Here is a 57671-nt window from a genome sequence, read left to right as displayed (position 1 = left end):
TCACCAGACAGTTCCAGCGCAGCAAGCTGCGCTCTACAACAGCACCTCCCGTAGAGCGCAGCTCGCTGCGCTGCCCCGCCACCGGCGCTGCCATTGCCCGGACCGCACCCCGCCTCCCTGTCAACGCATGACCACCCGCTGCGCCTTGCAGGCGTAGCAACCGCGCTTGGCGTAATGAAGATGTACGTAACTGACCTAGTCCTCGGCAAAAAACGCCTCCAGCATCGACCCCACTTGATCGCCGTCACAGACCTCGGCGGAGACCATCATGTGCTGGCTGTCGTAGCCGCGCAGTGACATCTGCCGGCGGCTGACGTATCCGGGCACCGCGCCAGCTGGCAGCGTTGCCGTTACTGCGTTGCGACGTACGAAAATCGGTCCCGATGCCTTGTATGGGCTGTCGCCGGACTGGTGCAAGTAGGGCAGCAGGTACAGTTCCTCGCCGATCTCGGCGTCGCGCAGGCTGACCCGGCACGGAAAGCCGCTGGCCTTGTCGGCAATCACCCGCACCACGCCCAGCGTGGCCAGGGCCGCTGGCGAAAGCGCGGCAAAATGAGCGAAGGTTTCGGCCGGCAGGCCAATCAGCTGGAAGGTCGACATCGGTTGAGTCTCCTGGTGGAAGAAGCCAGATGGTGATGGATTGCACCGTCCCGAACTCACCGGATCCGGACCTCACATCCGTGCCACCCGAGCGCAGCCTGCTGGCCTCTTTCCAAACCGTGTGGCGGGCCTCGCCCACGCCGGTTGAACGCCGCGCCGGTTAGAATTCCCTCATGACCGCGCCCAACACCCCTGACGCCCGCATCGCCGAACTGCGCCTGCAGTTGGAGGATGCCAACTACCGTTACTACGTCCTGGATGAACCCAACATCCCGGACGCCGAATACGACCGGTTGCTGCGCGAGCTGGAGGCGCTGGAAGCCGAGCATCCGGCGCTGCTGACCGCCGATTCGCCGACCCAGCGTGTCGGCAATGCGCCCTCGGCCCGGTTCGCCGAGGTGCGCCACGCGATCCCGATGCTGTCACTGGGCAATGCGTTTGCGGACGAGGAAGTCGGCGATTTCGTCCGTCGCATCGGCGAACGCCTCAAGCGCGAGACGCTGGTGTTCTCGGCCGAACCGAAGCTGGATGGACTGGCCATCAGCCTTCGATATGAAGATGGCGTGTTCGTGCAGGGTGCTACCCGTGGCGACGGTGCCACCGGCGAGGACGTGACTGCCAACCTGCGCACGATCAAGGCCATTCCGATGCGCCTGCGTGGCGATGACTGGCCGGCGCTGCTGGAAGTGCGTGGCGAGGTCTACATGCCGCTGGCCGCGTTCCGTGCTTACAACGAGCGTGCGCTGAAGGAGGGTGGCAAGGTGCTGGCCAACCCACGCAACGGCGCGGCCGGTTCATTGCGGCAGCTGGATCCGCGAATGACCGCGCAGCGTCCGCTGGCGTTCTATGCCTATGCAGTGGGACTGGTCGAAGGTGGTGACATCGCCGACAGCCATTCGCAGACCCTGGCCCGGCTGCGCCAGTGGGGCTTCCCGGTCAGCGCGCAGAACCGGGTGGTCGAAGGCCTGCAGGGCCTGCTGGATTACTACCGCCAGATCGGCGACCAGCGCGACAGCCTGCCATTCGACATCGATGGTGTGGTCTACAAGCTGGACGATTATGCCGGCCAGCGCGAGATGGGGTTCATCTCGCGTGCGCCACGCTGGGCGATTGCACACAAATTCCCCGCGCAGGAGCAGATGACCGTGCTCGAGTCGATTGAAGTCAACGTCGGCCGCACCGGTGCGGTGACGCCCTGGGCGCTGATGCAACCGGTGCAGGTCGGCGGGGTGACCGTTACCCGCGCCACCTTGCACAACGCCGATCAGATTGCGCGGCTGGATGTCCGCAACGGCGATACGGTAATCGTCCGCCGTGCCGGCGACGTGATTCCGGAAGTGGTGCGGGTAGTGCTGGAACGGCGACCCGCGGACAGCCAGCCGTGGCAGATGCCGACGCAATGCCCGGTCTGCGGATCAGAGGTGGTGCGCGAAGAAGGCGAGGCGGTCTGGCGCTGTTCCGGCGAGCTGATCTGCGGCGCCCAGCGCAAGGAGGCCATCGGCCATTTCGCATCGCGCCGGGCGATGGATATCGAAGGTCTGGGCGAGCGCTATGTGGAAACCCTCAGCGACCTGGGTTACGTCACCTCGGTGGCGGACCTGTACCAGTTGACCCTGGACGACCTGCTGGAGATGAAGCGCCGCAGCGATGCCGCGCAACTGGATGCGCCCGCCGACGATGACAGCACTGCGCCAGCCGGCAAGGGCGGCAAGGTCGCGACCAAATGGGCCGAGAACCTGATTGCCGCCATCGATGCCAGCCGCCAGACCACGCTGGAGCGTTTCCTGTTTGCGTTGGGGATTGCCCACGTCGGTGAAAGCACCGCCAAAGCCCTGGCCCAGTGGTTTGGTGACCTGGCGCTGATCCGCCATCTACCGTGGCCGCTGTTCAAGCGGGTGCCGGATATCGGTGGCGAAGTCGCGCGCTCGCTGGGGCATTTTTTCGACCAGCCCGGCAATCAGCAGGTGATCGATGACCTGCTAGCGCGCGGGGTAGTCATCGGCGACAGCCATCCGCCATCGGCAAAATTGCGCGAGGATTTGAACCTGGCCACGCTGCTGGTGGATCTGGACATCGCCAAGGTCACCCGCGTGCGTGCCGAGCAGCTGGCGGCGGCGTTTGCTTCGGTATCGGCGTTGCTGGATGCGCCGACCCATCATTTCGTCAGCGCCGGCCTGCCGGCCGAGTCGGCCAACGCGCTGTCCGATTGGTTGCAGCAGCCAGCCAACGCCGCGCTGTTGGAAGCGGCCGGCAAGGCGCTGCAGCAATTGCTTGAGATTACCCCGCAGGTGGCGACGGAAGCGGCTGGCCCGCTCGACGGCAAGACCGTGGTGCTGACCGGCGGACTGGCCTCGATGAGCCGGGATGAAGCCGGCGAAAAACTGGAAGCGCTGGGGGCCAGGATTGCTGGCAGCGTGTCAAAGAAGACCAGTCTGGTCGTCGCCGGCGAGGCCGCCGGTTCCAAGCTGGCAAAAGCACAGGAACTCGGCATCGAAATCTGGGACGAGGCGGCCTTGCTGGCCTTCCTCGACCAGCACGCATGAGTCCCGCTGCAGCCGACTGGCAGCCGACCGCTGGGCTGGATGCGATTCGTTTGCGGGCCCGGCTCAACGCGCTGATCCGCGGCTTCTTCGCCGAGCGCGACGTGCTGGAAGTGGAAACCCCGATCCTGTCGCGTGCCGGTAACACCGATGCCAACATCGCCTCGTTCCAGGTCCAGTTCAGTGGCCATGTTGACGCCGGTCCGCGCCAGCGTTGGCTGCGGACCTCGCCGGAGTTCCCGCTCAAGCGCCTGCTTGCGGCCGGCATCGGCGACTGCTACGAGCTGGGGCGGGTGTTTCGCGATGGTGAAGCCGGTGGCCGCCACAATCCCGAATTCACCATGCTGGAATGGTACCGGGTCGGTTGGGACCACCATGCGTTGATCGACGAAACCGTGGTTCTGGTGCAGCAGGCGCTGGCGCTGGTCGGGCGCCAGGCGCAGGTGCGGGTGTTGGATTATCGCCAGCTGTTCCAAGAGGTCCTGTCGCTGGATCCGTTCAGCGCCAGCGTGGCGCAACTGCAGCAACCGTTGTCGGCATTTTCGATCAATGGTGAAGGACTGCAGCGCGACGACTGGCTGGATCTGCTGATCACGCATTGCATCCAGCCACGCTTTGCCGACGATGTGATCACCGTGGTCCACGACTGGCCGGCCAGCCAGGCCGCGCTGGCCCGCATCCGACCGGGGCAGCCGCCACTGGCCGAGCGTTTCGAGTTGTACCTGGGCAGTTTCGAGATCGCCAATGGCTATCACGAACTCAACGATGCCGAAGAGCAACGCGACAGATTCCTGCGCGACAACCGCATCCGTGATCAGCGTGGCGACATACAGCCAGCGATTGATCACGCCTTGCTCGCCGCGTTGCCATCGCTGCCGGATTGCGCGGGTGTCGCGGTTGGTGTGGACAGGCTGCTGATGGCGATGCTGCGCTCATCGACGATTGCGCCTCTACTCGCATTTGATTTCGCCCACGCCTGATTTTCCTTTCGGAAAACAGCGCCTGGTAGGGAACCCTGGCCGCAATCCGGAATATGTAAATCGACGCGGCGGATGTCTGTGTCTATGGTCACTGTGGGCTTTTTCCAATCAGGCCCGCTGGTGCGGCCGTATATGCCGCGCCACCCATCAGCACAACCATAAAGGACTCACCATGAAAGCGATCATTCACTCATCCACTGCCGGCGTGCTGGCGGTGGCGTTGCTCGCACTGGCCGCGTGTTCTACCAAGCAGGAAGCTGCCAGCGAGGACATGGACAGCGCCGAACCGGCGAGCCCGACCGCCACCTCGCATCTGTACACGCAGACCAACGAGACCGACAACAGCATCATCCATTACGGACGCATGGCCGATGGCACGCTGACTGAAATGGATCGTGTCGCTACCGGCGGCAAGGGCACCAACGGCTTCAAGCCGGCGACCGGCGAAGAGAGCGCGCCGGATACGCTGCTCAGTGCCTACGCCGTGACCATGAGCAGGGATCACCGCTGGCTGTTCAACGTCAACGCCGGTGACCAGTCGGTCAGCGCCTTCAAGGTCGGAGCGGACGGACATCTGAGCCTGACCGATACCGAAGCCACTGGTGAGAAAGCACCGCCCAGCTCGGTCGCGTTCGATGACAAGACCCAGACCCTGTATGTCATGCATACCCTGGGACCAAACCATATCCGTTCGTTCAAGCTGCAGGACGGCAATCTGGTCGCCAACGAGAAGTCGTATACGCTCAACTACGACAAGTTCGACAATCGCGTGGCGACCAGCATCGTGGTCTCGCCGGATGGCCGCTTCCTGCTGGCTGACGTGTTGTTCAACGCGCCCCCGGCTGCCGGACCCGACGGTCCCAAGCTGACCCCCTCCAACGCTGGCAACCCGGATGGGCTGGTGGTGTTTCCGATCACCTCCGATGGCAGCCTCGGCGATCCGGTACTGAACGATGCCGGCGCACCGACGCCGTTCTCGCTGGCATTCCTGCGCGGCAGCAACACCCAGTTCGTCAACACCTTCGCCGCCGGCAATGGTGCCGTGCTGAGTACGCTTGCCGCCGATGGCACGGTCAGTAATGGTCCGTTGGCAACCGTGGATCTGAGCCTGGCACCGAACGGTCCGTCCGAATCCTGCTGGGTCAGCATCAGCCCGGACAACAGCCATGCCTTCGTGACCAATTTCGGGCTCGGCAATCTGACCAGTTTCAGCATCAGTGGCGACACCCTGACCAGCGCCAACGGCAGCCTGGGCCTGGTCGAGGGTGATGGCAAGTTCATGGCCTTCGCCGGTATCCCCACCAGCGGCCCGAATGACTCCTGGGCCAGCGAAGACGGTTTCCTGTACCAGCTGTACCCGAATGCCAGCACCCTGATTGCATACCGGATCGAAGGCAAGGATCTGGCTGAAGTCGGCCGCTATCCGATTCCCTACAACAGCCCCTCCGGTCTGGCCGGCTTCTGAACCCGCCACCATATCGGCAACCGCCTGATCCGGGGCAGGGCCGACTGGATCGAGCTGCAGGCGCCTCCGGGCGCCTGTTTTCATTCGTGCGGTGGTCCTGGCTGGCTACAATAGCGGCATGGAAACCGCCTTCGATTACGCCCGTTACGACCGCATCCGCCCAATCCGCTGGACCGGCGCTACCCTGGAACTGCTGGACCAGCGCAGACTGCCGTTCGAGCAGGAATACCTGGTCTGCACCAGCAGCGACGAGGTCGCCGCCGCGATCCATGCGCTGGCCGTGCGTGGCGCGCCGGCCATCGGCATCTCCGCCGCCTGGGGCGTGGTGCTGGCCGCCAACGAGGTCGAAGCAGGCAACGGCGCAGACGCGGTACGCCAGCTTGAGCCGGCGATGCAACGCCTCAACGCAGCGCGGCCGACCGCGGTCAACCTGGCCTGGGCGCTGGCGCGGATGCGCGCGGCCATCAGCGTGGCCGGCGGCGACTGGCGCGAGGTGATGCTGCACCAGGCGCAGGCCATTGCCGAAGAAGACCTGGCCGCCAATCGCCACATGGGCCGGCTCGGCGCCGGCCTGATCGCACCGGGCAGCGGCATCCTGACCCACTGCAACACCGGTTCGCTGGCCACCGCCGGCTTTGGTACCGCACTGGGCGTGATCCGCGCCGGCGTGGTGGAAGGCCGGATCAACAAGGTTTTTGCCGATGAGACCCGGCCGTGGATGCAGGGCGCGCGGCTGACCGTGTGGGAACTGCAGCAGGATGGCATCGACGCGACCCTGATTGCCGATGCCGCCGCCGCCCACCTGATGAAGACCGGCGCCGTGCAATGGGTCATCGTCGGTGCCGACCGCATCTGCGCCAATGGCGACACCGCCAACAAGATCGGCACCTACCAGCTGGCCATCGCGGCCCGCCACCATGGCGTCAAGTTCATGGTGGTGGCGCCATCGTCGACCGTGGACATGGACATGGCCAGTGGCGAGGCGATTGAAATCGAGGAACGCGACCAGGCGGAAATGCATGGTATCGGCAGCGTCCGCACCGTCGCCGAAGGCATCACTGCCTGGAACCCGGTGTTCGACGTCACCCCCGCCGGGCTGATCGACGCCATTGTCACCGAGAAGGGCATTGTCGAGCGCCCGGACAGCGCCCGCATGCAGGCGCTTTTCGGCCCCTGACAGGGTGTCCGCACGGCCGCCTGGAGCGGCTTTTAAGCCTGAAAAAACAGCACCTTGGCGGTGCCCGCTGTGCTATACTCGCGAGGCTTGATAGCTATAGCAAAAGCCGTGTCAAAGCCCACCCGCCACCATGCTGCCCAGTGTGCCGCAGCGGGCGGAGGCTGGCGCCAATCGTGTGAAAATACGCCCTTGAAAATACGGAACCCGAATGGCTGAACTCGCCAAGGAAATCATCCCGGTCAATCTAGAAGACGAGATGCGCAAGAGCTACCTCGACTACGCCATGAGCGTAATCGTGGGACGCGCCCTCCCGGATGTCCGCGATGGCCTCAAGCCGGTCCATCGCCGTGTCCTGTTCGCGATGAACGAACTGGGCGCGCAAAGCAACAAGCCTTACTTCAAGTCGGCGCGTATCGTCGGTGACGTCATCGGTAAATACCACCCGCACGGCGATCAGTCGGTCTACGACACGCTGGTGCGCATGGCGCAGCCGTTCTCGCTGCGCTACCTGCTGGTCGATGGCCAGGGCAACTTCGGTTCGGTCGATGGCGACAGCGCCGCGGCGATGCGTTACACCGAAGCGCGGATGACCCGCCTGACCCATGAACTGATGGCCGACATCGACAAGGAAACCGTCGATTTCCAGCCCAACTATGACGAAAAGGAACTCGAGCCGACGGTCATGCCGACCCGGTTCCCGAACCTGCTGGTCAACGGTTCGGCCGGCATCGCGGTCGGCATGGCGACCAACATCCCGCCGCACAACCTGTCGGAAGTCATCGACGGTCTGAACGCGTTGCTGGACGACCCGGACATCGATGTCGATGGCCTGATGCAGTACATCCCGGGCCCGGATTTCCCCACTGCCGGCATCATCAACGGCACCAGCGGCATTGTCGCCGGCTATCGCACCGGCCGTGGCCGGGTGCGGATGCGGGCCAAGGCCGAGATCGAGGTCGATGACCGCACGGGTCGCGAATCGATCATCGTCACCGAGATTCCGTACCAGGTGAACAAGGCGCGTCTGATCGAGAAGATCGCCGATCTGGTCAAGGAAAAGAAGCTGGAAGGCATCAGCGAGCTGCGCGACGAGTCCGACAAGGACGGCATGCGCATCTTCATCGAGATCAAGCGCGGCGACTCGGCCGACGTGGTTCTCAACAACCTGTATTCGCAGACGCCGATGGAGTCGGTGTTCGGCATCAACATGGTGGCGCTGGTCGATGGCCGTCCGCAGCTGCTCAACCTCAAGCAGATGCTGGAGGCGTTCATCCGCCACCGCCGCGAAGTGGTCACCCGCCGGACCATCTTCGAACTGCGCAAGGCGCGCGCACGTGCCCACATCCTGGAAGGTCTGACCGTCGCGCTCGCCAACATCGACGAGATGATCGAGCTGATCAAGACCTCGGCCAATCCGCAGGAAGCACGCGAGAAGATGCTCGCCAAGACCTGGGAACCGGGTCTGGTCGGCACCCTGCTGGCCGCGGCTGGCGCGGAAGCCTCGCGTCCTGAAGATCTGCCGAAGGGCGTCGGCTTCATGGAAGCGGCCAACGGCAGCAAGGTTTACCAGCTGACCGAAGTGCAGGCGACCCAGATCCTGGAGATGCGCCTGCATCGCCTGACCGGCCTGGAACAGGAAAAGCTGACCGAGGAATACCGCGAGCTGCTGGGTACCATCGCCGGCCTGATACTCATCCTGGAAAGCCCCGATGAGCTGATGCGGGTCATCCGCGAGGAACTGGCCGCGATCAAGGCCGAATTCGGCGACGAGCGCCGCAGCGAAATCCGCCACAACGAAGAAGACCTGGACATCCTGGATCTGATCGAGCCGGAAGACGTGGTGGTGACCTTGTCGCATTCCGGTTACGCCAAGCGCCAGCCGGCCAGTGCCTATCGCGCACAACGCCGTGGTGGCCGTGGCCGCAGTGCGGCGGCGACCAAGGAAGAGGACTTCATCGATCAGCTGTGGCTGGTCAACACCCATGACACCTTGCTGACCTTCACCAGCAGCGGCAAGGTGTTCTGGCTGTCGGTCTATCAATTGCCCGAAGCTGGCCCCAATGCCCGTGGCCGTCCAATCATCAACTGGATTCCGCTGGAAGAGGGCGAGCGCGTGCAGGCGGTGTTGCCGGTGCGCGAATACGACGAAAACCGCTACGTGTTCTTCGCCACCCGCAACGGTACCGTCAAGAAAACCCCGCTGACCGAATACGCCTACCGTCTGGCCCGCGGCAAGATCGCGATCAACCTCGACGAGGGTGATGCGCTGGTCGGCGTGGCCCTGACCGACGGCAACTGCGACGCGCTGTTGTTTGCCAGCAACGGCAAGACCGTGCGCTTCTCCGAGCACGCAGTGCGTTCGATGGGGCGTACCGCCACCGGCGTACGTGGCATCCGCCTGGCCGACGGCGAGAAGGTGGTCAGCCTGATCGTCGCCGAGCAGGCGACCAACGCCGATGACGGTGGTGACGATGCCAGCGACGATGTCGTCGACAACGTCGAAGAAAACGCCGCCGAGGGCATCATCGAAGGTGCTGATGCCGGCAGCTACATCCTGACCGCGACCGAGAACGGCTACGGCAAGCGCACCCCGCTGGCCGATTATCCGCGCAAGGGTCGTGGCACCCAGGGCGTGATCGGTATCCAGACCACCGAGCGCAACGGCCCGCTGGTTGGCGCCGTGCTGTTGAACAGCAGCGATGAAGTGCTGCTGATCTCCGACGGCGGCACCCTGGTGCGCACGCGTGCCTCGGAGATTTCCAAGGTCGGTCGCAACACCCAGGGCGTGACCCTGATGCGACTGAGCGAAGGCGAAGTACTGCAGGCGGTCGAACGCCTGGATGCCTCAATCGAGGAGGATGACGGCGAGGTCAGCATCGATACCGATGCACCAGCAGCCGAGACGCCATCGACCGACGCACCGCCTGCTGCCTGATCGGCAGGATTCGTCGCTGGTTTGCTTCCCTGTTGCCCCCACCGCAGCCCTCCCCCGCAAGCGGGGGAGGGAGCTTATTGCGTGATGTCTAATTTGTGCGGGGTCTGTGGCTGAGACAGATCATCTCCCTCCTCCGCCTGCGGGGGAGAGCCTGCCCCGTACTGGATACGGGGGTTGGGGTGGGGGCGAGGCCGCCGATTATCAGCAACATCCGAGTAAAAAGCCCGCCCAGCCGGGCTTTTTTTGCGCCTTCGTTGTAAAGCCAGCGCCGCGCTGCCGCTCTATACTGCCAGCACCGCCGATTCTGGATGCCCCTTATGCAATGGACCGTCTGCCCACGTCCGTCGCGGTTGCGCGCCGCCTGCAAGTTGCTGCTTTGGCTGCTGGTACTGCTGGCGTTGACGCTGGCTGGCTGCAAACGCAACGAAAGTGGCCAGTTGCCCGAGCCCACTGGCAAGCCGATCCAGACCAAGGCGCAGACCGTGAAAGGGTTTGCCGTGGTCGGCATGTATCCAGATCAGCACGACGGTGAACTGGCGTTGGCGGTCGAGTTCAGCCAGGCAGTGGTCGGCAGCCAGGATTTCGATGCCCTGCTGAGCGTCAGCGGTGACAAGGGCCAGGTGATCAAGGGCAGCTGGGTACTGGACGACAAGGCCAGGATCCTGCGCTTCCCGTCAGTGGAAGCGGCCAAGGACTACCAGGTCAGCATCAAACCGGAGCTGCTGGCCGCGCAGGGCGCGCGCCTGGGCAAAGCGGTGCGCCAGACCGTGCACACCGGGCAGCTTGAGCCGGCGGTCGGCTTCGCCTCGCAGGGCAGTGTGCTGCCGGCACGCGAGAGCCGTGGACTGCCGGTGGTGTCGATCAATGTCGATGAAGTCGACGTCGAGTTCCTGCGGGTCAAGGAAAAATCGCTGCCGCGATTCTTCTCCGAATACCAGCGCGGTGGCCGCCGTGGCAGCTGGGATCTGGACAGCGACTACGGTGACAAGCAACCGATTTCACAGCTGGCCGAGCCGGTGTATCTCAACCGTTTCGTGCTGGCCGGCAAGCCCAACCAGCGCACGCTGACCTATCTGCCGTTGCAGGACATTGCCGAGCTGCAGGAGCCTGGTCTGTATTTCGCGGTGATGAAGCGCACCGGCAAGTACTCGGGCGAGTTCGATACCGCGTTCTTCACCGTCAGTGACATCGGCCTGCATACAAGGGCCTACAAGGACACCCTGTTCGTGCATACCGCCTCGCTGCAGGACGGCGCGGCCACCGGCGGGGTCGAATTGCGGGTGCTCGATGCCAAGGGTGAACCGGTATTGCGCGGCAAGACCGACAACAACGGCAATGCGCTGCTCAACTACACCCTGGATGCAGGCCAGGTGCTGATTGCCCAGCGCGGCAATGATATCTCGATGCTGTCGTTCAACCAGCCGGCGCTGGACCTGTCCGAATTCGCGGTCGCCGGCCGCGAGCAGGCGTGGTTCGATGTGTTCGCCTGGTCGGGACGGGATCTGTATCGCCCCGGTGAAACCCTGAGGGTATCGGCGCTGCTGCGCGACGGTGACGGCAAACTGATTGCCGCGCCCGGCAAGAGTGGTTCGGGCAAGGGCGGCCATACAAGCTCGCAGCCGGTATTCGTACGCCTGAAGCAGCCAGACGGCAAGATGTTCCGCGAAACCCGGGTCAGCCCGGATGCGCTCGGCTATTTCACCTTCGAGCAGGTCATCCCGCAGGAAGCGCCGACCGGTCGCTGGCAACTGGAATTCCGCACCGATCCGGACAGCAAGCAGGCAGTGCAGGGGATGACCGTGCGGGTCGAGGAATTCCTACCCGAACGAATGAAGCTGGAGCTGGATTCGCAGCAGTCGGTACTGCAGCCTGGACAGCCGCTGCAACTGAAGGCCAGCGCCGCCTATCTGTATGGCGCGCCGGCCGATGGCAATCGCTTCACCGCCAAGCTCGCGGTCGCGGTTGAACAGCACCCGCTGGAAAAACTGCCGGACTACTTCTTCGGCGATCCGACCGTCGAGCTGCCGCGTGAAGCCAAGGATGTCGCCGATGCGCAGTTCGACGACAAAGGCGTTTACAGCCAGGCGATTGATCTGCCGATCGACGCCAAGACGGCGACGACGGTCGCCGCGGTGGTATCTGGCAGCGTCTATGAAAGCGGCGGCCGCACGGTCAGCCGAACCCTGAAGCGGGTGATGTGGCCGGCCACTGCACTGGTCGGGGTGCGGCCGCTGTTCGACGACAAGGACGGCGCTGATGCCAATGCCAACGCCGGCTTTGAAGTGGTGCGTCTGGATGCCAAAGGTCAGCCGCAGCCGGGCAAGGGCCTGAAAGCGACGCTGGTCCGCGAGCACCGCGATTATCACTGGAACTACGACGACGACAGCGGTTGGGACTACGACTTCACCCGCCGCTACGAAAACCTGGAAACCCGCACGATTGATGTAGGTAACAGCGCCACCAGGATCAGCTTCCCGGTCGAATGGGGCGCCTATCGGCTGGAGATATTCGATCCCGCCAGCGGCCTGACCATGCGTTATCCGTTCAATGCCGGCTGGAGCTGGGAGGATGAGAACCGTGGCCTGGACGCGCGTCCGGACAAGGTCAAGCTGGCGCTGGACAAGACCAGTTACCGTGCTGGCGACACAATGAAGGTCACGGTCACCCCGCCGCATGCAGGCAACGGCGTGTTGATGGTCGAAAGCGATCACATGCTTTACGTACAGGATATCGAGGTGAAGGGCGGTGACGGCAAGCCCGGCAGCACCTTCTCGATTCCGGTCACCGAGGACTGGGAACGCCATGATGTGTACGTCACCGCGCTGGTGTTCCGTGGCGGCTCGGCGCCGAGCAAGATTACTCCGGCGCGTGCGGTTGGCGTGGCCCATGTACCGATGGGGCGTGCCGGGCGACGGGTAGCGGTGGGCTTGTCGCTGCCGACCCAGATGCGTCCGCAACGGGCATTGCCGGTGACTGTCAGCGTGCCGCAACTGGCCGGCAAACAGGCCTACGTGACGGTATCGGCGGTAGATGTAGGCATCCTCAACATCACCCGCTTCCCGGTGCCGGACGCCAATGCCTATTTCTTCGCCCAGCGCCGACTTGGGGTGGATGCTTACGACATCTATGGCCGGGTTATCGAGAGCTTCGACGGCGATAGCGCGCGGATCAAGTTCGGTGGCGACATGGCGTTGACTGCCTTGCCGCAGGCCAAGCGCCCGACCGCCAAGGTGCAGACCGTGGATCTGTTCTCCGGCGCGGTCAAACTTGATGCCAAGGGCAATGCGCGGATCGCGCTGGACGTACCCGACTTCAACGGTACGTTGCGGGTGTCGGCACTGGTTTATTCGGACCAGCAATACGGTAACCGTGATCGCGAGGTGCAGGTGCGCGCGCCGATCCTGGCCGAAGCCAGCCTGCCGCGGGTGCTGGCACCGGGTGATCGCAGTACCTTGACCCTGGATCTGCAGAATTTCACCGGCAAAGCGGGCGAATTCGCGGTCCGCATCGACGGTGAAGGCCCGTTGGCGGTGGAAAACGGCAAGCGCCAGATGGCGCTGAAGGCGGACGCCAAGACCACCTTGAATTTCCCGCTGCTGGCGCAGGAAGGCTATACGACCGCAAAGGTACGGATACGGGTGGAAGGCAACGGATTCAACGTCGATCGCCGCTACGATCTGCCGGTACGCGCCGGTTGGCCGTCGGTGATGCGCTCCAGCACCCAGGTGCTGGACGCGATGAAGCCGGTGCGGATGGATGCCAGCCTGGCCGACGGTCTGATGCCAGCCTCGGTCAGCGCGCGGATGACCCTCAGCGCGCTGCCGCCGGTGCCGTTTGCCAGTGCATTGAAGCAGGTGCTTGATTACCCGTATGGCTGCGCCGAGCAGACCACCAGCAAGGGTTTCGCTGCGTTGATCCTGGACGCCGATACGGCCAAATCGCTAGGGGTAAAGGGTCTGCCTGCCGACAAGCGCCGCGAGCGGATGGAAGGTGCATTCGGGCGGCTGTCATCGATGCAGGTCGCTAATGGCAACTTCTCGATGTGGGGCAACGACGATTACATCAGCCCGATTCTGACCCCGTACATCGCCGAGTTCCTGCTGGACGCACGCGATGCCGGCTTCAATGTGCCGGACAGCGTGCTGCAGAAGGCACTCAATCGCCTCAGCGAAGATCTGCTGGCCGGTGGCGAGCAGTTCTATGGTTATGACGAACGCGATCACCTGCGTTTCGCCAACCAGGCCTATGCCGGCTATGTACTGGCGCGGGTCAACCGGGCACCACTGGGCACCTTGCGCACGCTGTACGACAACCAGCGCGGCAACAGCCTGACCGGGCTGCCGCTGGTCCATCTGGGCATCGCGCTGTCATTGCAGGGTGACAAGGCCCGCGGCGAAAGAGCGATTGCCGCCGGTTTCGCCAAGCAGGATCAGCGCCGTCAGCGTTACCTGGGCGACTATGGTTCGTCGATTCGCGATGACGCGCTGATGATTGCGCTGGTGCATGAGAACAAGCTGTCCAAGCCGGCCTACGATGCCCGTTCGATCAAACTGGGACGGGAAATGGAAGTCCGTCGGCAACGTGGCTGGACCTATTTGAGCACCCAGGAGCAGGTGGCGCTGGCCCGGATGGGCAAGGCCTTGATGCTGGACCAGCAGAAACTGCTGTCCGGTGAATGGAGCGTGGGCGCGCAGGTGCAGGCAATCGCTCCTGACCGGCTGTTTGCTCGCGATGTCGACTACCCGGCGCTGGCCAGTGGTGTCAGCTTCACTCCCAAGGGCGAGCCACCGCTGTTCGCCAGCCTCGAAGTCACCGGCATTCCGCGCAGCGCACCGGCGGTCGATACCAGCCAGATCGGCATCGAGCGCAGCTACTACACCACTGATGGCAAGCCGTGGCAGGGTGGGGCGCTGAAAGAGGGTGATGCGTTGATCGTGCGATTGGCGATCCGCAGCGACGTCGACATGCCCGATGCGTTGCTGACCGATCTGTTGCCGGCTGGACTGGAGATCGAGAATTTCAATCTGGGCGATGCCAAACAGTGGGCCGACGTGGTGGTCGACGGCATCAGCATCAACGACCGTGATGACGCTTCCACGATCAAGCACGAGGAGTTCCGCGAAGATCGTTATGTCGCCGCCCTGGACCTGGATCGTGGCCGCACGGCCAAGGTCTTCTATCTGGTGCGTGCGGTGACGCCTGGCAACTATGGTGTGCCGCCGCCGCTGGTCGAGGACATGTACCGACCGGATATCCGCGGTGTCGGCCGTTCGCCGCTGGCGCGGCTGACGGTGGTACAACCCTGACGGCTGCCATGCAGCGACGGTGCCGCCTCCACAGGCGACAACATGGCGCGCCCGTTGCAGGCGGGCGCTGCCATCGATGATCGCAGCCACCGCACATGCAGGGTAAAGCACCGCGCCAACGGCTGAGGCAACGTCTACGGCGGTGCTGGCCGTGGCTGCGCTGGGGCACGGTGGCGCTGCTGTCAACGTTGTTGCTGCTGGACATTCTGTTCCCGCCGCCATTGCCACGTCAGGCCGATACCAGCACGCTGGTATTGGCCGCGGATGGCACGCCGCTGCGCGCGTTTGCCGATGCTGATGGCGTGTGGCGCTATCCGACCCGGATCGACCAGGTGTCGCCGCTATACCTGCAGGCCCTGTTGAATTACGAAGACCGCTGGTTCTGGCGGCATCCCGGGGTCAATCCGATAGCATTGGCGCGCGCAGCCGGGCAGTGGTTGCAGCATGGGCGGATCGTCTCCGGCGGCTCGACCCTGACCATGCAGGTCGCACGTCTGCTGGACGATCAGGACTCGCGCAGCGTTTCCGGCAAGCTGCGGCAGATGCTGCGTGCATTGCAGCTGGAAGTGCATCTGTCGAAAGCGCAGATTCTTACTCTGTACCTGCAACGTGCGCCATTCGGCGGCACCATCGAGGGTGTCGAGGCGGCCAGCTGGGCCTACCTTGGCAAGCCGGCATCGCGCTTGTCGCACGCGGAAGCGGCATTGCTGGCAGTGCTGCCGCAAGCGCCAAGCCGGTTGCGCCCGGATCGGCATCCGCAGGCTGCACAGGCCGCACGTGACAAGGTGCTGCAACGGATGGCCGACCTGCAGGTGTGGAGCCGGGCCGAAGTTGATGATGCGAAGGTCGAAACCGTGGTCGCACGCTCGTTGCGGACTCCGCTGCATGCGGCACTGCTGGCACAGCGATTGCGCCAGCAGCAGCCACGTCGGAGCCGGATCCAGACCACCCTGGATTCGCAACTGCAGCGGACCCTGGAAGAGCGGGTGGCGACCTATTTTTCGCAGCTGCCGGAACGCACCTCCGCGGCCTTGCTGGTGGTCGACAACCGGACCCTGCAAGCACGCGCCTATGTCGGCTCTGTTGCTTTCGCCGACAAGGCCCGGCTTGGCCACGTCGACATGGTGCGGGCCTCGCGCTCGCCAGGCTCGACCCTCAAGCCGTTCCTGTACGGCCTGGCCATGGACGATGGATTGATACATTCGCAGAGCCTGCTGGTGGATGCGCCGCAGAGTTTCTCCGGTTATCGGCCGGGCAACTTCGATACCGCTTTCCATGGCCCGGTCGCGGTGGCCGATGCGTTGCGGCAGTCGCTCAACGTGCCGGCCGTGGACGTGCTGGACCGGCTGGGCCCGGAACGCTTTTCCGCCCGGCTGGCCAATGCCGGCGTGCGCCTGCGCTATCCACGCGGAGCACGGCCCAACCTGTCGCTGGTGCTGGGTGGTGTTGGCGCGACCCTGGAGGATCTGGTCGCGGCATACGCAGCATTGAACCGCAACGGTATTGCCGGCCGGGTCCGTTACCAGCCGACGGAGCCGCTACAGCAGCGACGCCTGCTGAGTCCCGGCGCGAGCTGGATCATCCGCACGATTCTCGAGGAACATCCACGCCCGGGATATGGCGGCGACACCTTTGACACCAGCCGGCGGCCGCCGGTGGCATGGAAGACCGGCACCAGCTATGGCTATCGCGACGCCTGGGCGATTGGCAGCACCGCCCGCTATACCGTCGGCGTCTGGGTAGGGCGCCCGGATGGCACCCCGCTGCCGGGGCAATATGGAGCGGTGACGGCGTTGCCGCTGATGTTCGAGGTCGTTGACAGCCTGCCCGGTACCCGCGCCAATGCCGGATCAGCGGCGCCCGGTTCGGTGTCGCGACAGATGATCTGCTGGCCGCTGGGGACCGCACCGGACCCGGCGACTCCGGGGCTGTGCCAGCGACAACACGAGGCATGGATACTGGATGGGGCGGTTCCGCCGACCTTCGCCGAACGCGACGCGCAGCGTTGGCAGGCCGGTCGCATTGACTACCAGGTCGATGCAGGCAGCGGCCGGCGGGTCAGCGCGACATGCACGCGTGAACACGCGACCGTCGCCGCCAGCCTGGCGCGCTGGCCGGCCCTGGCCCAGCCGTGGTTGTCGCGCGCGGAGCTTGCCGCGTCGCAATTGCCGGCGCTGGCCGCCGACTGCAGCGACGATGGTCGTGAGGCCGTGGCCAAGCTGCAGGTGATCGGGATCAAGGATGGTTCGACCTTGCTGGCCGCGCCCGGCAACCGCGACGGTCTACGCCTGCGCGTGCATGCCGTCGGTAGCCAGCAGCGGTTGCAATGGCTGCTGGATGGACGCTGGATAGCACAGACCACCGGCAGCCAACCGTTCGTGCATGACTTCAACCAGCCGGGCCGGCATACGCTGACCGCGATGTCGCAGGCCGGGGCCTGGACCCGGATCGGCTACCAGGTGATCGACAGCGACCGCGCGACACGCTGAGGCATCGCGCGGTCGATGACGGCTTTCAGTCGCCAATCCAACCGTCGAGCAGATCGGAAAACTCGTCGGCGTGCTCTTCTTCCTGGGCCAGGATGCTTTCCAGGATGCGCTTGGTGGTGGTGTCGCGGTCGCCGATGTAGTTGATCATTTCGCGATAGCTGTCGATGGCGATGCGTTCGGCAATCAGATTTTCCTTGACCATGTCGCGCAGGCTGCCGCCTTCCTTGTACTCGGCGTGCGAGCGGGCGGTCAGGGTATCGGGGTTCAGGTCCGGCTCGCCGCCCAGCTGCACGATGCGTTCGGCAATCTTGTGGGCGTGCTCCTGTTCCTGCTGGGCATGCTCCAGGAACTCGGCCTTGACCGACTCGGCCAGCATGCCGCGGGCCATGAAGTAATGACGGTAGTAACGCAGGACGCAGACGTACTCGGTGGCCAGCGCGTCATTGAGCAGCTTGATGACGGTCTGGCGGTCGGCCGAGTAACTGGGGGTGATGGCACCGTCCTCCACGTGCTGGCGCGCGGCGGCGCGCAGCGTGTCACGGTCGGTGAAACCGGCGTTGCTGGAATTGTCTGCCGGTGTTGCCGGCTTGGCTGGCTGTTTGCTCATTGGCTGGCCTCTGGATCAGTGAAAAGGGTTCAGATGCTTTCAAGTACGTGTTCGGCCGACGACACCTTGTATTCGCCGGGGGCCTCGATGAACAGCTGGCGGACGACGCCGTCTTCGGCATACAGCGCGAAGCGCTTGGCGCGTACGCCCATGCCATAGCCGCTGGCATCCATTTCCAGGCCCAGCGCCTTGACGAAATCGGCGTTGCCGTCGGCCAGCATCTGCATGCCATCGGGCACGTGCTGCTGTTTGCCCCAGGCCTGCATCACGAACGGATCGTTGACCGACAGGCAATAGACTTCGATGCCGCGTTTGCGGAAGTCGTCGAAATGATTGACGAAGCTGGGCAGGTGTTTTTCCGAGCAGGTCGGGGTAAAAGCGCCGGGCACTGCGAACAACACCGCCTTGCGCGCGTCGAACAGGGCCTTGGTGTCGACGGTTTCGACGCCGTCACGGATACGCTTGAGGGTGACTTCGGGGATGGACTGACCGATCTCGATGGACATGGGATGCTTCCTTGGAATGGACCCCGATGATGCCAACCCCAACGTTAGGATCGCGCAGTCGTCAGCCCGGTCATACGCTTCGGCGGCCGCCATGGCGCGCGCGCCGGCCCAGACAAGGACGTAACACGCGCCAGCAGGGCAGCGTTAAAATGGACCTTCCCCACACGGCCTTTTGGTATGGAATTCAAGGACTACTACAGCATTCTTGGCGTCGAGCCGACGGCCGGTGACGCTGAAATCAAGACCGCATACCGGCGCCTGGCCCGCAAGTACCATCCCGACGTCAGCAAGGAATCCGGTGCCGAGGACCAGTTCAAGGCCGTCAACGAGGCCTATGAGGCGCTGCGCGACCCACAGAAGCGCGCCGCCTATGATCAACTGCGTGCGCAGGGCTATCGGCCTGGCGAGGAATTCCGGCCGCCGCCGGACTTCGGCCAGGGTGGTTACGGCGGCGGCCAGGGCTTCGATTTCGAAGAGGTGTTTGGCAGTGGTGGCGCTGGTGGCGGCGGTTTCAGTGATTTCTTCGAGGGCCTGTTTGGCCAGCGTGCGCGCCAGGGTGCCGGGCCGCAACCGCGCGGACCGCAGATGCCACGCGACACCCGGGCCAAGCTTGCAGTGCCGCTGAGCGCGGTGTACCAGGGCGACAGCGTGCGGGTGACCGTCAACGGCAAGCAACTGGACGTGCGCGTACCCAAGGGCGTCAAGCCCGGACAGGTGATCCGGCTGGCCGGGCAGGGCCGCGGTGGCGGCAACCTGTTGCTGGAAATCGAATACGCCGCACATCCCCAGTTCGAGGTCGACGGTCGCAACATCATCTTCGTGCTACCGGTGACGCCCTGGCAGGCGGCATTGGGCGCCACTTTGAGCGTGCCGACGCTGGGTGGCTCTGTCGATCTGAAGATTCCCGCCGATTCCGATGCTGGCCGCAAACTGCGCCTGCGTGGTCGCGGTCTGCCTGGTACGCCGGCAGGCGATCAGATCGTGGAGCTGGAAATCACCGCGCCGCGTGCCAGCGATGACTCGCAACGCGATGCCTATCGTGCGCTGGCCAAGGCCTTTGGCGAAACCGGCTAGGCCATATCACCACCGCTGGTGAGCGGGACGGGCATCGACTATAGCGCCTGCGGTGGTTGCGCAGGCGCGTGGGTCGCTTGATGCTGGATGAGATCAGCCGGCCGAAGCCGGTGCGCCGGTATCACTGAAAATACGGTCGATGACTTCGGCCAGTTCCTCTTCCGAGAATGGCTTGGTCAGGTAGGCCTTGGCACCTTGCCGCAGTCCCCACATGCGGTCGGTGTCCTGATCCTTGGTGGTCACCAGGATCACCGGGATGTGCTTGGTGGTGGCTTCGCGGCTGAGCGTGCGGGTGGCCTGGAAACCGTTGAGATTCGGCATCACCACGTCCATCAACACCATGTCCGGAAGTTCGCGCTTGGCCACTTCCACGCCCGCTGCGCCATCTTCGGCGGTCAGCGATTCATGCCCCAGTTTTTCGACGATGCGTTGGATGCCAAGCAACTGCGACGGCGAGTCGTCGACGATCAGAATTCGTGCCATGTTCTAGGAAGTCCCCTTGTGTTCCTGTGCTGATTGTAGACGCGAATGTGAGCCTCAGGAATGGGGGGATCGGCGGCCCGGGCTGTGACCGGGTTCCCGTTTAATCCAGTTTGACCAGGGTGCGGCCGAACGAATCGCCCGCCAGCATGCCCGCAAACACCGCAGGAAGCCCATCCAGCGTGGTTTCGCGCTGGCAGATCAGCTCCAGCTGCGATGGTTTCCAGTCGTCGGCCAAATGCCGCCAGATATCGTCTCGTATGTCGCGGGCGGTGCCAGCCGAGGCCACGCCCAGCAACGACACACCGCGGATGATGAAAGGCATGACCGTGGCATCGAGTTCGGCACTGGCTGCCAGCCCGGCGGTGGCGACGTTGCCGTAGGGTGCAGTCTGGGCCAGCAGGCTGGTCAGCATCGGGCCACCGACGTTGTCGAGGCCACCGCCAAAGCGGGTCGATTCCATCGGCCGCCGGGTTGCCAGCGCGTCGCGGCCCAGTACTTGGCTGGCGCCCAGCGCACGCAGGTAATCGGCATGCTGCGCCTTGCCGCTGATCGCATGGACCTCGAAACCAGCGCGACTGAATATGTTGACCGCCAGCGAGCCGACACCGCCAGTGGCCCCGGTCACCGCCAACGGCCCCAGCTCGGGTGTCTGCCGGTTGTCGCGCATGCGGTACAAGGCCAGCGCGGCGGTAAAACCGGCAGTGCCCAGGATCATGCTTTCGCGCAGCGTCAGCCCGGCGGGCAGGGCCACCACCCACTTCGATTGCAGCCTGGCGTAGGCCGCGTAGCCACCGTCGCGGTTCTCGCTCAGTCCGCAGCCGGTGACCAGCACCGCGTCGCCTTCCTTGAACGAGGCATCGGTCGAAGCCACCACGTGACCGGCCACGTCGATGCCACCGACCAGCGGAAACTGGCGCAGGATCTTGCCTTCGCCGGTACCGGCCAGCGCATCCTTGAAGTTGACCGACGAATAGGCGGTCTTGATCACCACTTCGCCCGGGTTCAGATCTTCCAGGCCAATGGATTCGATACCGCTGCGGTAACCGGCGTCATCGTTGTGGATGCGGAAAGCAGGGAATGACGGGGGCAGGCTCATCGTGGGTACTCCGGAACAGGCGTGAATCAGGATTCGATTCTGCCCGCAAACCTTGCTGGCAGGAAGTCCATGCCGGCGGGCGACAGATGGTGGCTATCGACCCGGGACCAAAAGACGCGACGTGCATGTATTGAACAGTTGGGTCGGACTGGCTTGAGGCGGAGAACCAGATTGTCTTTGCAAGAAGTTGTGGCCATACGCGATCGATGCAAGAACGTTGATGGAAAATGCTGGATCCCGGCGTTCGCCGGGATGACGTGCATTGAGGGGCACCGATATCTCCTGCAGCAGATAGGTTCGCGCTCCGTGATCCCAGCGGCCTTCAATGATTGAGCCGGGCCCCAGTCTTATATGACCTGCAACCGATAGGCTCTCAGTTCGTCATCCCGGCGCACGCCTGGATCCAGCTTTGATTGCTCTGTCAGAGCAGGCCCGGATAAAGATCCAGCCAACGCGGGTTGTTCTGTTCAATTAACTCGATCTTCCAGGCGCGTTTCCATTGCTTGAGCGCCTTTTCGCGCGGAATGGCGCTGTCCAGGGTAGGGTGTTGTTCGTACCAGACCAGCGTGTGGACGTGATATCTGCGGGTAAAACCGGCGACAAGATTGCGTTTGTGCTGGTCGATGCGGCGGATGAGGTCGGTGGTGACGCCGAGGTATAAAGTGCCGTGAAACCCACTGGCAAGGAGGTAGACGCAGGGCTGTTTCATGGTTTCCTTCCATTGGAGACCGTTGTCTTTCAGCCTAGCAGACACGTAAGGGATGCGCGAATCAAATGCGTAGAGCAAAGGCTGGATCCCGGCGTGCGCCGGGATGACGAAGTGAGAGAGGACCGGCAACACAGGGTTTATCGACGTCGCTAATACTCGTCATCCCGGCGAACGCCGGGATCCAGCTCTTAGAACGAAATGTGCGAGCAACAAGCGGGTCGCCACGCGCCATTGCAATGACGTGTTTATTACACCAAGGTCTTTCGCCGCTTTTCATCAATCCACTTGTCTGCCTGCGCCGGCCGATAATCCCGCATCCATTGCAGCATCTGTTCGATATCACTGCCATACCAGAGGTCGGCGCGTTGTTCCGGGTGCAGGAAGCGTTCCTCGACCATGCGATCAATCATGCCGATCAACGGTGCATAGAAGCCATCGACATCAAGGAACGCGCATGGCTTGTTGCCGATGCCCAGCTGGCGCCAGGTCAGCATCTCGAAGATTTCCTCCATCGTGCCGAAGCCGCCGGGCAGGGCAACGAAGCCATCGGAAAGTTCGAACATGCGCGCCTTGCGTTCATGCATCGAGCCGACGACTTCGAGCTGGGTCAGGCCGCGGTGGGCAACTTCCCAATCCGCCAGTTGTTGCGGAATAACCCCGATGACCTCGCCACCAGCGGCCAACGCGGCGTTGGCCACCGTGCCCATCAGGCCGACGTTGCCGCCACCGTAGACGACCCGCATGCCGTCGCTGGCGATGCGGCTGCCGAGTTCACTGGCGCGCTGCGCGTAGACCGGCTTGCTGCCGGCGTTGGAACCGCAATAGACACAGATGCTTTTCATGGGCACGGATGGAAGTGGGAAGGGGCTGAAACGACAACGCCGGCGGTTGCCGGCGTTGCTTGGATGAGGTCGGCAGTGCGCGGCTAGTCGCCGGCTGCAACCGGACGCCTCAGTTGGCCTTGTGGATGGCGCGCTTGCTGACCGCCATCGCCGCATCGTGGATGGCCTCCGACAAGGTCGGATGGGCGTGGCAGATCCGCGCCAGGTCATCGGCCGAACCCTTGAATTCCATCGTCAGCACGCCTTCGTGGACCAGTTCGGAGACGTTGACACCGACTAGGTGCAAGCCCAGCACCAGATCCGTTTCGGCATGCGCCAGGACCTTGACGAAGCCCGCGGGCTCGGCCATGGCAACGGCGCGACCGACCGCGGCGAACGGGAAGCTGCCGGCCTTGTACGGCACGCCTTCATCCTTGAGCTGCTGTTCGGTCTTGCCGACCCAGGCAATTTCCGGTTCGGTGTAGATGACCCACGGGATGGTGTCGAAATTGACGTGGCCGGGCAGGCCGGCAATCAGTTCGGCGACCGCGATGCCTTCCTCGAACCCCTTGTGCGCCAGCATCGGCCCACGCACACAGTCGCCGACCGCCCAGACCCCGTCAACGCCGGTATGGCAGTGTTCGTCGACTTCGATCTGGCCGCGATCATTGATTTTGACCCCGACGTCATCGGCCAGCAGGCCCTTGGTCGCGGCGCGGCGGCCGACGGCCACCAGCAGCTTGTCCACGGTCAGGCTCTGTTCGCCCTTGCCGTCGGTGTAGCTGACCACGACTTCCTTCTTCTTGCCCTTGCCACTGATGTCGGTCTTGCTGACCTTGGCGCCAAGGCGGATGTCCAGGCCCTGCTTCTTGAATTCACGGGCGGCGGTCTTGGCCACTTCGGCGTCGGCGGCGGCCAGGAACTCCGGCATTGCTTCCAGGATCACCACTTCGGAACCCAGCCGGCTCCACACGCTGCCCAGTTCCAGGCCGATGACGCCAGCACCGATCACGGCCAGGCGCTTGGGTACTTCAGTGAAGTCCAGCGCGCCGACGTTGTCGACGATGGTGTCGCCGTCGAACTTGGCGAACGGCAGCTCGATGGAATCCGAACCGGCGGCGATGATCACATTGGTACCGGTCAGTTCGACTTCGCTGCCGTCGTGCTGCTTGACCTTGACCAGGTTGCCCTTGTGCAGGGTGCCGAAGCCGAAGAACGGCTTGATCTTGTTGGCCTTGAACAGCATTTCGATGCCGCCGGTGAACTGCTTGACGATCTTGTCCTTGCGGCCAATCATCGTGCCGACGTCCATCCTGGCATCCTTGAAGCTGATGCCGTGGTCGCCGAACAGGTGGCCCATGTTCCAGTACTGGCGCGACGAATCCAGCAACGCCTTGGACGGAATGCAGCCGACCCGCAGGCAGGTGCCGCCCAGCGCAGGCTTGCCGTCCTTGCCCAGTGCCGCGTCGATGCAGGCGGTCTTCAAGCCCAGTTGCGCGGCGCGGATGGCGGCGTGATAGCCGGCTGGGCCGGCACCGATGACGACGACGTCGAATTGTTCAGCCATGTTGATTCCTTGGTCTTCTTCCGGCGATGGTGCCGGAAGGTGGCGCGGAGCGCCGGGCGAAGGGAAGTGGGTGGCAGCAACGCGCGCCGACCCACGTCCAGACCTCTCCAGGTGGAGAGGGGCTACGGGCTTAGAGGTCGAACAACATCCGGCTGGGGTTTTCCAGCTGGTTCTTGATATCGACCAGGAACTGCACCGCGTCCTTGCCGTCGATGATGCGGTGATCGTAGGACAGCGCGATGTACATCATCGGCGCGGCGACGATCTGGCCGTTCTCGACGATCGGACGTTCCTTGATCGTGTGCATGCCCAGGATCGCACTCTGCGGCGGGTTGACGATCGGCGTCGACAGCAGCGAACCGAACGTGCCGCCATTGGTGATGGTGAAGGTACCGCCCTGGAGATCTTCCAGCGCCAGCTTGCCTTCACGGGCCTTGCTCGCGTAGTCGCCGATGCCTTTTTCGATGTCGGCGAACGACATCCGCTCGACGTTGCGCAGCACCGGGGTCACAAGGCCTTTGTCGGTGGATACCGCAATCGAGATGTCAGCGTAGCCGTGATAGATGATGTCCTTGCCATCGACCGACGCGTTGACCGCCGGGAAGCGCTGCAGCGCGTTGGCGGCAGCCTTGGCGAAGAAGCTCATGAAGCCGAGCTTGACGCCGTGGGTCTTCTGGAACTCCTCGCCGATCTGCTTGCGGGCGGCGGCGACCTTGCTCAGGTTGACCTCGTTGAACGAGGTCAGCATGGCGATCGATTCCTTCGACTGCATCAGGCGTTCGGCGATGCGCTGGCGGATGCGGGTCATCGGCACGCGTTCTTCCGGACGTGCGCCACCGGAGACACCGGCGGTCTTGCCGCTGGCGTAGTTGATCAGGTCTTCCTTGGTCACCGCACCACGGCGGCCAGTGCCTTCGACCTGGGCCGGATCGATGTTCTGGCTGACCGCGGTGAAGCGCGCACCCGGCGGCAGCGCGTCTGCCGAGGACTTGCTGGCAGCGGCCGGCGCGGCGGCGGCCTTGGGCGCTTCAGCCTTGGCGGCTTCGGCCTTCGGCGCGTCCTTGGCCGGGGCTTCTTCCTTCTTGGCCTCGGCCGGCGCATCGGCGACCGCGCCTTCCTCGATGATCGCCAGCAGCTGCTGGCTGGTCACGGTGTCGCCTTCCTTGAACTTGATTTCCTTGAGCACGCCGTCGACCGGCGAAGGCACTTCCAGCACGACCTTGTCGGTTTCCAGATCAAGCATGTTTTCGTCACGCTTGACCGAATCGCCGACCTTCTTGTGCCAGGTGGCAATCAGCGCATCGGAAACGGATTCGGGAAGAACCGGGACTTTGACTTCGGTGGCCATGGGCGAGGCGTCCTATTGATTTTTGAGTACGTGTTGCAGTGAATTGGGAGAGGGAAACTTATTCGGCGACGTAATCGTTGCCGAACGTGTTGACCAGGGCGTCGGCGACCAGCTTGAGCTGCTCTTCGACGTGTTCGGCGAAATGACCGGCGGCGGGCGAGGGCGAGCGCGGGCGGCCGGCGTAGTGCAACACCTGCTTGTCGGCCAGGCAGGCTTTCAGGTGGTGGCGGATCTGGTACCACGCGCCCTGGTTCTGCGGCTCTTCCTGGCACCAGACCACGTCAGTGGCCTTGCTGAAGCGCTTGAGTTCGGCGGCCAGCATCTCACGCGGGAACGGATACAGCTGTTCGACTCGCACCAGCGCCACATCTTCCTGGCCACGCTTGTGCTGGTCTTCCAGCAGATCGTAGTAGACCTTGCCCGAGCACAGCACGACGCGCTTGACCTTCTTGGGGTCGGCGCTGGCATCGGGGATCAGATGCTGGAACTCGCCATTGGCCAGTTCGTCCAGGCTGGAAACGGCCAGCTTGTGGCGCAGCAGTGACTTCGGCGTCATCACCACCAGCGGCTTGCGGGTGGTCATCCGCATCTGCCGACGCAGCATGTGGAAGCATTGCGCCGGCGTGGTCGGCACGCAGACCAGCATGTTTTCCAGCGCGCACAACTGCAGGAAGCGTTCCAGTCGCGCCGAGCTGTGTTCCGGACCCTGGCCTTCGTAGCCATGCGGCAACAGCAGGGTCAGGCCACTGATGCGGCCCCACTTGGCTTCGCCAGCGGCGATGAACTGGTCGATCACCACCTGCGCGCCATTGGCGAAATCGCCGAACTGCGCTTCCCAGATGTTGAGGGTGTTGGGGTCGGTGGTCGAGAAACCGTATTCGAACGCCATCACCGCTTCTTCGCTCAGCAGCGAATCGATGACGGTGGCGGTCTCCGGGTTTTCGACCAGCTGGCGCAGCGGCAGGTAATAGCTGTCGGTCTTCTGGTCATGCAGGATCGCATGGCGATGGAAGAACGTGCCGCGGCCGGCGTCCTGGCCGACCAGGCGCAGGCCGTGGCCTTCGGCCAGCAGGGTGGCGTAGGCCAGGTTTTCGGCGAAACCCCAGTCGGCAGGCAGCTCGCCGGCCAGCATCTTCATGCGGTCGTCGTAGATCTTGGCCACGCGCGGATGCAGGGTAACGCCATCCGGGATGGTGTTGATGATCTTGGCCAGCTGGTCGAGGTTCTTGCGCTTGACCGTGGTGTTGACCGGATCGGTGATCTTGCCGGCCAGGTACTTGCCCCAGTCGATGACCAGATCATCGGCCTTGTCCTTGGCAAGTTCGGTGGTGCGCTCGCCCGAATCCAGCTTGTCGCGGTATTCGTCGGCCAGCGCCTTGCCGCCGTCGGCGGCGATCACGCCTTCGCTTTCCAGCTTTTTGGCGTACAGCTCGCGGGTGGTCGGGTGCTTGCGGATGGTCTGGTACATCACCGGCTGGGTCGCCGCCGGTTCGTCGGCCTCGTTGTGGCCGTGACGGCGATAGCAGACCAGGTCGATGACCACGTCCTTCTTGAACTGCTGGCGGAAGTCGTAGGCCAGGTTGGCGCAGAACACCACCGCTTCCGGGTCGTCACCGTTCACATGCAGCACTGGTGCGCCGATCATCTTGGCGACGTCGGTGCAGTACAGGGTGGAGCGGGCGTCGTCGCGGGCGCTGGTGGTGAAGCCAATCTGGTTGTTGATGACGATGTGCAGGGTGCCACCGACGGCAAAGCCGCGTGCCTGCGACATCTGGAACAGCTCCATCACCACGCCCTGGCCGGCAAATGCGGCGTCACCGTGCATGATGATCGGCAGCACCGCCTTGCGCTCGGTGTCGCCACGGCGTTCCTGGCGCGAACGCACGCTGCCGGCGACCACCGGGTCGACGATTTCCAGATGCGACGGGTTGAAGGCCAGCGCGGTGTGCACCGGGCCGCCTGGAGTGGCGATATCGGCCGAAAAGCCCATGTGGTACTTGACGTCACCGGCGTGGGCCAGGTCGTTATCGTGCTCGAACTTGCCTTCGAACTCGTCGAACAGCTTGCGCGGGCTCTTGCCCAGGGTGTTGACCAGCACGTTGAGGCGGCCGCGATGGGCCATGCCGACGACGATGTCCTTGACCGTGGTCTGGCCAGCGCGACGGATAACGGTGTCCAGCAGCGGGATCAGCGAATCGCCACCTTCCAGTGAAAAGCGCTTCTGGCCAACATATTTGGTACCGAGGTAGCGTTCCAGACCTTCGGCAGCCGTCAATCGCTCCAGGGTGCGGCGCTTGGCGTCATCGTCCAGACCGTAGTTGCCACCGGCCGCTTCCATCCGCTCGTACAGCCAGCGGCGCTGGTCGGCTTCGGGAATGTGCATGAACTCGACACCGACCGAGCCTGTGTAGGTGGCCTTGAGCCGGGCCAGCAGGTCACCCAGCTTCATCCGCGCCTGGCCGGCCAGGCCGCCAGTGCTGAACTCGCTGCCGAGGTCGCGTTCGGACAGATTGTGGAAGGCCAGATCCAGATCCGGCGGATTGAATGGCTCCGACAGGCCCAGCGGGTCGAGCCTGGCGCCGAGGTGGCCACGCGAACGGTACGCGGTAATCAGGCGACCGATGTGGCGTTCGCGCTCATCACCGCCGCCACTGCTGGCAACGACGCCGCGGTTGGCCTGGCGGGCGGCTTCGGCGATGTTGTCGATGACCACCGAATGCGGCACGTCACCGGCCTCGCGGCCCTTGAACCCGTCAAAAAAGGCTTTCCATTTGGGCCCTACGCTGTCTGGGGAGACCAGGTATTGTTCGTACAGGTCTTCAACATAGGAGGCATTGCCTCCGTTGAGCTGCGAGGATTGCGCAAACTGCTTCAGGAGATTGTCCACAATAATGTTGGCGTGCTTTGGGGGTTTCGAAAGCGAATGGTGCAGGCAACACGGAGCCGTCTGCGCGAAATGTCAAACCACGCGAATTATACCCGCATGCCAGCGGCAAGGCGTACCCGTATTGGACTAAAGACCCGGACCGTCCCGGGCCATCCCGGTCAGCGCTGATGAGGGTGGAAAGCACGGCTCAGGCGGGACGCAAGACGCCGGCGGTCACAGTCCGAGGGCGCGGTATTCGCTGCAGGGGCGTGAACGCTCCCAGAACCGCTGGAACACATCGCGCAGGTGCCGGGCCTTGCCCGGGTTGTCCCATTCGGCTTCGCCTTCAAAACGCTGTCCCAGCGGGCGGAAGTAGTAGCCGCCGAGATCATTGACCGCGTAAGCCGAAGGATAGGCCATGTCCGCCGGCTCCTGGATCTGGCGGAACTGGAACACGCTGGGCAGGCGCTGGGCCAGCGGCAGCAGCGGCGACAGGTTGCGCTGAGGGGCGTCGGCATCCTGCAGCAGCAACTGGATGACCGCGCCACGGCGACCTTGGGCGAAGCGACGCATGCCCTCCAGCAGCGCGGTGGCGTCGAGCACGCCGGGGTCCAGGGCCCGGCTATATATAAAGAGTGAGCGCCGGCTTTGCTGCAACAGCGCGGTCAGGGCCGCGACCGCGGCGCGACTGTCATCGATGGCGACCGCGCCGTCGAACCGCCGCTGCATCGTCTGATGTTCAATACCGGCCTCATGGAAGCGCTCACCCAGCGGCACGAAACCGTGGCGGGCATAGAAGCCCTCGGCGCTGACCTGCGCATGCAGGCTGACATCGGCCCAGCCGAGCTGGCGTGCCTGTTGCATCAGCGCCAGCAGCAAGGCGTCGCCAACGCCGCGGCCGCGCCATGCAGCGAGCACCGCCATTCGTCCAATCCTGCGCTGCGGGGTCAGCCGGCCGGTGCCTATCGGTTGTCCGTGCCGGTCGCGGGCGATCACGTGCCGGCACTGGGGATCCAGCTCGTCCCACTCGAGTTCCAGTGGCACCTGCTGCTCCTGCACGAACACGACTTCGCGCACCCGTCGCAGATCCTCCACGCCGCTGGCGTAATCAATCGGTTCGACGTGGAAGTCGCGGTCGGCCATCGGCTTTACCCGTCTTCGTCCATGCCGAACTGGTAATGGCCGGCCTGGGCCAGGGCATTGACCGCTTCGCGGCCAGCCTCGGACAGACCGCTGTAAAGAGCGGCATCGACCAGCTCGGCCGCGGCCAGGCGCTGGGCGTCCTTGATCGGCAGGTCGAACTGCAGGCCACTGCAGAACAGGCTGGCCGCCTGCGCGCGCCGGCGCCAGGCCAGGCGCGAGAACGGATGTCGGTGCAACGGCGCGCCGTGCTCCAGATCCCATTCCAGCTCCACCCGTGAGCGTGGCTCGGGCGAGGCCGCGACTTCACCGGCGGCGCGGTAGGTGGTGATGAAACGGCCGAACCAGTCACCCAGCTTGTCGGGGTCGTTCATCCGCAGCACGTTCAGCGCCTCGACCACCCGGGCCATCGCCTTGGCGTCGATTTCGTGGACGTCGCCGGCCGGCGCCAGATCCGGGTCCTGGTAGCGGATCGACTCGTCGGCGTCGGCTATCAGGGTATCAATGTAATCACCCATCAATTCCGAAGCCGACGGCGCACGCATGCCGAAGGAAAAGGTCAGGCAGGGGTTTTCGGCCACGCCGTTGTGTGGCACGCCCGGTGGCAGGTACAGCACGTCGCCCGGTTCCAGCACCCACTCATGGCTGGGGCTGAACTCACGCAGCAGCTTCAGCTCGACGTCGTCCCGGAACTCCAGCGGCGGATTGGCGCGGTCATCGATCTGCCAGCGGCGCTCGCCCTTGGCCTGCAGCAGGAACACATCGTACTGATCGACATGCGCACCGACCGAGCCACCGGTGGCGGCGAAGCTGACCATCACATCGTCCATCCGCCAGCGCGGCAGGAAATCGAAGCGTGAAATCAACGCCGCTACATCCGGGTCCCACTTGTCGACATCCTGCACCAGCAGTGTCCAGTCGTGATCCGGCATGCCGGGGAATTCTTCTTCGGCGAACGGGCCGGTGCGCAGCGACCAGCGATCATGTTCGCGGTCATGGACGACGATGCGCGACAGCGCCGCTTCCTCGCAGGCCAGCCCGGCCAGATCCTCGGGCTGCAGCGGAGTCTGGAAATTGGCGAATGCGTTGCGGATCAGCAATGGCTTCTTCTGCCAGTATTCCTTGAGGAACCGGCTGGCCGGCATGCCCAGGAAGTGCCTGGCGGTGGCGTGGACTTCAATCACGGCTGGGCCTCATTCTGTTCCTGCTGCAGGCGCGCCTGCAGGCCCTTGCGGCCGTTGGCGGCGTAGACGTGGCAGGCGTCGGGTTGGATCAGCGCGGCACTGGGCGGGTTGCCCAGCCGCGCCCACAACTGGCTGGCGACCGGGTGGGTGCTGATCAGGATGTCGCAATCAAGCCCATCCAGTGTGTCCAGCGAGCGCCGGAATGCGGCGACCGTGCCCGGATGCGCGCTTTCGTCGGAGTAACGATAGTGGTCATCGGAAATCGCCGAGACACTGTCGGCATAGACGATGTGGCGGCATTGCCCGTCCTGGCAGCTGCTCCAGCTCCAGCTGGTGCCACCAGCCGTATGTCCAGGGGTGGCATGGGCGGTGATCCGCAACGGGCCAACACTGATCGTCTGTCCGTCAGCGACTGCCTGCACCCGTGCGACCGGCGGAAAGCTGGCGGTGGTGTGGTACTGCGGGTCGCTGGCATCGCTGGCACCGCGCAGCAGGGTGGCGACCGAATCGGCACCGGCCAGCACGATCGCGCCGCTGTCAGCCTGCAGTTGGGCCAGGCCGCCGGCGTGGTCATGATGATCATGGGAATTGAGGATGTACTTGATGTCCTCAAGCCTGAAGCCGAGCGCACGGATGCTGGCTTCGACCAGCGGCGCCGCCTTGGCAGTACCGGCATCGACCAGTACGTGGCCCTGGTCCGAGGTCACCAGCAGGGCACTGATGCCGCAGGTGCCGACATACCAGGTATTGCCGTAGACGCGTCGCGGCGGTGCGGCGGTATCCCAGCCATCCATGCCGGATGCATCGGCCGGGCACTCGGCGATGTCCGCGGCGGTCGCGGCCGTTGCCTGCGTCGGTGCCGGCGCAGGGGTGGTGCAGGCACTCAGCGCGAATGCGGCAGTCAGGGCAAGCAGACAACGCATGCAGATCCTTTGTTGTTGAAGGGATTTCAGATCTTCTTCGCCAGCGATTCGGCCAGGCCGACGTAGCTGCCCGGGGTCAGTTCCAGCAACCGCTGCTTGGCATCGGCAGGCAGTTGCAGTGACTGGATGAATTCACGCATCGAGTCTTCGGTGATGCCGTGGCCGCGGGTCAGGGCTTTCAATTGCTCATAGGGGTTGGGCAGGCCATGGCGGCGCATGACGGTCTGCACGGCCTCGGCCAGTACTTCCCAGGCCGCATCCAGATCCGCATCCAGTCGTTCCGGTGCCACGGTCAACTTGCCCAAGCCCTTGGCCAGCGAATCCAGCGCCACCTGGGTGTGGCCGAATGCCACGCCGAGCGCACGCAGAACGGTGGAGTCGGTCAGATCCCGCTGCCAGCGGCTGATCGGCAGCTTGGCCGAGAAATGCTCGAACAGTGCATTGGCCAAGCCGAAATTGCCTTCCGCGTTCTCGAAGTCAATCGGATTGACCTTGTGCGGCATCGTCGATGAGCCGACTTCGCCTTCCTTCAGCCGCTGCTTGAAATAACCCAGCGAGATGTAACCCCAGATGTCGCGCGACAGGTCCACCAGCACGGTGTTGGCGCGGCGGGTGGCATCGCCGATTTCGGCGACATTGTCGTGCGGCTCGATCTGGGTGGTGTATGGATTGAACACCAGCCCCAGGCCTTCGACGAAGCGCTGCGCGAACGCCGGCCAGTCGACATCCGGATAGCTGACCACGTGGGCGTTGTAGTTGCCGACCGCGCCATTGATCTTGCCGGTCAGTTCGACCGCGGCGATCTGCCGGCGCTGGCGTTGCAGGCGCGCGACCACGTTGGCCAGCTCCTTGCCCAGGGTGGTCGGCGAGGCGGTCTGGCCATGGGTACGCGACAGCATCGGCTGGCCGGCCTGGAGATGGGCCAGGGTGCGCAGCATCTCGCTCACCCGGTCCAGGGTTGGCAGCAGCACCTGGCTGCGCGCTGCCTCCAGCATCAGCGCGTAGCTGAGGTTGTTGATGTCTTCGCTGGTGCAGGCGAAGTGGACGAATTCCAGCGCCGGGCCGAGCTCGGCATCGTCCTTGAGCTGCTCTTTGATGAAGTACTCGACCGCCTTGACGTCGTGGTTGGTGGTGCGCTCGATCTCCTTGACCCGCGCCGCCTGTTGCAAGCTGAAATCGTCAGCCAGCGCCCGCAGGCGATCGCGGGCGGCATCGGAAAACGCGGCCAGCTCGCTGATGCCGGGCTCGGCGGCCAGCGCCAGCAGCCATTCCACTTCGACCTTGATACGGGCCTTGATCAGTCCGTACTCGGAGAAGATGGGACGCAGGGCATCGACCTTGCCGGCGTAGCGGCCATCGAGCGGGGACAGGGCAAGCAGGCTGGACTCAGACATGGGGCAGGGCGAATCAAGGGAGGAGGCCGGCCATTTTAGCGGTTATGCGGCACCGGTGTTCCGCCGTCGCCGCAAGCCACTGGCGTATGCTGTGGGCCCCTGCCGGCGGTTCCAGCCTTGCCGGCGCCCGTCGCCGCCATCCTGGAGAGCCCATGAGCAAGAAAAATGCCGCACGCCCGGCCAAGCGCGCCCGCTTCCGCATCGAGCACGACAGCATGGGCGAACTGCAGGTGCCCGCCGAGGCACTGTGGGGCGCGCAGACCCAACGCGCGGTGCAGAACTTCCCGATTTCCGGCCGGCCGATGCCGCGTGGCTTCATCCGTGCGCTGGGCCTGGTCAAGGCAGCTGCCGCGCAGGTCAATGCCGATCTGGGGTTGCTGCCGAAAGGACTGGCGGGCGCGGTGGCCGATGCCGCACTGGCGGTGGCCAATGGTGAACACGACGCCCATTTTCCGATTGATGTCTACCAGACCGGTTCCGGTACCTCGTCCAACATGAATGCCAATGAGGTCATCGCCAATCTCGCCAGCCGCGAAGGCAAACCGGTGCATCCCAATGACCACGTCAACCTCGGCCAGAGCTCCAACGATGTGGTGCCTACGGCGATCCGGGTGTCGGCGCAGATGGCGGTGGTCGAGGACCTGCTGCCGGCCCTCAAGCATCTGCGCAAGAGCATCGACAAGCGTGGCAAATCGCTGTCGCGGGTGGTCAAAACCGGCCGCACCCATCTGATGGACGCCATGCCGTTGAGCTTCGAGCAGGAGTTCTCGGCCTGGTCGGCGCAGCTGGCATCGGCCGAGCAGCGTCTGGCTGACACCCTCAAGCGACTGCGCCGGCTGCCTCTGGGCGGCACCGCGATCGGCACCGGCATCAACGCCGACCCGCGCTTCGGCGGCAAGGTCGCCAAGGCCCTCACCGCGCTGGCCCGGACCCGCTTCGAAAGCGCCGGCAACAAGTTCGAAGGGCTGGCGGCACAGGACGATGCGGTGGAATTGTCCGGCCAGTTGAATGCGCTGGCGGTGGCGTTGATCAAGATTGCCAACGATCTGCGCTGGATGAATTCCGGCCCACTGGCTGGCCTGGGTGAGATCGAGCTGCCGGCGCTGCAGCCAGGCAGCTCGATCATGCCGGGCAAGGTCAACCCGGTGCTGCCCGAGGCCACGGTGATGGTCTGCGCGCAGGTCATGGGCCATCACGCGGCCATCTCGATCGCCGGCCAGACCGGCAATTTCCAGCTCAACGTGGCGCTGCCGCTGATCGCGGCCAACCTGCTGGAATCGATCCAGCTGCTGTCCAATGTTTCGCGGCTGCTGGCTGACAACGCGATTGCCGGCCTCAAGGTGCGCCGTGACAACGTGCAGCGGGCGCTGGAGCGCAACCCGATCCTAGTGACGGCGCTGAATCCGGTGATCGGCTATGAGCAGGGCGCGGCCATCGCCAAGCAGGCCTACAAGCAACAGCGTCCGGTGCTGGAGGTGGCGGTGGAAGCCACCGGCCTGAGCGAGAAGGAACTCAGGTCGTTGCTGGACCCGGCGACGCTGGCCAAGGGTGGCATCCACGGCAAACCCGGCGGCGGTGGCTGACCGCAGCCGCGGCCACGTCTTGATGTCCCCGTAGAGCGGAGCTTGCTCCGCTATCCCAAGGCAACAGCCACACCCCGGCCATGCGCGTCATGGCCGAAGCGCAGCAAGCTGCGCTCTACAAAACAGCGCCAAGCTCCTCCGTAGGGCGGAGCTTGCTCCGCTATCCCAAGGCAACACTCGCGTCGTGGCTGAAGCGCAGCAAGCTGCGCTCTACAAAACAGCGCCCAGCTCCTCCGTAGAGCGGAGCTTGCTCCGCTGTCCCGGGGTAAACGCTCGCGTCGTGGTTGAAGCACAGCAAGCTGCGCTCTACGAAGCAGCACACGTCTTCCGTAGAGCGGAGCTTGCTCCGCTATCCCAGGTCAAACACTGGCGTCATGGCTGAAGCGCAGCAAGCTGCGCTCTACGGGGGCAGTCGTGCCTAGAAGCGCACGCCCATGCTGGCCGATAGATAATCGCGGTCGACATCGCCGTAGGGCGTGTTGCCTGAGCCCGACCAGTACAGCTCGGCGAAATAGCGCTGGCGATAATCTAGCTTGATACCGGCGGTGCCGAGCAGCCGGCCCTCGACGAAATTGACGTCGTAGGAATAGCCGTTCACGTCCTGGCCGAACATCAGATAAGGCGTCAGGCTCAGTCCGGGTGCGACATCGGCATAGGTCAATTGCGCGCGCAGGCGATAGCCCCAGGCGAACGGGGTGGCGTAGCCATCCGACGAGCAGCCGCGATCACGGAATTCCGGCGCAGGCGTGCCGATGGCACACCCCGTGCTGTTGCCGGCGGCCAGATCGCTGCCATAGGCATCGACCTTGGCATAGCGGCGCTCGCTCAACGGCGCCATCGCGTGCACGTACTTGGCGCCCAGTTCGGCCATCAGCACCAGCGCTTTGGCGCCCATGACATCGGGAATCGGCTGGATCGCGCCGACTGAGAACTGCGACACGTCGTAGCGGTCGTAGCCGTGGAAGACATCGCCGGGCGCGGTGCTGGCGCGGGCGTCGGCCAGCGTCAGCGGTTCGCCGATGCGCTGGCCCAAGAATGCCGGATCGGCGGCAAAGCCGTAGATCAGATCCGCGGTCGCCAGCTGGATTGGCTGGTCATGGCGCAGACTGTATTCGCCGAACAACTGCAGGCCCTTGCCGGGTTTGGCGTTGAAGCTGATCCCGTATAACTGGATGTCTTCAGGATACTCGAGTACATAGCGGACGTTGCTGTCGCTGTCATGGGAGCTGTCGGTCGGCGGCCGCCATCCGCTGTCCAGACCGTTATCGTCAAGGCCCTGGTAGCGGTCGGCAATGATGCCGACATAGGGGCGGTTGGAGTGCAGGTTGAGCGCATAGCCGGACACCGTGGTGGTGCCGAACTCATGGCTGAGCGTCAAGCCCATCTGGCCACTGTCGCGCGGTTCCACATCCGGCGCCCGCTCGACCAGCAGATCCTGTTGATAGGCTAGGCGATCATCGCTGCCACGCGGCAGTGCGCCATTGCAGTCACCGGCGACATAGTCATAGGTGGAAAATGCGGTGCCACAGCCATCCAGCACGATAGGATCCCAGCGATACTGGTAGAACGCGCCGAGTCTGGTTTTCTCCGTCAGTTGCAACGACGCGCTCAACATCTGGCTGGGCAGGCGCAAGGTGTCGCCGGGGGTCCGCTGCGCCTGCAGCAGATAGGCGTTGATGGTGTTGATGCCATTGACGAAGAACTTGCTTTCGCCCCACGGCAACAACTGATTGCCCAGGGTCAGGTCGAGGGCATGGCCGCCGGGATTGAAACGGCCGTGGATGTAGGCTTCGGTCAGGGCGATGCCATCGAAGCGGGCCTGACGATCGAACTGATCATCATCCAGCGGCTGATTGCCGGCATAGCCATTGCCGAGGTTGCCAAACGGCACCCGATGATTTTTCTGGTATTGATCCGACCAGGCACGGATGCCGATGCGCAGATCAAAGTTGCCCTGTTTCAGATCCAGTCGGGCCAGACCGAAGATTGGCGCCGAAGCCAGCCCAGCGTCCTGGTAATTCAGGCGGCCATCGTCGATGTTGCGACCACCGAATGGGTTGTAGCCCTGGCCATCACGGCCGGCGGCCAGGGCGTTGCCGCGGAAGATCAGATCCGGGCTGGCCTGCTCGGTGGTCCAGATGCCGCCGACGCCGAGTGATCCGGTTAGCGAACCCTGGACGTCACCCCATTCGAAATCGACCGCCTGCGCAGCAGGCACCGTTGTCACCAGGGCGATTGCCAGGGCCAGGCGGTGGAAGCGGGTCATACCGGAATGACGCCCGTGATCGCGGGCGAGAGCAATGTTGCGCAACATGAAGGACCTCCCGAGTCGTCCTTCACGATGGAGGATGGCCGCTGCCATGTCGATGACCGGCGCTGCCAGGATCAGCGCGGTCCTTTCCAAGCCGGAATGCGCCGCAAATCGCCGCTTTCAAGGCGATTTACCGGTGTATTTCCGTCACTTGATCCCAAGCCGAGGGCTCGACAGCGGACAATGGCTGCCAGCACCGCTCGACGCGCGCCAGGCCCGCGCTTGCGGTGATCCGGATCAGTGGGCCGTGGCGGTGTTGTCCGCTTTCGTCTCGGCAACTGCTGCTCGATCAGCCGCGGCGTCGGCGGTGGCCGCAGCACCGGAGCCGGCACCGGAATCGTCATCCGCAGCGGCCTTCACCGTCGCCGCCGCTGTTCGCACCCCACCGCGAAGGGCCTGGCGGATGCCTTGACGGATCTCCTGGCGAACCTCGGTCTGCTTGCGTGCACGCTCGGCGTCGGTCAAACCGGTGCGAGTACTCTTGTCGCGGCAGTCGTCGACGTCGGTTGCATGGATGTGGGCGTAGGGCTGGAACTGCGGCACTTGTCTGCCCAAGGCGTCCTGGGCAGCGCGCAAACCGGCCAGATGGTCGCAGAGCTGCAGCGCTGCCGTCTCGATCTTGCTGGTTTCGGCTTCGATTTTCTCACCTACCGCATCGGAATTGCCGCTGAGTATGCCTTTGACCGCTTCGCTGGCCGCCTTGCCCGCCAGTGCCGCGCCTTGCTTGCCGACTTCAATGCCCGCCTGGCTGATGCCGTCGAGCTGGGCGTAATAGTCGCGTACCAGTTGCTGTTGGACCGGACTCAAGGCGATTGGCTGGCCGTCAATCCGCAGGCTGCCGTCGCGGCCAATACGCGCCGGTGGCAGATTGCCGCTGTTGATGGTCAGGTGATCACGCAGGCCGCTGCTGCTGACAGAACCCTGCGCGGTCTCGACCGTGCTCGTCGGTTGGCAGGCTGCCAGTGCCAGCAGCAGGCAGCCGCTGATGGTCAGTTTTCTGAGGGCGACACGCATACCTGGATTCCTCGGTGTTTGGCATCGCCGCAGTGATGCCGGTGATGATGGATCTGCCATTGAAACGTCATTCGGCGACGTCAATCCGGCCGCCGACCTGCTGGTGGTCGACCGAACCACTGCCGACCGAAGCAACCGTCAGGTTTCCGGTGACCTGGCGGATGTCGGCATCGCCTGAGCCGATCGAACGGATCTCGACATTGCCGGTGACATCGCGAAGGTCGATGTCGCCCGAACCCAGCGAACCGATGTGCACGTCACCCTTGCCGCCGCGCAGCGAAAATTCGCCGGAACCGATGCTGTCCACCGTCGCCGGACCAGCGACGCTGGCACTTTCCAGATCGCCTGAACCTATCGACGTGACCTTCAGGGCGCCTGCCTGGCGCACCTTGATGTCGCCGGATCCGACCTTGGCCGCGACCAGGCCGCGGGTATTGCTGAGCTGGGCGTCGCCGGAACCGACGCTGACGCTGGCGATGCTGGCGCCGTCCAGGCTGGCGTCGCCGGAATCGACTTTCAGATGGATGGTCCGGTCGGCCGGCACCTGGCCGCTGATGTGCAGGCGGGCCATGCCCTGGTTGAAGAACGACCAGCCCTTATGCTGCTCGTTCTGCAGGCTCACCACCAGTGCGTCACCCTGTTTGCGCTGGGATAGGGTCAGGCCGGCGAGATCATCGGCATCGTCGGCGCAGGCGCGGCCGGCGAGCTTGCCGCCGGTGCCGGCGACCGCATCCAGCACCAGATCATGGGAATTGACTTCAAAGGTGATCGTTCTGACCCCAGCCAGATCCAGCTCCAACTGGCGGTCCTGTGCATGCGGGCACTCGTATGCCTGCGCGAACGGGGCAAGCAACAGCAGCGGGGCGGCCAACACAGTGGCGATGAAAACGGGACGCATCAGATTCTCCGGAAGCAGGTAGGGCTGCGGGCGGCTGGCCCGCGCAGCGGTGCGGTGGCGCCCGCTCGGCGGCCACCGCAGGCGGGGATCACTCGGTTTCGCGCCAGCGGCGGATATGGATGGCAGCGACGATGAAGGCTACGCCCACCAGCATGCCGATCCACATGTCGATGGTGCCGAACAACTGCCAGTTGTTGCCCAGGTTGACCACCTGCATCAAGTCAGCCGGCGAGTGGATCTGGATGTTGTTGTCGATATGGCCGGCCAGCGGCGACCAGGTGCCCGGTATCACGCTCAGCAGGCCACGGTAGGCGACCACGTACCACAACTTGTCGTATGGCAGATCGAGGCCGAGGATGCCGACCATGCTGATGATGATGCAGGCCAGGATCGGCACCAGTACCGCCCACAGGAACGGTTTGCTGCGTGCCCAGGCCGAGCAGAACATCAGCCAGCCAACCGTCGGCAGCGCCCAGCAGACATAGATTGGCAGGCTGCTCAATGCATTGCCGACCACCGCGAACGGGTGCGAATGGGTGAACATCGAGAATCCGCTGGGCACACCGCTGATGGCCATCGATGCACCGGCGATCACCCATAGGGTCAAGCCGATCGCCACGCCGATGACCAGCGACAGCAGGGGCGCCAGCAGCAAGGCCCAGCACACCTTCGACAACACCATCGCGGTGTCGGATACCGGCAATGATTTCCAGAACAGGATGCTGCGATCGCGCTTGTCATCGTGCAGCGTACCCAGGCAGTAGAAGAACACCACGAACGCCAGCACCACGAACGCCAGGCCGAGGCCGAGAATCAGGATGCCGTCGCCGACCGCGCCAATCTGGCGGGTGTATTCATCGATCGGCCCGTCGATGTTCATGTTGAAACTGGGCTTGTTCTTCATCTGCAGGACTTTGACCGTACCGATGGTCGAAGCAATCAGCGACAACAGCGCGACGATGGCACCGGTGACGACTGGCGCCCACAGGAAGCCGCCACGGTTTTCCCAGTACTCGCGCTTGAGCAGCCACTTGAACGTATGTGTTTTGTGGACGGTCACGGCGTTCATGCGTAGGTTCCTTTCATGATGGCGACAAACAGATCCGCCAGCCCGGGCGTGCGGGTTTCTCCTAGGGCCGCCAGCCGCGTGCGTGACACTCCATCGAACAACATCACGGTCTTGCCGAAGGGCAGGGCGCGCTCGTCGATGGGCAGCAACGCGCGGGCCTGGGCGACGTTGTCGGCACTGGCCAGCAGCTCGGTGTAACGTTCGGCGACATCGTCCATCGCCGCGGTCAGCACCACCTTGCCGTCACGGATGAACATCACGTCGGTCAGGATGTGCTCGATTTCCTCGACCTGGTGGGTGGTGACCAGAATGGTCTTCTGTTCGTCGAAATAGTCTTCCAGCAGGTTCTGGTAGAACTGCTTGCGGTAGAGGATGTCCAGGCCCAGGGTCGGTTCGTCCAATACCAGCAGTTTGGCGTCGATCGCCATCACCAGTGCCAGGTGCAACTGCACGATCATGCCCTTGGACATCTCGCGCACGCGCAGGTTGGGATTGAGCTGGGTGTTGGCAAGGAAGCGCTCGCACTTGGCCCGGTCGAAACGCGGATGCACGCCCTCGACGAAATCAACCGCCTCGCGTACCCGCATCCAGCGCGGCAGCACCGCGACGTCGGCGATGAAGCAGACATCATTCATCAGCTGGTCGCGTTGTTTGCGCGGGTCCAGGCCCAGTACCTTGAGATTGCCCTCGAACGGGATCAGTCCGAGGATGGCCTTCAGTGCCGTGGTTTTGCCGGCGCCATTGGGCCCGATCAGGCCGATGATGCGCCCGGCCGGTATCTCGAATTCGGTATTGTCCAGCGCCAGCCTGTTGCGATACGCCTTGCGCAGGCCGTGCGCGGAAACCACGTTGCCAATGACAGCACTCATGATGCATTCCCCTTTGATATGAGCAGTTCTTCGATGGTCAGGCCCAGCCGTTCGATGCGTTCGGACACGGCCGGCCATTCTTCGGTCAGGAAGCGTTCGCGTTCGCTGGCCATCAGCTTCTTGGAGGCCTCTTCGGTGACGAACATGCCCAGCCCGCGGCGCTTTTCCACCAGTGCCTCGTCCGCCAGTTCCTGATAGGCGCGTGAAACGGTAATCGGATTCAGCTGGTACTCGGCGGCGACCTGGCGCACCGACGGCAGCGCGTCGCCGGGCTTGAGCAGGCCATCGAGCATCATCGCGATGACCCGTTCCTTCAGTTGACGGTAGATCGGAGCACCGTCACTCCATTGGATGGATGTCATGGCTTCAGCTCCCGCTGCGCAGGGAACGGGCGAAAGAGAAATAGGGCATCGACAGCGCGGCCCGACGACGATGACGCGACGGCCCGGCCTGCGGATGGACGGCCTCGATGACGTCTTCCTCCAATGCCGCCGGCGTGGCCGGCAGCAGCGAAGGCGCGGCAAAGCCGGTGTCCATCCTTGCCGCTGGCTGGGCTGACAATCCCAGCAACAGCAGGCTGACGGCCCCGGCGAGGGCGAAACCTGAATTGAGCAGTTTCTCGTTCATGTGACTCCCCGGCTGGGTGAGTGGTGTTGTATGTAACTATAACACCTAAACACGTCCGATCAAGTCCTTGCCGGTGTTTTGCGACCCAACTAACGGCATACTGGGCGCCGAACGCTCACGGAGTCACGAAAATGATTCGCAAATATTTGAAAATGTTGGGTTTTGTTGCCCTGGCTGGGCTCGCAAACAGTGCCGTTGCCAGCGATTTGCTGGACCAGAACTACCGCTCGCTGGCCGGCAAAACCGAGATTAACCTGAACAAGACATACGCCGGCAAGGTCCTGCTGGTCGTCAATACCGCCAGCAAATGCGGCTTCACCCCGCAATATGAAGGCCTGGAAGCGCTGCAACAGAAGTACGCCAGCCGTGGTTTCTCGGTGCTGGGTTTCCCGTCCAACGACTTCAAGGGGCAGGAACCTGGCAGCGAGGCGCAGATCCAGGAATTCTGCACGCTGACTTACGGGGTCAAGTTCCCGATGTTCGAAAAGGTGCATGTGATTGGCGACCAAGCGACCCCGCTTTACCAGTCACTCACCCGCGAAACCGGCCATGCGCCCGGCTGGAACTTCCACAAATACCTGATCAACCGCAAGGGTGAGGTGGTCGCCGATTTCCCCAGCAAGGTCACCCCGGATGACCCGGCGCTGGTGGCCGCGATCGAACGTGAACTGCAGGCCGGGCGCTGATCGCCGCGACGCTCTACGCGTGGCCGCGACCACATGCGACAATACCGGCTGGCGCCGTCGGTGCGGCGCGAATATCAAGGAGTCTGTGGGATGAAGCATCCGATTCGCGGCGTCGTCGCGGTTATCGCCATCGTGGGTTCAATGTTGGGAGGCAATGTGTCGGCACAGGAAAAAACAGCGCTGGTCAGCGAGCGCGACAAGGTCAGCTATGCGATCGGCATGGACGTGGGCAATTCGTTCGAGCCGGTTGCCCAGTTCATGGATCTGTCGGCGTTCCAGAAAGCACTGGAAACTTCGTTCAAGGGCGGTGAGCCGCTGATTTCGCAGGCTGATGCACAGGCCACCGACCAGGCGTTGCGGGTCAACATCGCCGCCAGCCAGGGCCAGACCGTGCCCGGGACCGCGCCGGGCAGCAAACCGCCGGCCGTGGACAAGGCCAAGGTCGGCTACATGCTCGGTGGTTTCGCGGTCGGCCCGTCATTGGCGCCGCTGAAGAGCGAGATCGACCTGCCGGTGATGATGCAGGCCATGCGCACGGTGGTCGGCAAGACCGGCACGCCGCTGATGACCGCCGCGGAAGCCCAGGCGGCGGTGCAGGCGTTCATGACCCAGCGCCAGAGCCAGGCCGGCCAGCGCAACCGTGAAGAAGGCGCCAAGTTCCTGGCCGGGAACAAGACCAAGCCGGGTGTGATCACCACGCCGTCGGGCCTGCAGTACATGGTCCTGCGCGAAGGCAATGGTGCGCGACCGACCCCGCAGAGCCGGGTCCGGGTGAACTATGTGGGCACCCTGCTCGACGGCACCAAGTTCGACAGTTCCTATGATCGTGGCGAACCGGCCGAGTTCGGCCTGACCCAGGTCATTCCGGGCTGGACTGAAGGTGTTGCCTTGATGCCGGTCGGCGCCAAATACCGCTTCTGGATCCCGGGCAACCTGGCCTATGGCCCCAACGGCGCACCAGGCGGCACCATCGGTCCGGACGCGACGCTGACCTTCGACGTCGAACTGATGGGCATCCTGCAGTAACGGAATAGGAACTCGAAAGAAGGAAACAAAGAATGCGCGTTGCGATTTTCGGTACCGGCTATGTCGGATTGGTCACCGGCACCTGCCTGGCCGAGGTCGGCCACGATGTCACCTGCGTCGATATCGACGCAGGCAAGGTCGAAGGTCTGAACAACGGGATCATCCCGATTTACGAGCCCGGGTTGGAGCCGATGGTGAAGGCCAACCACGCCAGCGGGCGACTGCATTTCACCACCGATGCCGAACGCGCTGTCGGCAGCAGCGAGATCATCTTCATCGCGGTCGGTACCCCGCCGGATGAAGATGGCAGCGCCGATCTGCAATACGTGCTGGCGGTGGCGCGGACCATTGGCCAGCACATGCAGGGCAATGCCATCGTGGTCGGCAAGTCGACAGTGCCGGTCGGTACCGCCGACAAGGTGCGGCAAGCGATCCAGGCGGAACTGGACAGCCGCCAGGCCGACTACCGCTTCGACGTGGTCTCGAATCCGGAATTCCTGAAGGAAGGCGATGCCATCAACGATTGCATGCGCCCGGACCGGATCGTGGTCGGCTCGGACAGCGCCACGGCCATCGAACGTCTCAAGCGCCTGTATGCGCCATTCAATCGCAACCATGACCGTCTGGTGGTGATGGATGTGCGATCGGCCGAACTGACCAAGTACGCGGCCAATGCAATGCTGGCGACCAAGATCAGCTTCATGAATGAAATCGCCAACATCGCCGAGCGGGTCGGTGCCGATGTCGAACATGTCCGCCATGGCATCGGGTCGGATCCGCGGATTGGCTGGCACTTCATCTACCCGGGCGCCGGCTATGGCGGCTCCTGCTTTCCCAAGGACGTGCAGGCGCTGGAAAAAACCGCGCAGCAGCACGGCTATTCCGCGCAGCTGCTACAGGCGGTGGAAGCGGTCAACGAAAACCAGAAAGGCCATCTGTTCGAGTTGATCCAGCGTCATTTTGATCGCGGAGAGGATGAAGGCGTGCGTGGCCGCACGTTTGCGGTGTGGGGCCTGGCGTTCAAGCCCAATACCGATGACATGCGCGCCGCCTCCAGCCGTCGTCTGCTCGAACAGTTGTGGGAAGCCGGTGCGCGGGTGCGGGCCTATGACCCGGAAGCACGTCAGGAAGCGGAGCGGATCTTCGGCCAGCGCGATGATCTGGTGTTGTGCGATTCGGCTTCGGCCGCGCTTGAAGGCGCCGACGCGCTGGTGGTGGTCACCGAATGGAAGCAGTTCCGCAGTCCTGACTTCGCGCAACTGCAGGCGCGACTGAAGGAAGCGGTGATTTTCGATGGCCGCAACCTGTACACGCCTGACGAGGTCGAGGCAGCCGGGCTGGCCTATTACGGCATTGGTCGTGGTCGTTCGCTGCAGGTGGGCGGATGACCGGTCCCGGCGACAGCCTGGAAGAGCGCCTGGTCGAGCTGGAAACCCGGCTGGCATTCCAGGAGCATGCGCTGGGCGAGCTCAGCGAAGCGCTGGCCGATGCACGTGCCGAGGGCAACCGGCACGCGCAGTTGCTGCAGCACCTGCTGTCGGATCTGCGCAAGGTGCGCGGCGAGCTGTATGCCGACGCCGCCGATGAACCGCCGCCACCGCATTATTGATGGAAAATCCGCAGCGGCTTGCACCGCTGCATTCTTCGCTGCTGATTTCGCACCTGTATCTGAAAAGCCAACCGTATGACCGACTCTCTTCGCGACCAGCTGCTGGGCCTGGGCTTCAAGCCCGCACCGCGCCCCGAACGCAAACCCGAGAACAAGCGCGCTGGCAACCGACCGCCCCATCACGGTGCCGGCAAGCCGGGCGCTCAAGCGGGCAAGCACGGCAAGGCCGACGATGCTCGGACCAGGCCGGGTCAGTCGCGACCTGCGCGCGATGGTAGATCCGGCAGGCCCGACCAGGCGGCTGGCCAACGTCGTGGTGGCAAGTCCCGTGAAGATATTGACCTGGCCAAGGCCTACGCCATCCGCGCCCAGCGCGAGAAGGATGAGCGCATCGAAGCCGAACGCCAGAAACAGGAGCAGGCCAGGTTGCGGCGCGAAGCCAAGGCCAGGCTGGAGCTGCTGTTGAAGGATCAGGCATTGAATGATCCCGCTGCCGAGATCGCCCGCCACTTTCCCTACGGCGGCAAAATCAAGCGCATCTATGTCACCGAAACCCAGCTCAAGGCCCTGAATGCCGGTGAGCTGGGCGTGGTCCAGCAGAATGGCCGCTATCTGCTGGTGAGCGCCGCGATGCTGGCGCAGGCCGAGGCGATCTTCGAACCCAGTGTCGCCCTGAAGATTGATCCCGATGCACCGGTACAGGACGATCCTTACGCGGATCCGCAGTATCAGGTGCCTGACGATCTCATCTGGTAACGCACGGGGTCGCGACTCGGATCACGCGGTACGGCGGTAAACGCGGCGCATCAAGCTCGGCGATGGGGCTCAGCCGCGGCGCGCACGCAACAGCGGCAGGCTGAGCGCGAAGAAACACAGCACCGCGCCGATGAGCGCAAAGCCGCTGGCGGCCAGGAACGCAGTACGGCCTTGATCGATATTCCATAATTGCCCGGCGATCAACGCGCCGAGCACGCCGCCGACGCCGGAGGAAAAGCCGTAGAACAACCCCTGCGCATGGCCGTTGAGGCGTCCGGGGAAATAGCTGGCAAGCAGCTGCATCGCCGCGGCGAAGAACGCTGCGAAGCCAAGCGCATGCGCACTCTGGGCGACCAGCATGATCGCCAGGTTTTGCGGAAACAGCGCGGTCACCGCCCAGCGCACGGTTGAACTCAGCAGGGCTATCAACACCATCCAGCTGGCATCGTAGCGGCGGAAGAAGCGGCCGATGACGAAGAACACACCGACCTCGAACACCACCCCGACCGTCCACAACAGGCCGAGCAGCGAGGTCCGGTAACCGTGGTGATCCATGTAGACCGAGAAGAAGGTGTAGTAGGGGCCGAATGAAAGCTGCTCCATGAACGCGGCCAGGAAGAACGCCAGCACCGCCGGTCGTCGCACGATGCGCCAGAACCCGTGGTCGCCATCGTCCGCCTTGCCGATGTCACGGGCATAGTGGTTGCTGAAGGCCGAGGCCAGCATCAACACGAACAGCGGCAACATCAGCCACGGCAGCAGCAGTGCGTGGCTGCTGCCGCCATTGCCTTCCAGCAACCAGCCGAACAGCACCACCACGGCGATGAAACCCAGCGAGCCCCAGACCCGGATCAGGCCGTAGCGATGGCTGTCCTTGCCCAGGTGGGTGAGGGTGATGGCTTCAAACTGGGGCATGACCGCGTTGTAGAAGAAGCAGAACACCACCATCGCCGGATACATCCATGCCTGCGACAGCGGCAGCAGGAAGGCGCAGAAGCTGAGCAGCGACAACGCGCAGCCGATGCGCAGCCAGCGGATCGGTTGCGGCGCCGCCGCCGCCAGCGAAGTCCAGGCAGTCGGCGCGACCACCCGGGTCGCGTACCACAGGCTCATCATCACGCTGATCGCGGTAATGCTGAGTCCGCGTGCCGACAGGAACAGGCTCCAGTACGGCGTGAACGCGCCCAGCGCGGCGTAGTAGAACAGATAAAAGCTGGACAGGCGCAGCACCGGTACGGTGTCGCGGGCGGGAGTGGTCATCGGATCTCAGGCGGGCGCCAGGCGCCCTGCTAGGGCTTGGATTGCGGGAATACGGCCAGCATCCCGCGAGCAAGCGCGGAATGCTATTCCGGATCGTAATCCAGATTCGAGGCCAGCCAGCGTTCCACCTGCGCCAGCTCCACGCCTTTGCGCTTGGCATAGTCAGCGGCCTGCTGCTTGGAGACCCGGCCGACGACGAAATACTGGCTTTGCGGATGGCTGAAGTAGTAGCCGGATACGGCCGCGGTCGGCAGCATCGCAAAACTCTCGGTCAGGGTCATGCCGGCGTTCTGGCCGGCATCGAGCAGGGCGAACAGGGTCTGCTTCTCGCTGTGTTCCGGGCATGCCGGATAGCCGGGGGCGGGGCGGATGCCCCGATACCGCTCGGCAATCAATGCCTCGTTGTCCAGTTGCTCGTCGGCGGCGAAGCCCCAGAACTCCTTGCGTACCCGTTGGTGCAGGCGTTCGGCCAGGGCCTCGGCCAGGCGGTCGGCCAATGCCTTGAGCAGAATCGCGTTGTAGTCGTCATGGGCGGCTTCGAACCGTTGCACGTGGGCGTCGATGCCGATGCCAGCGGTGACCGCGAAGGCGCCCAGCCAATCCTGCTTGCCGGCGGCCTGCGGGGCGATGAAATCGGCCAGGCAGAAGTCCGGTCGCTCGACCGGCTTGTCGACCTGCTGGCGCAGGAAATGCAGGCATACCGGACCAGTGGCAGTCTGCAACTCGACGTCATCGCCGACACTCTGCGCCGGCCACAGGCCGAAAACCGCCTTGGCGGTCAACCACTTCTCGCTGACGATGCGCTCGAGCATGGCCCTGGCATCGCGGTACAGATCACTGGCGTGAGTGCCGACGATCGGGTCGCTGAGGATCGCCGGATACTTGCCGGCCAGCTCCCAGGCCTGGAAGAACGGCGTCCAGTCGATGTAATCGACCAGTTCGGCCAATGGATAGTCATCGAATACGGTAACGCCCGGTGTGCGCGGTTGCGGCGGGGCATAGTTGTCCCAGTCGCCGTCGAACCTCTGTGCGCGGGCCTTCTCCAGGCTGACCAGGCGTTTGGCGTCGCCGCGGTTCTTGTGGCGTTCGCGGATTTCGGCATAGTCGGCATCATTGGCGGCGACAAAGCCGGCACGCATGTCGCGTGAAATCAGCGACTGGGCCACGCCGACCGCACGCGAGGCATCCTTCACCCATACCGTCGGCGCGCTGTAGTGCGGGTCAATCTTCAGTGCGGTGTGCGCGCGCGAAGTGGTCGCGCCGCCGATCAACAGCGGCGTTTCGAAGCCCTGCCGCTGCATTTCCCGGGCGACATGGGTCATCTCTTCAAGCGATGGGGTGATCAGTCCGGACAGACCGATCAAGTCGGCGTTCTCGGCCCGCGCGGCATCGAGGATCTTCTGGGTCGGCACCATCACCCCCAGATCCACCACGTCGAAATTGTTGCAGGCCAGGACCACGCCGACGATGTTCTTGCCGATGTCGTGCACGTCGCCCTTGACCGTGGCCATGATGATCTTGCCATTGGACTTGCCGGTGTCACCGGTACGCAGTTTCTCTGCTTCGATGTAAGGCAGCAGGTAGGCCACCGCCTTCTTCATCACCCGCGCCGACTTGACCACCTGCGGCAGGAACATCTTGCCGGCACCGAACAGATCGCCGACCACGTTCATGCCATCCATCAGCGCGCCTTCGATCACATCCAGCGGCCGCGTGGCCTGCTGTCGCGCCTGTTCGGTGTCTTCCTCGACGTACGCATCGATGCCGTGGACCAGCGCATGGCTGAGTCGCTGGCTTACCGGCTTGTCACGCCAGGCGAGGTCCTCCACTCTGGCCTCGCCCTTTTTGCCCTTGTAGCGCTCGGCGATTTCCAGCAGGCGCTCGGTACCGTCGGCGCGGCGGTTGAGCACCACGTCCTCGACCCGCTCGCGCAGTTCCGGATCCAGGTCGTCGTAGATCGGCATGCCGCCGGCATTGACGATGCCCATGTCCATGCCAGCCTTGATCGCGTGGTACAGGAACACCGAATGGATGGCCTGGCGCACCGCTTCATTGCCGCGGAAGGAAAACGACACGTTGGAGACGCCGCCGGAGACATGGCAGTGCGGCAGGGTGTCCTTGATGATGCGGGTCGCTTCGATGAAGTCGACCGCATAGTTGTCATGTTCCTCGATGCCGGTGGCGATGGCGAAGATGTTGGGGTCGAAGATGATGTCCTGGGCCGGAAAGCCCACCTGCTCGGTCAGGATACGGTAGGCACGGCTGCAGATCTCGACCTTGCGCGCGCAGGTATCGGCCTGGCCGTCCTCGTCGAAAGCCATCACCACCGCCGCCGCGCCATAGCGCAGCACTTTGCGGGCCTGCTCGATGAATGCGGCTTCGCCTTCCTTCAGCGAAATCGAGTTGACAACGCCTTTGCCTTGCAGGCATTTCAGCCCAGCCTCGATCACCGTCCACTTCGACGAGTCGACCATCACTGGAATCCGGGCGATGTCCGGTTCCGAGGCGATCAGGTTCAGAAAGCGGACCATCGCCTTTTCGGAATCGATCAGCCCTTCGTCCATGTTGACGTCCAGGATCTGGGCGCCATTGGCGACTTGCTGGCGTGCGACTTCAACCGCCTCTTCGAAGCGCTCTTCCTTGATCAGCTTGCGGAACTGCGCGCTGCCAGTGACGTTGGTACGTTCGCCGACATTGACGAACAGCAGGTCCGGCGTGATGACCAGCGGTTCGAGACCGGACAGGCGGGTGGCGATGGTATGGCTCATGGATGGGGGGTCTTCAGTTCAGCGATATGCAGTGGGATTGGCCGCGGTCAGGCGGCGCGTTCCAGGCTTTGTGGCAGCGCCCGTGGCGCAATCCCGGCCACTGCCTCGGCGATGGCCTTGATGTGCGCGGGCGAGGTGCCACAGCAGCCGCCGACCAGATTGAGCAGGCCGGACTGGGCGAACTCACGCAAGGTTTCGGCCATCTCCTCGGGCGTTTCGTCATACTCGCCAAAGGCGTTTGGCAGGCCGGCATTGGGGTGGGCGCTGACGTAGCAATCGGCAATCGTCGCCAGGGTTTCGACATGCGGGCGCAGATCCTTGGCGCCGAGCGCGCAGTTGAGCCCAATCGACAGTGGCTTGCTGTGCGCCAGCGATGCGTAGAACGCTTCGGCGGTCTGTCCGGACAGGGTCCGCCCGGAGGCATCGGTAATGGTGCCGGAGATCATCACCGGCAGCCGGCCACCGCGATCATCGAAGGCTTCTTCGATGGCATACAGCGCCGCCTTGGCGTTGAGCGTGTCAAAAATGGTTTCCACCATCAGCACGTCGGCGCCGCCATCGATCAGGCCATCAATGGCCTGCCGGTAGGTTTCGCGCAACTCGTCGAAGCTGGTATTGCGGTAGCCGGGATCGTTGACGTCCGGACTGATCGAGGCGGTGCGACTGGTCGGGCCGATTACACCGATGACGAAACGGGGCCTGTCGGGGGTCTCGCGTTCCATTGCCTCACAGCACTGGCGGGCGATACGCGCGCCCTCCCTGTTGAGTTCGTGGACCAGGTGTTGCAGCTGGTAGTCGGCCTGGCTGATGGCGGTGGCATTGAAAGTATTCGTTTCCAGCAGATCCGCACCGGCGCGCAGGTACTCGCTGTGGACGCCTGCAATCACCTCCGGACGGGTCAGCAGCAGCAGATCGTTGTTGCCTTTCAGATCCTGCCCGGCGGCGGCATGGTCGCAGCCCGGGCCGTGGACGTGGCCATCCGCCGGTGCCTGGCTGTCACGGCCATCGGCAAAGCGCTCGCCGCGGTAATCGGCTTCCTGCAGGCCGTGGCGCTGGATCATGGTGCCCATCGCACCGTCGATGATCAGGATGCGTTGCTGCAGGGCCTGCAGCAGGCGCTGCACCCGCTCCGGATGCAGCCAGGGCAGTTGGTTGGTGGGGGCTGTGCTCATGGTTTCACCGCGGTCAGCGAAATGACTTCGAAATGGGGCGGGCGACGTTCGCGGGTGACTACTTCAGCCTTGGCCACCTGCAGGCCGGCCTTTTCGGCGAACCTGCGCAGTTCGCGATCACTGAAGCCGAGATTGACGTGGCCGTAGGCTTCGACCGCGGCGCGGTGTTCGTGTTTGCTGAGACTGCTCAGCAGAAGTCGTCCATCCGGTCGCAACACGCGCGCGGCCTCGGCCACGGCCTGCGCCGGTTTGCTGGAATAGGTCAGCGCGTGCATCAGCACCACCAGATCGAAACTGTCATCGGCGAAGGGCAGGGCGTGCATGTCGCCTTCGCGGACTTCGACGTTGGGGAAGCGGCGCAGCCGTTCGCCGGCAGCCGCGACGACGCGGGCACTGGTGTCGACACAGACATAGCGTTTGGCATGCGGTGACACCAGTTCGGCCAGCACGCCGTCGCCGGAGGCGATATCCAGCACGTCGCCGGCTTCCAGCAACGGCAAGGCGGTACGTGCCAGCGCTTCCCAGGTGCGGCCGGGTGAATAATGCCGCTCCATGTCGCCGGCCACGCTGTCGGCCCAGTTCTGTTCGGCGGCGCGGTTGGCAAGCACCTGTGGCACGCGTTCGGCATCCTGGCGCAGCAGCGGGTCATCGCTGCCGGCTTTCAGACTGCGCCAAAGTTCACGTTGCGCCGGGTCCAGGTTGTCTTCGTCGAAGCGGTAATACGCCGACACCCCGGCGCGGCGGTCGCGCACCAGTCCAGCTTCTTTCAGCTTGGCCAGATGGGTGGATACCCGAGGCTGCGCCAGCTGGGTGATGGCCGACAGCTCGGCCACGGTGAGCTCTTCGCGCTCCAGCAAGGCCAACAGCCGCACCCGGGTCGCGTCGGCGAAGACTTTCAGCCGCGCCGACCAAGCTTCCAGATCCATAAATATCTTCCTATCGCGATATAGAGATATTGTCGGCTCGCATGCCGGTGCGGTCAACCCTGCATACGCTTCCGGATGGTCAACCGGTACAATATTGGTCTTGTAGATCGCCAAGGAACCCCGTCGTGGATTTTGCTTTCACCGAAGAACAACTGCTGATACAGGACGTCGCCCGTCGTATCGCCCAGGAAAAGATCGCGCCCAGCGCCGAGCATTTCGACAAAGTGGGCGAGTTCCCGCTGGACAACATCCGCCTGCTGGGCGAGAACGGTCTGATGGGCATCGAGGTGCCGGCCGAATACGGCGGCGCCGGCATGGACCCGGTTGCCTACGTGCTGGCGATGGTCGAGATTGCCGCTGGCGATGCCGCGCACTCCACCATCATGTCGGTCAACAATTCGCTGTTCTGCAACGGCATACTGACCTGGGGTAGTGAAGAGCAGAAGCAGAAATACGTGCGTCCGATTGCCGAAGGCAGCGCCATCGGCGCGTTTGCGCTGACCGAACCGCAGTCCGGCTCCGATGCCACCGCGATGCGCTGCAAGGCGGTCAAACAGGCCGACGGCAGCTTCGTCATCAATGGCAAGAAGAGCTGGATTACCTCCGGTCCTGTCGCCAGGTACATCGTGCTGTTCGCGATGACCGACGCCGACAAGGGCGCGCGCGGCATCACCGCGTTCCTGATTGATACCGACAAGCCCGGCTTCCATCGCGGCAAGACCGAACCCAAGCTGGGCATCCGTGCCTCGGCCACCTGTGAAATCGAATTCCAGGATTACCTGGTCGCCGCCGAGGACGTGCTCGGCGAGGAAGGGCAGGGCTTCAAGATCGCCATGGGCGTGCTGGATGCCGGCCGCATCGGTATTGCCTCGCAGGCTATTGGCATTGCCCGCGCAGCCTATGAAAAGACCCTGGAATACGTCAAGGACCGCAAGGCCTTCGGGGCGCCGATCGGCACCTTCCAGATGACCCAGGCCAAGATTGCCGACATGAAGTGCAAGCTGGATGCGTCGCTGCTGCTGACCTTGCGTGCGGCATGGGTCAAGGGCCAGGGCCAGCGCTTCAGCAACGAAGCGGCAATGGCCAAGTTGACCGCCTCCGAGGCGGCGATGTGGATCACCCACCAGGCGGTGCAGATCCACGGCGGCATGGGTTACTCGAAGGAAATGCCGCTGGAGCGCTATTTCCGCGATGCCAAGATCACCGAGATCTACGAAGGCACCAGTGAAATCCAGCGTCTGGTCATTGCCCGCAACGAGACCGGCCTGCGCTGAGACAGGTTCGCTGCGGGAGTTTCTCCCAGGCAAAGAAAAGCCCCGGATTTACCGGGGCTTTTTTGTGCCTGCCACCGACGCCCTTCAGTGGGCGGCGGTCGACGGTTTCTGGCTGGCCAGATACTCCTTCGAAGGCTCGTCCAGCTTGTCACCGAGCATGCGCCGGACCACGATGAAGAACACCGGGATCAGCAACAGGCCGAGGAAGGTGGCGAACATCATCCCGCCGATCACGCCGGTGCCGATGGCGTGGCGCGCATTGGCGCCGGCACCGGTGGAAATCGCCATCGGGAACACGCCCATGATGAACGCGAACGAGGTCATCAGGATCGGGCGGAAACGCAGGCGCGCCGCTTCGATGGTGGCATCGCGCAGGGTCAGGCCCGCCTGTCGCTGTTCGACCGCGAACTCGATGATCAGGATCGCGTTCTTGGCAGCCAGGCCGATGATCGTGATCAGGCCGATCTTGAAATAGATGTCATTGGGCAGGCCACGCAGCAGTGCGAACACGATCGCACCCAGCACACCCAGCGGCACCACCAGCAGCACCGCCACCGGAATCGACCAGCTTTCATACAACGCGGCCAGACACAGGAACACCACCACGATAGACAGCACCAGCAGCAGTGTTGCCGTATTGCCGGCCAGGATTTCCTGGTAGGACAGGCCGCTCCAGTCGTAGCCGAAGCCTTGCGGCAATTCGTTGTTGACGATGTCTTCCATGGCGTTCATCGCTTCGCCGGAGCTGCGTCCGGGTACCTGCGAACCGACGATTTCCACCGCCGAGTAGCCGTTGTAGCGGGACAGCGACGGTGAGTCGGTGATCCACTCCGGCGTCACCACCGTGTTGAGCGGAATCATCGACGGGCGGCCGCTGGCCTCGTTCGACAGCTTGGACGGGGTGTAGAAGCGGTTCAGCGAATCGGCATCGGTACGGAACTTCGCATCGGCCTGCATGTTGACGCGCTTGATGCGGCCTTCGTAGAAGAAGTCGTTGACGTACACCGGTGCCAGCATCAGCTGGATCGAACTGTAGATATCGCTCAACGACATCCCCATCGACTGCGCCTGCAGGCGGTCGACGTGCAACTTCAGCTGCGGCGAGTCCTCCAGTCCGTTCGGGCGAACGCCGGTCAGCAGGTCCTGCTTCTCGGCGGCCTTGCCGAGCAGGATGTTGCGCGCCTGCATCAATGCCTGGCGGCCGGCGCCGGAGCGGTCCTGCAGCCACATGTCGAAGCCGCCGAACTGGCCCAGGCCATTCACCGTCGGCAGGTTGACCACGAAGATGCCGGCGTCCTTGATGCCGTAGAACGCGCCATTCATCTTGCCGATGAACTGGGTGGCGTCGATGTCGCGATCGGCCCAGTCCTTGAGCTTGATGAAGCCCATGCCGACGTTCTCACCGGAACCGACGAAGCTGAAACCGGCCACCTGCAGCATGCTCTCGAACTCCGGCTGCTGCTGCAGGATGCCGCGCATCTGCGCGAACACCTCGTTGGTGCGGTGCTTGGTCGCACCCGGCGGCAACTGCACGATGGCCAGCGCATAGCCCTGGTCTTCCTCGGGCAGGAAGCTGCCCGGCATGCGGGTGAACAGGAATCCGCACAGCACGGTCAACAGCACGAACATCACCATCCAGCGCGGCGCATGGCGCACCGCACTGCCGATGTGGCCGACATAGGTGCCGGCGATCTTGTCGTAGTACTTGTTGAAGGTGCGATAGACGAAGTTGCTCTTTTGATCGTGGGTCGATTTCAGGAAGGTCGCGCACAGCGCCGGGGTGAAACCCAGGGCCAGGAACGCCGAGAACGCCATCGCGATGGCAATTGTCAGTGCGAACTGCTTGTAGATCTCACCGGCCGCGCCACCTTGCAACGCGCTGGGGATGAACACCGCCGCCAGCACCACGGTGATGGCGATCACCGCACCGGTGATCTGGCCCATCGCCTTGAGCGTGGCTTCCTTCGGCGGCAGCTTCTCTTCGGTCATGATGCGTTCGACGTTCTCGATCACGACGATGGCGTCGTCGACCACGATGCCGATCGCCAGCACCATCGCGAACAGGGTCAGCTGGTTGATGGTGAAGCCGATGACGGTCATGCCGAGGAAGGTGCCCAGCAACGCTACCGGGATGACCAGGGTCGGGATGATGGTCGCGCGCAGGTTCTGCAGGAAGATCAGCATCACCAGGAACACCAGCACGATCGCCTCGATCAGGGTCTTGACCACTTCCTCGATCGAGATCTTGACGAACGCGGTGCTGTCATACGGCGAGAACCAGGTGACGCCCTGCGGGAAGGTCGCCTGCAGTTCGTCCATCTTCGCCGACACCGCCTCGGCCACGTTCAGCGCATTGGCGCCGGGCAGCAGCTGGATCGCGAAGGCACCGGTCGGCACACCGTTGTACTGGGTGTCGAAGCCGTAATTGGAAGCGCCGAACGCAACCCGGGCCACGTCCTTCAGCTGCACCGTGGTGCCATCGCTGTTGGCGCGCAGGATGATGTTCTCGAACTGTTCCGGCGAACTGAAACGGCCTTCGGCCGACACCGTCGCGGTAATGGCCTGGTCGCTGGGGGCCGGGTCGCCACCAATCGCACCGGCGGCGAACTGCACGTTCTGTGCGCGCACGGCGGCCAGCACTTCACTGGCGGCCAGGTTGAAACCGCGCAGCTTGTCCGGGTCCAGCCAGATATTCATCGCGTACTCGGCACCGAACTGCTGGGTGCTGCCGACGCCAGGCACGCGTGAGATCTGGTCGAGTACGCGCGAACCGACGATGTCATTCAGCGCATCGCGGTCGATGCTGGTGTTTTCGGATTTCAGCGCCACCACCATCAGGAAGCCGGCGTTGGCCTTGGCCACCACCACGCCCTGCTGGGTTACCTCGGTCGGCAGGCGCGGGGTCGCCAGGGCGACTTTGTTCTGCACCTGGACCTGGGCGATGTCCGGATCGGTACCGGTTTCGAAGGTCAGGGTGATGTTGGCGCGGCCGCTGGAGCTGGACGACGAGCTGAAGTATAGGAGGTGATCGATGCCGGTCAGCTGCTGCTCGATGATCTGGGTCACCGCTTTTTCAGTGGTGTCGGCACTGGCGCCGGGATAGCTGGCACTGACCGTGACCTGTGGCGGGGCGATGCTGGGATACGACTCCACGCCCAGGTTGAGGATGGCGATGACCCCGGTCAGCGATATCAGGATCGCCACCACCCAGGCAAATACCGGGTGTTCGATGAAGAATTTAGGCATGACGCGATTCCTTTAGGACTGCTTGGGCGCGGCGGCGGGTTTGGCGGGCTGGCCCTTGCCAGCATCCGGATTCCACGGAGCCGGCTTGACCTGGCCGCCTTCCTTGCTCTTCTGCAGGCCGGACACGATGATCTGGTCGCCCGCGGCCAGGCCGCTGGTGATCAGCCATTTGCCGTCCTGGGCGCCCTGCGTTTCCACGTTCTTGCGCGCCACCTTGCCATCGGCACCGACCACCAGCGCATAGGCGCCGGCGGCGTCGCGCTGGATCGCCTGCTGCGGGATCAGGAAGGCGTTCTTGCGTTCGCCGAGGGTGGCCTTGAGGGTCACGAACATGCCCGGGAACAGCAGGTGGTCCGGGTTGGGCAGGGTCGCGCGCAGCGAGATGGCGCCGGTGGACGGGTCGACGATGGTGTCGGAGAAGTCCAGCGTGCCCGGCTGCGGGTACACGCTGCCGTCGGACAGCAGCACTTCGATCCTGCTTTCGCCATCACCGCTCAGGGTCACGCCGCCGGCACTCTGCGCACGGCGCAGGGCTTCCAGTTCGCTGACGCTGAGCGAGAAGTTGACGTACAGCGGGTCAATCTGATCGACCGTGGTCAGCAGCGTGGCCGCGCCTTCGCCGACCAGTGCGCCCTCGGTGACCTGCTGCTTGCCGGCGCGACCGGAGATCGGTGCCACCACGTCGGCGTAGCCCAGGCTGATGCGGGCATTGGCCACGGTCGAGCGGGCCTGCTGCACGGCGGCCGCGGCACTGCGCTCGGCGGCTTCGGCATTGTCCAGATCCGAGCGTGATACATATTGCTGCGGCGCCAGTTCACGCGCACGGGTGGCGGCGATGCGGGCGTTGGCGTAGGTGGCTTCGGCCGAGGCCAGGTTGGCCTGGGCGCCACTGAGCGAGGCCTGCAACGGTGCCGGGTCGATCTTGAACAGCAGTTGGCCTTCCTTGACCAGGCTGCCTTCCTCATAGACCCGCTTCAGCAGTACGCCCGGTACCCGTGCGCGCACGTCGGAGCTGCGATAAGCGGCCAGGCGTCCGACCAGATCGCGCTGCAGCGGAACCGCCTGCGGACTGGCCTTGATCACACCCACTTCGGGTGGCGGCGGTGTCTGTTGCTCGGGCTTGCTGCAGGCAGCCAGCGCGGTGGCGACGGCGACGCTGAGGAAGAGGGTGCGGAGTGGGGCGGTCATGAGGGAAGCTCCGTTTCGGGAAGTGCCAGAGGAATACGGTGGATGTGGGTGGCTGCGGCCCGTCAGTTGGACACGGGAGCAAACGCACGCAGGAAATTGTCAACGGCGAACTGCGCCCATCGTTGACGCTTGAGATGGGTATCGCGATGCGGAACCTTGAAACGCTGGCGGTCGAAGTC

42 protein-coding genes and 1 pseudogene (1 of these 43 cut by a window edge) are annotated in these 57671 nt (G+C 63.9%); 15 read left to right on the top strand and 28 right to left on the bottom strand.

Going from position 1 to position 57671, the window contains the following annotated elements; translation table 11 throughout:
• Positions 1-195: 195 nt before the first annotated feature.
• On the bottom strand, positions 196-600 hold the full coding sequence (locus ABB29_RS06375; RefSeq protein ID WP_245622549.1) for a DUF1203 domain-containing protein: 405 nt from the start codon (positions 598-600) through the stop codon (positions 196-198).
• A gap of 173 nt (positions 601-773) precedes the next feature.
• On the opposite strand from ABB29_RS06375, the gene ligA reads away from it, so the two are divergent.
• The 7 genes from ligA to pbpC all read left to right on the top strand — a co-directional run bounded on the left by ligA (position 774) and on the right by pbpC (position 17492).
• Positions 774-3143 (top strand): NAD-dependent DNA ligase LigA, encoded by a 2370-nt coding sequence (ligA, locus tag ABB29_RS06370; RefSeq protein WP_057657769.1) that lies wholly within the window; start codon positions 774-776, stop codon positions 3141-3143.
• A complete protein-coding gene (epmA, locus tag ABB29_RS06365; protein ID WP_057657768.1) occupies positions 3140-4120 on the top strand; it encodes an EF-P lysine aminoacylase EpmA in 981 nt (326 codons plus the stop codon). The genes ligA and epmA overlap by 4 nt, the downstream gene beginning before the upstream one ends.
• A gap of 172 nt (positions 4121-4292) precedes the next feature.
• Positions 4293-5585 carry a beta-propeller fold lactonase family protein gene (locus tag ABB29_RS06360; RefSeq protein WP_057657767.1) on the top strand — a complete coding sequence of 431 codons (1293 nt, stop codon included), beginning with the start codon at positions 4293-4295 and terminating at the stop codon, positions 5583-5585.
• Positions 5586-5703: 118 nt separating this feature from the next.
• On the top strand, positions 5704-6762 hold the full coding sequence (gene mtnA / locus ABB29_RS06355; protein ID WP_057657792.1) for an S-methyl-5-thioribose-1-phosphate isomerase: 1059 nt from the start codon (positions 5704-5706) through the stop codon (positions 6760-6762).
• 208 nt (positions 6763-6970) lie between these two features.
• A complete protein-coding gene (gene gyrA / locus ABB29_RS06350; protein WP_057657766.1) occupies positions 6971-9697 on the top strand; it encodes a DNA gyrase subunit A in 2727 nt (908 codons plus the stop codon).
• 317 nt (positions 9698-10014) lie between these two features.
• The gene (locus ABB29_RS06345; protein WP_057657765.1) at positions 10015-15003 is read left to right on the top strand and encodes an alpha-2-macroglobulin family protein; all 4989 of its coding nucleotides are present in this window, start codon (positions 10015-10017) and stop codon (positions 15001-15003) included.
• A gap of 95 nt (positions 15004-15098) precedes the next feature.
• On the top strand, positions 15099-17492 hold the full coding sequence (pbpC, locus tag ABB29_RS06340) for a penicillin-binding protein 1C (protein WP_057657764.1): 2394 nt from the start codon (positions 15099-15101) through the stop codon (positions 17490-17492).
• A gap of 25 nt (positions 17493-17517) precedes the next feature.
• On the opposite strand, the gene ABB29_RS06335 is transcribed toward pbpC, so the two are convergent.
• Both ABB29_RS06335 and ABB29_RS06330 read right to left on the bottom strand, forming a co-directional pair.
• Entirely contained in the window at positions 17518-18099 is a 582-nt protein-coding gene (locus ABB29_RS06335) for a ferritin-like domain-containing protein (protein WP_057657763.1), read from the bottom strand.
• A 29-nt stretch (positions 18100-18128) separates the two neighbouring features.
• Positions 18129-18605, bottom strand: a complete 477-nt coding sequence (locus tag ABB29_RS06330) for a peroxiredoxin (protein ID WP_057657762.1) — start codon at positions 18603-18605, stop codon at positions 18129-18131.
• Between the two features lie 177 nt (positions 18606-18782).
• Here ABB29_RS06330 and ABB29_RS06325 point away from each other — a divergent pair, with 177 nt between their 5' ends.
• Positions 18783-19679, top strand: a complete 897-nt coding sequence (locus ABB29_RS06325; RefSeq protein ID WP_057657761.1) for a DnaJ C-terminal domain-containing protein — start codon at positions 18783-18785, stop codon at positions 19677-19679.
• 93 nt (positions 19680-19772) lie between these two features.
• Here the strand turns inward: ABB29_RS06325 and pilH are convergent, their stop codons facing one another.
• The 11 genes from pilH to purB form a co-directional block, all read right to left on the bottom strand.
• Positions 19773-20162 carry a twitching motility response regulator PilH gene (gene pilH, locus ABB29_RS06320; RefSeq protein ID WP_057657760.1) on the bottom strand — a complete coding sequence of 130 codons (390 nt, stop codon included), beginning with the start codon at positions 20160-20162 and terminating at the stop codon, positions 19773-19775.
• A gap of 100 nt (positions 20163-20262) precedes the next feature.
• On the bottom strand, positions 20263-21258 hold the full coding sequence (locus tag ABB29_RS06315; protein ID WP_057657759.1) for a YhdH/YhfP family quinone oxidoreductase: 996 nt from the start codon (positions 21256-21258) through the stop codon (positions 20263-20265).
• Between the two features lie 421 nt (positions 21259-21679).
• On the bottom strand, positions 21680-21967 hold the full coding sequence (locus ABB29_RS06310) for a GIY-YIG nuclease family protein (RefSeq protein ID WP_057657791.1): 288 nt from the start codon (positions 21965-21967) through the stop codon (positions 21680-21682).
• 248 nt (positions 21968-22215) lie between these two features.
• Positions 22216-22809, bottom strand: coding sequence for an LOG family protein (locus ABB29_RS06305; protein ID WP_057657758.1), 594 nt, complete (start codon positions 22807-22809; stop codon positions 22216-22218).
• A 109-nt stretch (positions 22810-22918) separates the two neighbouring features.
• A complete protein-coding gene (lpdA, locus tag ABB29_RS06300; protein WP_057657757.1) occupies positions 22919-24355 on the bottom strand; it encodes a dihydrolipoyl dehydrogenase in 1437 nt (478 codons plus the stop codon).
• A gap of 130 nt (positions 24356-24485) precedes the next feature.
• Positions 24486-25703 (bottom strand): dihydrolipoyllysine-residue succinyltransferase, encoded by a 1218-nt coding sequence (sucB, locus tag ABB29_RS06295; RefSeq protein WP_057657756.1) that lies wholly within the window; start codon positions 25701-25703, stop codon positions 24486-24488.
• Between the two features lie 58 nt (positions 25704-25761).
• The gene (locus tag ABB29_RS06290; protein WP_057657755.1) at positions 25762-28590 is read right to left on the bottom strand and encodes a 2-oxoglutarate dehydrogenase E1 component; all 2829 of its coding nucleotides are present in this window, start codon (positions 28588-28590) and stop codon (positions 25762-25764) included.
• 213 nt (positions 28591-28803) lie between these two features.
• Complete coding sequence (locus ABB29_RS16320; protein WP_057657754.1) at positions 28804-29712, bottom strand: GNAT family N-acetyltransferase; 909 nt, start codon at positions 29710-29712, stop codon at positions 28804-28806.
• Between the two features lie 5 nt (positions 29713-29717).
• Positions 29718-30854 (bottom strand): ribosomal protein uL16 3-hydroxylase, encoded by a 1137-nt coding sequence (locus ABB29_RS16315; RefSeq protein ID WP_157062529.1) that lies wholly within the window; start codon positions 30852-30854, stop codon positions 29718-29720.
• 35 nt (positions 30855-30889) lie between these two features.
• Complete coding sequence (gene bla, locus ABB29_RS06275) at positions 30890-31816, bottom strand: subclass B3 metallo-beta-lactamase (RefSeq protein WP_057657752.1); 927 nt, start codon at positions 31814-31816, stop codon at positions 30890-30892.
• 26 nt (positions 31817-31842) lie between these two features.
• Positions 31843-33210, bottom strand: coding sequence for an adenylosuccinate lyase (purB, locus tag ABB29_RS06270; RefSeq protein ID WP_057657751.1), 1368 nt, complete (start codon positions 33208-33210; stop codon positions 31843-31845).
• A 152-nt stretch (positions 33211-33362) separates the two neighbouring features.
• On the opposite strand from purB, the gene ABB29_RS06265 reads away from it, so the two are divergent.
• Positions 33363-34793: a class II fumarate hydratase gene (locus tag ABB29_RS06265; protein ID WP_057657750.1), complete on the top strand. Its 1431-nt coding sequence runs from the start codon at positions 33363-33365 to the stop codon at positions 34791-34793.
• Positions 34794-35211: 418 nt separating this feature from the next.
• On the opposite strand, the gene ABB29_RS06260 is transcribed toward ABB29_RS06265, so the two are convergent.
• The 7 genes from ABB29_RS06260 to ABB29_RS06230 form a co-directional block, all read right to left on the bottom strand.
• A complete protein-coding gene (locus ABB29_RS06260) occupies positions 35212-37107 on the bottom strand; it encodes a DUF1302 domain-containing protein (RefSeq protein WP_170185851.1) in 1896 nt (631 codons plus the stop codon).
• Positions 37108-37341: 234 nt separating this feature from the next.
• Positions 37342-38118 carry a YggN family protein gene (locus ABB29_RS06255; RefSeq protein ID WP_057657748.1) on the bottom strand — a complete coding sequence of 259 codons (777 nt, stop codon included), beginning with the start codon at positions 38116-38118 and terminating at the stop codon, positions 37342-37344.
• Positions 38119-38185: 67 nt separating this feature from the next.
• Positions 38186-39016 carry a DUF4097 family beta strand repeat-containing protein gene (locus ABB29_RS06250; RefSeq protein WP_057657747.1) on the bottom strand — a complete coding sequence of 277 codons (831 nt, stop codon included), beginning with the start codon at positions 39014-39016 and terminating at the stop codon, positions 38186-38188.
• A gap of 88 nt (positions 39017-39104) precedes the next feature.
• Complete coding sequence (locus ABB29_RS06245; protein WP_057657746.1) at positions 39105-40085, bottom strand: hypothetical protein; 981 nt, start codon at positions 40083-40085, stop codon at positions 39105-39107.
• The gene (locus tag ABB29_RS06240; protein ID WP_057657745.1) at positions 40082-40954 is read right to left on the bottom strand and encodes an ABC transporter ATP-binding protein; all 873 of its coding nucleotides are present in this window, start codon (positions 40952-40954) and stop codon (positions 40082-40084) included. Before ABB29_RS06240 ends, ABB29_RS06245 begins: the two co-directional genes overlap by 4 nt.
• The gene (locus ABB29_RS06235; protein ID WP_057657744.1) at positions 40951-41316 is read right to left on the bottom strand and encodes a GntR family transcriptional regulator; all 366 of its coding nucleotides are present in this window, start codon (positions 41314-41316) and stop codon (positions 40951-40953) included. The genes ABB29_RS06240 and ABB29_RS06235 overlap by 4 nt, the downstream gene beginning before the upstream one ends.
• A gap of 4 nt (positions 41317-41320) precedes the next feature.
• Positions 41321-41581: a hypothetical protein gene (locus ABB29_RS06230; protein ID WP_057657743.1), complete on the bottom strand. Its 261-nt coding sequence runs from the start codon at positions 41579-41581 to the stop codon at positions 41321-41323.
• A 131-nt stretch (positions 41582-41712) separates the two neighbouring features.
• Between ABB29_RS06230 and ABB29_RS06225 the strand changes: the two genes are divergently transcribed.
• From ABB29_RS06225 to ABB29_RS06205, 5 genes are all read left to right on the top strand, one after another.
• A complete protein-coding gene (locus tag ABB29_RS06225) occupies positions 41713-42267 on the top strand; it encodes a glutathione peroxidase (RefSeq protein ID WP_057657742.1) in 555 nt (184 codons plus the stop codon).
• 141 nt (positions 42268-42408) lie between these two features.
• Positions 42409-43293 (top strand): FKBP-type peptidyl-prolyl cis-trans isomerase N-terminal domain-containing protein, encoded by an 885-nt coding sequence (locus tag ABB29_RS06220; protein ID WP_245622555.1) that lies wholly within the window; start codon positions 42409-42411, stop codon positions 43291-43293.
• Positions 43294-43325: 32 nt separating this feature from the next.
• Complete coding sequence (locus ABB29_RS06215; protein WP_057657740.1) at positions 43326-44681, top strand: UDP-glucose dehydrogenase family protein; 1356 nt, start codon at positions 43326-43328, stop codon at positions 44679-44681.
• On the top strand, positions 44678-44902 hold the full coding sequence (locus tag ABB29_RS06210; RefSeq protein WP_057657739.1) for a SlyX family protein: 225 nt from the start codon (positions 44678-44680) through the stop codon (positions 44900-44902). Before ABB29_RS06215 ends, ABB29_RS06210 begins: the two co-directional genes overlap by 4 nt.
• Positions 44903-44977: 75 nt before the next feature.
• A complete protein-coding gene (locus ABB29_RS06205; RefSeq protein ID WP_057657738.1) occupies positions 44978-45658 on the top strand; it encodes a DUF2058 domain-containing protein in 681 nt (226 codons plus the stop codon).
• 69 nt (positions 45659-45727) lie between these two features.
• Here the strand turns inward: ABB29_RS06205 and ABB29_RS06200 are convergent, their stop codons facing one another.
• The 4 genes from ABB29_RS06200 to ABB29_RS06185 all read right to left on the bottom strand — a co-directional run bounded on the left by ABB29_RS06200 (position 45728) and on the right by ABB29_RS06185 (position 51784).
• Positions 45728-46918: an MFS transporter gene (locus ABB29_RS06200; RefSeq protein WP_057657737.1), complete on the bottom strand. Its 1191-nt coding sequence runs from the start codon at positions 46916-46918 to the stop codon at positions 45728-45730.
• 83 nt (positions 46919-47001) lie between these two features.
• Complete coding sequence (gene metH / locus ABB29_RS06195) at positions 47002-49686, bottom strand: methionine synthase (RefSeq protein WP_057657736.1); 2685 nt, start codon at positions 49684-49686, stop codon at positions 47002-47004.
• 47 nt (positions 49687-49733) lie between these two features.
• Entirely contained in the window at positions 49734-50858 is a 1125-nt protein-coding gene (locus tag ABB29_RS06190; protein ID WP_057657735.1) for a homocysteine S-methyltransferase family protein, read from the bottom strand.
• Positions 50855-51784: an ArsR/SmtB family transcription factor gene (locus ABB29_RS06185; RefSeq protein WP_057657734.1), complete on the bottom strand. Its 930-nt coding sequence runs from the start codon at positions 51782-51784 to the stop codon at positions 50855-50857. The genes ABB29_RS06190 and ABB29_RS06185 overlap by 4 nt, the downstream gene beginning before the upstream one ends.
• Before the next feature lie 125 nt (positions 51785-51909).
• Between ABB29_RS06185 and ABB29_RS06180 the strand changes: the two genes are divergently transcribed.
• Positions 51910-53058, top strand: coding sequence for an acyl-CoA dehydrogenase family protein (locus ABB29_RS06180; protein ID WP_057657733.1), 1149 nt, complete (start codon positions 51910-51912; stop codon positions 53056-53058).
• Positions 53059-53142: 84 nt separating this feature from the next.
• Here the strand turns inward: ABB29_RS06180 and ABB29_RS06175 are convergent, their stop codons facing one another.
• The 3 genes and pseudogenes from ABB29_RS06175 to ABB29_RS06165 form a co-directional block, all read right to left on the bottom strand.
• Positions 53143-56304, bottom strand: a complete 3162-nt coding sequence (locus tag ABB29_RS06175; RefSeq protein WP_057657732.1) for a multidrug efflux RND transporter permease subunit — start codon at positions 56302-56304, stop codon at positions 53143-53145.
• Between the two features lie 24 nt (positions 56305-56328).
• Positions 56329-57492: pseudogene (locus tag ABB29_RS06170) on the bottom strand (efflux RND transporter periplasmic adaptor subunit); the annotation flags it as partial.
• 62 nt (positions 57493-57554) lie between these two features.
• Positions 57555-57671: the final stretch of a TetR/AcrR family transcriptional regulator gene (locus tag ABB29_RS06165; protein ID WP_057657731.1), read on the bottom strand. It continues 498 nt past the right edge of the window; 117 of the gene's 615 nt are visible here — the last part of the coding sequence; its start codon lies off the right edge, out of view — the gene reads right to left on this strand; the stop codon is at positions 57555-57557.

This window comes from Pseudoxanthomonas dokdonensis (assembly GCF_001431405.1).
In the GTDB taxonomy this organism is placed as follows: domain Bacteria; phylum Pseudomonadota; class Gammaproteobacteria; order Xanthomonadales; family Xanthomonadaceae; genus Pseudoxanthomonas_A; species Pseudoxanthomonas_A dokdonensis.
This window is presented reverse-complemented; position numbering and strand designations above follow the sequence as displayed.

Bases quoted from the DNA above. Each gene is read 5' to 3' on its own strand.
- ABB29_RS06375 (WP_245622549.1), bottom strand. From the start codon at position 600: ATGTCGACCTTCCAGCTGATTGGCCTGCCGGCCGAAACCTTCGCTCAT.
- ligA (WP_057657769.1), top strand. From the start codon at position 774: ATGACCGCGCCCAACACCCCTGACGCCCGCATCGCCGAACTGCGCCTG.
- epmA (WP_057657768.1), top strand. From the start codon at position 3,140: ATGAGTCCCGCTGCAGCCGACTGGCAGCCGACCGCTGGGCTGGATGCG.
- ABB29_RS06360 (WP_057657767.1), top strand. From the start codon at position 4,293: ATGAAAGCGATCATTCACTCATCCACTGCCGGCGTGCTGGCGGTGGCG.
- mtnA (WP_057657792.1), top strand. From the start codon at position 5,704: ATGGAAACCGCCTTCGATTACGCCCGTTACGACCGCATCCGCCCAATC.
- gyrA (WP_057657766.1), top strand. From the start codon at position 6,971: ATGGCTGAACTCGCCAAGGAAATCATCCCGGTCAATCTAGAAGACGAG.
- ABB29_RS06345 (WP_057657765.1), top strand. From the start codon at position 10,015: ATGCAATGGACCGTCTGCCCACGTCCGTCGCGGTTGCGCGCCGCCTGC.
- pbpC (WP_057657764.1), top strand. From the start codon at position 15,099: ATGCAGGGTAAAGCACCGCGCCAACGGCTGAGGCAACGTCTACGGCGG.
- ABB29_RS06335 (WP_057657763.1), bottom strand. From the start codon at position 18,099: ATGAGCAAACAGCCAGCCAAGCCGGCAACACCGGCAGACAATTCCAGC.
- ABB29_RS06330 (WP_057657762.1), bottom strand. From the start codon at position 18,605: ATGTCCATCGAGATCGGTCAGTCCATCCCCGAAGTCACCCTCAAGCGT.
- ABB29_RS06325 (WP_057657761.1), top strand. From the start codon at position 18,783: ATGGAATTCAAGGACTACTACAGCATTCTTGGCGTCGAGCCGACGGCC.
- pilH (WP_057657760.1), bottom strand. From the start codon at position 20,162: ATGGCACGAATTCTGATCGTCGACGACTCGCCGTCGCAGTTGCTTGGC.
- ABB29_RS06315 (WP_057657759.1), bottom strand. From the start codon at position 21,258: ATGAGCCTGCCCCCGTCATTCCCTGCTTTCCGCATCCACAACGATGAC.
- ABB29_RS06310 (WP_057657791.1), bottom strand. From the start codon at position 21,967: ATGAAACAGCCCTGCGTCTACCTCCTTGCCAGTGGGTTTCACGGCACT.
- ABB29_RS06305 (WP_057657758.1), bottom strand. From the start codon at position 22,809: ATGAAAAGCATCTGTGTCTATTGCGGTTCCAACGCCGGCAGCAAGCCG.
- lpdA (WP_057657757.1), bottom strand. From the start codon at position 24,355: ATGGCTGAACAATTCGACGTCGTCGTCATCGGTGCCGGCCCAGCCGGC.
- sucB (WP_057657756.1), bottom strand. From the start codon at position 25,703: ATGGCCACCGAAGTCAAAGTCCCGGTTCTTCCCGAATCCGTTTCCGAT.
- ABB29_RS16320 (WP_057657754.1), bottom strand. From the start codon at position 29,712: ATGGCCGACCGCGACTTCCACGTCGAACCGATTGATTACGCCAGCGGC.
- ABB29_RS16315 (WP_157062529.1), bottom strand. From the start codon at position 30,854: ATGCCGGCCAGCCGGTTCCTCAAGGAATACTGGCAGAAGAAGCCATTG.
- bla (WP_057657752.1), bottom strand. From the start codon at position 31,816: ATGCGTTGTCTGCTTGCCCTGACTGCCGCATTCGCGCTGAGTGCCTGC.
- purB (WP_057657751.1), bottom strand. From the start codon at position 33,210: ATGTCTGAGTCCAGCCTGCTTGCCCTGTCCCCGCTCGATGGCCGCTAC.
- ABB29_RS06265 (WP_057657750.1), top strand. From the start codon at position 33,363: ATGAGCAAGAAAAATGCCGCACGCCCGGCCAAGCGCGCCCGCTTCCGC.
- ABB29_RS06260 (WP_170185851.1), bottom strand. From the start codon at position 37,107: ATGTTGCGCAACATTGCTCTCGCCCGCGATCACGGGCGTCATTCCGGT.
- ABB29_RS06255 (WP_057657748.1), bottom strand. From the start codon at position 38,118: ATGCGTGTCGCCCTCAGAAAACTGACCATCAGCGGCTGCCTGCTGCTG.
- ABB29_RS06250 (WP_057657747.1), bottom strand. From the start codon at position 39,016: ATGCGTCCCGTTTTCATCGCCACTGTGTTGGCCGCCCCGCTGCTGTTG.
- ABB29_RS06245 (WP_057657746.1), bottom strand. From the start codon at position 40,085: ATGAACGCCGTGACCGTCCACAAAACACATACGTTCAAGTGGCTGCTC.
- ABB29_RS06240 (WP_057657745.1), bottom strand. From the start codon at position 40,954: ATGAGTGCTGTCATTGGCAACGTGGTTTCCGCGCACGGCCTGCGCAAG.
- ABB29_RS06235 (WP_057657744.1), bottom strand. From the start codon at position 41,316: ATGACATCCATCCAATGGAGTGACGGTGCTCCGATCTACCGTCAACTG.
- ABB29_RS06230 (WP_057657743.1), bottom strand. From the start codon at position 41,581: ATGAACGAGAAACTGCTCAATTCAGGTTTCGCCCTCGCCGGGGCCGTC.
- ABB29_RS06225 (WP_057657742.1), top strand. From the start codon at position 41,713: ATGATTCGCAAATATTTGAAAATGTTGGGTTTTGTTGCCCTGGCTGGG.
- ABB29_RS06220 (WP_245622555.1), top strand. From the start codon at position 42,409: ATGTTGGGAGGCAATGTGTCGGCACAGGAAAAAACAGCGCTGGTCAGC.
- ABB29_RS06215 (WP_057657740.1), top strand. From the start codon at position 43,326: ATGCGCGTTGCGATTTTCGGTACCGGCTATGTCGGATTGGTCACCGGC.
- ABB29_RS06210 (WP_057657739.1), top strand. From the start codon at position 44,678: ATGACCGGTCCCGGCGACAGCCTGGAAGAGCGCCTGGTCGAGCTGGAA.
- ABB29_RS06205 (WP_057657738.1), top strand. From the start codon at position 44,978: ATGACCGACTCTCTTCGCGACCAGCTGCTGGGCCTGGGCTTCAAGCCC.
- ABB29_RS06200 (WP_057657737.1), bottom strand. From the start codon at position 46,918: ATGACCACTCCCGCCCGCGACACCGTACCGGTGCTGCGCCTGTCCAGC.
- metH (WP_057657736.1), bottom strand. From the start codon at position 49,686: ATGAGCCATACCATCGCCACCCGCCTGTCCGGTCTCGAACCGCTGGTC.
- ABB29_RS06190 (WP_057657735.1), bottom strand. From the start codon at position 50,858: ATGAGCACAGCCCCCACCAACCAACTGCCCTGGCTGCATCCGGAGCGG.
- ABB29_RS06185 (WP_057657734.1), bottom strand. From the start codon at position 51,784: ATGGATCTGGAAGCTTGGTCGGCGCGGCTGAAAGTCTTCGCCGACGCG.
- ABB29_RS06175 (WP_057657732.1), bottom strand. From the start codon at position 56,304: ATGCCTAAATTCTTCATCGAACACCCGGTATTTGCCTGGGTGGTGGCG.